The organism is Pseudogulbenkiania sp. MAI-1 (assembly GCF_000527175.1).
GTDB lineage: Bacteria > Pseudomonadota > Gammaproteobacteria > Burkholderiales > Chromobacteriaceae > Pseudogulbenkiania.
Genome location: NZ_AZUR01000001.1, coordinates 2,161,720 through 2,218,004, shown reverse-complemented (window position 1 = coordinate 2,218,004; position 56,285 = coordinate 2,161,720). Strand labels below are relative to the sequence as shown.

The 56,285-nt window shown below is 63.9% G+C and carries 52 protein-coding genes (1 of these 52 running past the window's edge); 26 read left to right on the top strand and 26 right to left on the bottom strand.

The features are described from left to right. The 3 genes from PSEMAI1_RS0110400 to PSEMAI1_RS0110390 form a co-directional block, all read left to right on the top strand. A protein-coding gene (locus PSEMAI1_RS0110400) for an HDOD domain-containing protein (RefSeq protein WP_024302814.1) crosses the window boundary here: on the top strand, positions 1-216 show its end. 1,113 nt of this gene lie to the left of the window's left edge; 216 of the gene's 1,329 nt are visible here — the last part of the coding sequence; the start codon falls outside the window, past its left edge; its stop codon occupies positions 214-216. 2 nt (positions 217-218) lie between these two features. Continuing rightward, positions 219-1,025: an RNA methyltransferase gene (locus tag PSEMAI1_RS0110395; RefSeq protein ID WP_024302813.1), complete on the top strand. Its 807-nt coding sequence runs from the start codon at positions 219-221 to the stop codon at positions 1,023-1,025. Positions 1,026-1,103: 78 nt separating this feature from the next. Beyond that, positions 1,104-2,120: a hypothetical protein gene (locus PSEMAI1_RS0110390; RefSeq protein ID WP_198019600.1), complete on the top strand. Its 1,017-nt coding sequence runs from the start codon at positions 1,104-1,106 to the stop codon at positions 2,118-2,120. Positions 2,121-2,136: 16 nt separating this feature from the next. Here PSEMAI1_RS0110390 and PSEMAI1_RS0110385 read toward each other — a convergent pair whose 3' ends face one another. After that, positions 2,137-2,448: a hypothetical protein gene (locus PSEMAI1_RS0110385; RefSeq protein WP_024302811.1), complete on the bottom strand. Its 312-nt coding sequence runs from the start codon at positions 2,446-2,448 to the stop codon at positions 2,137-2,139. Between the two features lie 453 nt (positions 2,449-2,901). Here PSEMAI1_RS0110385 and PSEMAI1_RS0110380 point away from each other — a divergent pair, with 453 nt between their 5' ends. After that, positions 2,902-3,882 (top strand): SGNH/GDSL hydrolase family protein, encoded by a 981-nt coding sequence (locus tag PSEMAI1_RS0110380; protein ID WP_024302810.1) that lies wholly within the window; start codon positions 2,902-2,904, stop codon positions 3,880-3,882. 54 nt (positions 3,883-3,936) lie between these two features. Here the strand turns inward: PSEMAI1_RS0110380 and PSEMAI1_RS0110375 are convergent, their stop codons facing one another. From PSEMAI1_RS0110375 to PSEMAI1_RS0110355, 5 genes are all read right to left on the bottom strand, one after another. Continuing rightward, positions 3,937-5,052 carry a 2-methylaconitate cis-trans isomerase PrpF family protein gene (locus tag PSEMAI1_RS0110375; protein WP_024302809.1) on the bottom strand — a complete coding sequence of 372 codons (1,116 nt, stop codon included), beginning with the start codon at positions 5,050-5,052 and terminating at the stop codon, positions 3,937-3,939. Further along, positions 5,049-6,275, bottom strand: a complete 1,227-nt coding sequence (locus PSEMAI1_RS0110370; protein WP_024302808.1) for a multifunctional CCA addition/repair protein — start codon at positions 6,273-6,275, stop codon at positions 5,049-5,051. The genes PSEMAI1_RS0110375 and PSEMAI1_RS0110370 overlap by 4 nt, the downstream gene beginning before the upstream one ends. Before the next feature lie 23 nt (positions 6,276-6,298). Then, complete coding sequence (locus PSEMAI1_RS0110365) at positions 6,299-7,246, bottom strand: complex I NDUFA9 subunit family protein (RefSeq protein WP_024302807.1); 948 nt, start codon at positions 7,244-7,246, stop codon at positions 6,299-6,301. Positions 7,247-7,283: 37 nt separating this feature from the next. Beyond that, positions 7,284-9,161: a lytic transglycosylase domain-containing protein gene (locus PSEMAI1_RS0110360; protein ID WP_024302806.1), complete on the bottom strand. Its 1,878-nt coding sequence runs from the start codon at positions 9,159-9,161 to the stop codon at positions 7,284-7,286. A gap of 170 nt (positions 9,162-9,331) precedes the next feature. Beyond that, positions 9,332-9,724, bottom strand: coding sequence for a VOC family protein (locus tag PSEMAI1_RS0110355; RefSeq protein WP_029770624.1), 393 nt, complete (start codon positions 9,722-9,724; stop codon positions 9,332-9,334). Between the two features lie 267 nt (positions 9,725-9,991). Between PSEMAI1_RS0110355 and PSEMAI1_RS0110350 the strand changes: the two genes are divergently transcribed. Both PSEMAI1_RS0110350 and PSEMAI1_RS0110345 read left to right on the top strand, forming a co-directional pair. Further along, positions 9,992-10,723 carry a glutathione peroxidase gene (locus tag PSEMAI1_RS0110350; protein ID WP_024302804.1) on the top strand — a complete coding sequence of 244 codons (732 nt, stop codon included), beginning with the start codon at positions 9,992-9,994 and terminating at the stop codon, positions 10,721-10,723. A gap of 174 nt (positions 10,724-10,897) precedes the next feature. After that, positions 10,898-12,289 carry a dihydrolipoyl dehydrogenase gene (locus PSEMAI1_RS0110345; protein ID WP_024302803.1) on the top strand — a complete coding sequence of 464 codons (1,392 nt, stop codon included), beginning with the start codon at positions 10,898-10,900 and terminating at the stop codon, positions 12,287-12,289. Positions 12,290-12,359: 70 nt separating this feature from the next. On the opposite strand, the gene PSEMAI1_RS0110340 is transcribed toward PSEMAI1_RS0110345, so the two are convergent. Both PSEMAI1_RS0110340 and PSEMAI1_RS0110330 read right to left on the bottom strand, forming a co-directional pair. Continuing rightward, positions 12,360-13,667 (bottom strand): MFS transporter, encoded by a 1,308-nt coding sequence (locus PSEMAI1_RS0110340; protein WP_024302802.1) that lies wholly within the window; start codon positions 13,665-13,667, stop codon positions 12,360-12,362. A gap of 79 nt (positions 13,668-13,746) precedes the next feature. Then, complete coding sequence (locus PSEMAI1_RS0110330) at positions 13,747-16,476, bottom strand: cation-transporting P-type ATPase (RefSeq protein ID WP_024302801.1); 2,730 nt, start codon at positions 16,474-16,476, stop codon at positions 13,747-13,749. Between the two features lie 581 nt (positions 16,477-17,057). On the opposite strand from PSEMAI1_RS0110330, the gene PSEMAI1_RS0110325 reads away from it, so the two are divergent. After that, positions 17,058-21,125 (top strand): Pls/PosA family non-ribosomal peptide synthetase, encoded by a 4,068-nt coding sequence (locus tag PSEMAI1_RS0110325; protein ID WP_084612662.1) that lies wholly within the window; start codon positions 17,058-17,060, stop codon positions 21,123-21,125. Further along, entirely contained in the window at positions 21,103-21,945 is an 843-nt protein-coding gene (locus PSEMAI1_RS20890) for a 4'-phosphopantetheinyl transferase superfamily protein (protein WP_024302799.1), read from the top strand. Before PSEMAI1_RS0110325 ends, PSEMAI1_RS20890 begins: the two co-directional genes overlap by 23 nt. A 25-nt stretch (positions 21,946-21,970) precedes the next feature. On the opposite strand, the gene ccoS is transcribed toward PSEMAI1_RS20890, so the two are convergent. Together ccoS and PSEMAI1_RS0110310 are read right to left on the bottom strand one after the other, a co-directional pair. After that, entirely contained in the window at positions 21,971-22,147 is a 177-nt protein-coding gene (gene ccoS, locus PSEMAI1_RS0110315; protein ID WP_024302798.1) for a cbb3-type cytochrome oxidase assembly protein CcoS, read from the bottom strand. After that, entirely contained in the window at positions 22,147-24,573 is a 2,427-nt protein-coding gene (locus PSEMAI1_RS0110310) for a heavy metal translocating P-type ATPase (protein ID WP_024302797.1), read from the bottom strand. Before PSEMAI1_RS0110310 ends, ccoS begins: the two co-directional genes overlap by 1 nt. A 70-nt stretch (positions 24,574-24,643) precedes the next feature. On the opposite strand from PSEMAI1_RS0110310, the gene PSEMAI1_RS0110305 reads away from it, so the two are divergent. Beyond that, positions 24,644-25,639, top strand: coding sequence for an NAD(P)H-quinone oxidoreductase (locus PSEMAI1_RS0110305; protein ID WP_024302796.1), 996 nt, complete (start codon positions 24,644-24,646; stop codon positions 25,637-25,639). A gap of 102 nt (positions 25,640-25,741) precedes the next feature. On the opposite strand, the gene PSEMAI1_RS0110300 is transcribed toward PSEMAI1_RS0110305, so the two are convergent. Then, positions 25,742-26,629, bottom strand: a complete 888-nt coding sequence (locus tag PSEMAI1_RS0110300) for a hypothetical protein (protein ID WP_024302795.1) — start codon at positions 26,627-26,629, stop codon at positions 25,742-25,744. A gap of 127 nt (positions 26,630-26,756) precedes the next feature. On the opposite strand from PSEMAI1_RS0110300, the gene typA reads away from it, so the two are divergent. From typA to istB, 4 genes are all read left to right on the top strand, one after another. Continuing rightward, a complete protein-coding gene (gene typA / locus PSEMAI1_RS0110295; RefSeq protein WP_024302794.1) occupies positions 26,757-28,565 on the top strand; it encodes a translational GTPase TypA in 1,809 nt (602 codons plus the stop codon). Positions 28,566-28,714: 149 nt separating this feature from the next. Beyond that, the gene (locus tag PSEMAI1_RS21235) at positions 28,715-29,278 is read left to right on the top strand and encodes a hypothetical protein (protein WP_084612661.1); all 564 of its coding nucleotides are present in this window, start codon (positions 28,715-28,717) and stop codon (positions 29,276-29,278) included. 224 nt (positions 29,279-29,502) lie between these two features. Next, a complete protein-coding gene (istA, locus tag PSEMAI1_RS0110285) occupies positions 29,503-30,720 on the top strand; it encodes an IS21 family transposase (RefSeq protein ID WP_029770442.1) in 1,218 nt (405 codons plus the stop codon). Beyond that, the gene (gene istB / locus PSEMAI1_RS0110280; protein ID WP_024302793.1) at positions 30,720-31,505 is read left to right on the top strand and encodes an IS21-like element helper ATPase IstB; all 786 of its coding nucleotides are present in this window, start codon (positions 30,720-30,722) and stop codon (positions 31,503-31,505) included. The genes istA and istB overlap by 1 nt, the downstream gene beginning before the upstream one ends. A gap of 236 nt (positions 31,506-31,741) precedes the next feature. Here the strand turns inward: istB and PSEMAI1_RS0110270 are convergent, their stop codons facing one another. Beyond that, on the bottom strand, positions 31,742-32,182 hold the full coding sequence (locus tag PSEMAI1_RS0110270; RefSeq protein WP_024302791.1) for a hypothetical protein: 441 nt from the start codon (positions 32,180-32,182) through the stop codon (positions 31,742-31,744). A 94-nt stretch (positions 32,183-32,276) separates the two neighbouring features. Here PSEMAI1_RS0110270 and PSEMAI1_RS0110265 point away from each other — a divergent pair, with 94 nt between their 5' ends. The 10 genes from PSEMAI1_RS0110265 to PSEMAI1_RS0110220 all read left to right on the top strand — a co-directional run bounded on the left by PSEMAI1_RS0110265 (position 32,277) and on the right by PSEMAI1_RS0110220 (position 37,862). Beyond that, complete coding sequence (locus tag PSEMAI1_RS0110265; protein WP_024302790.1) at positions 32,277-32,546, top strand: hypothetical protein; 270 nt, start codon at positions 32,277-32,279, stop codon at positions 32,544-32,546. An 8-nt stretch (positions 32,547-32,554) separates the two neighbouring features. Next, positions 32,555-32,755, top strand: a complete 201-nt coding sequence (locus tag PSEMAI1_RS0110260; protein WP_156943118.1) for a hypothetical protein — start codon at positions 32,555-32,557, stop codon at positions 32,753-32,755. After that, complete coding sequence (locus PSEMAI1_RS0110255; protein ID WP_024302788.1) at positions 32,752-33,081, top strand: hypothetical protein; 330 nt, start codon at positions 32,752-32,754, stop codon at positions 33,079-33,081. Before PSEMAI1_RS0110260 ends, PSEMAI1_RS0110255 begins: the two co-directional genes overlap by 4 nt. Continuing rightward, on the top strand, positions 33,081-34,247 hold the full coding sequence (locus tag PSEMAI1_RS0110250; RefSeq protein WP_024302787.1) for a phage/plasmid replication protein: 1,167 nt from the start codon (positions 33,081-33,083) through the stop codon (positions 34,245-34,247). The genes PSEMAI1_RS0110255 and PSEMAI1_RS0110250 overlap by 1 nt, the downstream gene beginning before the upstream one ends. A gap of 45 nt (positions 34,248-34,292) precedes the next feature. After that, complete coding sequence (locus PSEMAI1_RS0110245) at positions 34,293-34,493, top strand: major capsid protein (RefSeq protein WP_024302786.1); 201 nt, start codon at positions 34,293-34,295, stop codon at positions 34,491-34,493. 3 nt (positions 34,494-34,496) lie between these two features. Next, a complete protein-coding gene (locus PSEMAI1_RS0110240; protein ID WP_024302785.1) occupies positions 34,497-34,808 on the top strand; it encodes a hypothetical protein in 312 nt (103 codons plus the stop codon). 61 nt (positions 34,809-34,869) lie between these two features. After that, entirely contained in the window at positions 34,870-36,174 is a 1,305-nt protein-coding gene (locus tag PSEMAI1_RS0110235; protein WP_024302784.1) for a virulence factor TspB C-terminal domain-related protein, read from the top strand. Continuing rightward, complete coding sequence (locus tag PSEMAI1_RS0110230) at positions 36,167-36,445, top strand: DUF2523 family protein (RefSeq protein WP_024302783.1); 279 nt, start codon at positions 36,167-36,169, stop codon at positions 36,443-36,445. The genes PSEMAI1_RS0110235 and PSEMAI1_RS0110230 overlap by 8 nt, the downstream gene beginning before the upstream one ends. Then, on the top strand, positions 36,442-37,584 hold the full coding sequence (locus PSEMAI1_RS0110225; RefSeq protein WP_024302782.1) for a zonular occludens toxin family protein: 1,143 nt from the start codon (positions 36,442-36,444) through the stop codon (positions 37,582-37,584). The genes PSEMAI1_RS0110230 and PSEMAI1_RS0110225 overlap by 4 nt, the downstream gene beginning before the upstream one ends. Then, positions 37,584-37,862 (top strand): hypothetical protein, encoded by a 279-nt coding sequence (locus PSEMAI1_RS0110220; RefSeq protein ID WP_024302781.1) that lies wholly within the window; start codon positions 37,584-37,586, stop codon positions 37,860-37,862. The genes PSEMAI1_RS0110225 and PSEMAI1_RS0110220 overlap by 1 nt, the downstream gene beginning before the upstream one ends. A gap of 387 nt (positions 37,863-38,249) precedes the next feature. Here the strand turns inward: PSEMAI1_RS0110220 and PSEMAI1_RS0110215 are convergent, their stop codons facing one another. Then, a complete protein-coding gene (locus PSEMAI1_RS0110215) occupies positions 38,250-38,705 on the bottom strand; it encodes a hypothetical protein (RefSeq protein ID WP_156943117.1) in 456 nt (151 codons plus the stop codon). An 85-nt stretch (positions 38,706-38,790) separates the two neighbouring features. Beyond that, a complete protein-coding gene (locus PSEMAI1_RS0110210) occupies positions 38,791-39,111 on the bottom strand; it encodes a hypothetical protein (RefSeq protein ID WP_156943116.1) in 321 nt (106 codons plus the stop codon). Positions 39,112-39,487: 376 nt separating this feature from the next. On the opposite strand from PSEMAI1_RS0110210, the gene PSEMAI1_RS0110200 reads away from it, so the two are divergent. Then, entirely contained in the window at positions 39,488-40,969 is a 1,482-nt protein-coding gene (locus PSEMAI1_RS0110200) for a thymidine phosphorylase family protein (RefSeq protein WP_232219886.1), read from the top strand. After that, on the top strand, positions 40,966-41,892 hold the full coding sequence (locus PSEMAI1_RS0110195) for a ribose-phosphate pyrophosphokinase (protein ID WP_024302777.1): 927 nt from the start codon (positions 40,966-40,968) through the stop codon (positions 41,890-41,892). Before PSEMAI1_RS0110200 ends, PSEMAI1_RS0110195 begins: the two co-directional genes overlap by 4 nt. 69 nt (positions 41,893-41,961) lie before the next feature. Here the strand turns inward: PSEMAI1_RS0110195 and PSEMAI1_RS0110190 are convergent, their stop codons facing one another. The 11 genes from PSEMAI1_RS0110190 to PSEMAI1_RS21755 form a co-directional block, all read right to left on the bottom strand. Further along, complete coding sequence (locus PSEMAI1_RS0110190; RefSeq protein ID WP_029770619.1) at positions 41,962-44,757, bottom strand: AMP-binding protein; 2,796 nt, start codon at positions 44,755-44,757, stop codon at positions 41,962-41,964. A gap of 60 nt (positions 44,758-44,817) precedes the next feature. Next, entirely contained in the window at positions 44,818-45,078 is a 261-nt protein-coding gene (locus PSEMAI1_RS0110185) for an acyl carrier protein (RefSeq protein ID WP_024302775.1), read from the bottom strand. 28 nt (positions 45,079-45,106) lie between these two features. After that, positions 45,107-46,198 (bottom strand): dihydrolipoamide acetyltransferase family protein, encoded by a 1,092-nt coding sequence (locus PSEMAI1_RS0110180; protein WP_232219885.1) that lies wholly within the window; start codon positions 46,196-46,198, stop codon positions 45,107-45,109. 139 nt (positions 46,199-46,337) lie between these two features. Beyond that, positions 46,338-46,790, bottom strand: a complete 453-nt coding sequence (locus PSEMAI1_RS0110175) for a pyridoxamine 5'-phosphate oxidase family protein (protein WP_024302773.1) — start codon at positions 46,788-46,790, stop codon at positions 46,338-46,340. 14 nt (positions 46,791-46,804) lie between these two features. After that, positions 46,805-47,779 (bottom strand): alpha-ketoacid dehydrogenase subunit beta, encoded by a 975-nt coding sequence (locus PSEMAI1_RS0110170; protein WP_024302772.1) that lies wholly within the window; start codon positions 47,777-47,779, stop codon positions 46,805-46,807. Then, complete coding sequence (gene pdhA / locus PSEMAI1_RS0110165) at positions 47,776-48,822, bottom strand: pyruvate dehydrogenase (acetyl-transferring) E1 component subunit alpha (RefSeq protein ID WP_024302771.1); 1,047 nt, start codon at positions 48,820-48,822, stop codon at positions 47,776-47,778. Before pdhA ends, PSEMAI1_RS0110170 begins: the two co-directional genes overlap by 4 nt. Beyond that, the gene (gene acsA, locus PSEMAI1_RS0110160) at positions 48,819-50,582 is read right to left on the bottom strand and encodes an acetate--CoA ligase (RefSeq protein ID WP_024302770.1); all 1,764 of its coding nucleotides are present in this window, start codon (positions 50,580-50,582) and stop codon (positions 48,819-48,821) included. The genes pdhA and acsA overlap by 4 nt, the downstream gene beginning before the upstream one ends. 21 nt (positions 50,583-50,603) lie before the next feature. Then, a complete protein-coding gene (locus PSEMAI1_RS0110155) occupies positions 50,604-51,371 on the bottom strand; it encodes a slipin family protein (protein WP_024302769.1) in 768 nt (255 codons plus the stop codon). A 2-nt stretch (positions 51,372-51,373) separates the two neighbouring features. Then, positions 51,374-52,753, bottom strand: coding sequence for a nodulation protein NfeD (locus PSEMAI1_RS0110150; protein ID WP_024302768.1), 1,380 nt, complete (start codon positions 52,751-52,753; stop codon positions 51,374-51,376). A gap of 56 nt (positions 52,754-52,809) precedes the next feature. After that, positions 52,810-53,580: a CHAD domain-containing protein gene (locus PSEMAI1_RS0110145; RefSeq protein ID WP_024302767.1), complete on the bottom strand. Its 771-nt coding sequence runs from the start codon at positions 53,578-53,580 to the stop codon at positions 52,810-52,812. A 17-nt stretch (positions 53,581-53,597) separates the two neighbouring features. Continuing rightward, positions 53,598-53,777, bottom strand: a complete 180-nt coding sequence (locus PSEMAI1_RS21755; RefSeq protein ID WP_156943115.1) for a hypothetical protein — start codon at positions 53,775-53,777, stop codon at positions 53,598-53,600. Here PSEMAI1_RS21755 and PSEMAI1_RS0110140 point away from each other — a divergent pair. Beyond that, positions 53,767-54,522, top strand: coding sequence for an EAL domain-containing protein (locus tag PSEMAI1_RS0110140; RefSeq protein ID WP_232219884.1), 756 nt, complete (start codon positions 53,767-53,769; stop codon positions 54,520-54,522). The two genes, PSEMAI1_RS21755 and PSEMAI1_RS0110140, sit on opposite strands and share 11 nt — an antisense overlap. Before the next feature lie 155 nt (positions 54,523-54,677). On the opposite strand, the gene rmuC is transcribed toward PSEMAI1_RS0110140, so the two are convergent. Beyond that, complete coding sequence (gene rmuC, locus PSEMAI1_RS0110135) at positions 54,678-56,273, bottom strand: DNA recombination protein RmuC (protein WP_024302765.1); 1,596 nt, start codon at positions 56,271-56,273, stop codon at positions 54,678-54,680. Positions 56,274-56,285 lie beyond the last annotated feature (12 nt).

Below are 56,285 nucleotides of genomic sequence, written 5' to 3'. Positions count from 1 at the left end.
GCTCCGGCGCAGGTGCGCGCCCAACTGGGGGCAAAGTATCAAGACCCGTTCTTCGATCATATCGGCGACGGCGAATTCGCCGTGATGACGCTCTATACCGGCCATACCCTGAGTGGCGTGTTCTACGTCGACAACGGCAACAGCGGCCGAGCGATCGACCCGGATACCTATCATCGCTTCAAGGATCTGGTGACGCGGCTTGCGCGTCACCCTTAACCATGCCTCACCCTTACCGTACCCTCACTTCGCCCCATAACGAGACCCTCAAACATCTGGCACGGCTGGTTCAGTCCGCGCGCGATCGCCGCAAGGACGACGTCATCGTACTGGAAGGCATTCATCTGCTGGAGGCGGCGCTGGAGCAGGGTGTCGCGCCGGCCCAATGTTTCGTCAACGAGGCGGCGCTGGCGCGCCCCGAGGTCTTGCGGCTGCTTGCTCGCCTGCCGCAGACGCTGTCGCCGCTGGTGGTGCCGGAAACCCTGCTGGGCAAGCTGACCTCGCTCTCCAGCGCCCCGGAGCTGATCGCCGTCTGTCAGCGTCCGCACCCACCGCGCCACAGCGGCAGCTGTCTCTTGCTGGAAGACATCCAGGATCCCGGCAATATGGGCACCATCCTGCGCTCGGCGGCGGCCTCGGGGGTGATGGAGGTCTACCTGTCGAAGGGCTGTGCCGACGTGTTTTCTCCCAAGGTGCTGCGCGCCGGCATGGGAGCGCATTTCGTGCTCAACCTGCATGAAGCGGCGGATCTGGCCGAGGTGCTGTCCGGCTTTGCCGGCCGCAAGCTGGTGACGCATCTGGAGGGCAGCCAGTCGCTCTACGCGCAGGATCTGAGCGGCGAGGTGGCGTTCGTCTTCGGCAACGAGGGGGCCGGGGTCTCGGAGGCGCTGCTGGGGCTGGCGGACTGCCGGGTGCGCATCCCGATGCCGGGGCATGCCGAATCTCTCAACGTGGCGATGGCCGCCACCATTTGCCTGTTCGAGCGGGTGCGGCAGCTTGACGTCCTTCCACTGACGGACGCCGGCTAACTTCGCGCCAGCCTCTCCCCGGCGAGGCATGGCGCCGGTGTTCCTTCTTGACGAAGCGGCACGGCTCTACGACAGTGAATGAACATACCCCTTTCGTTGAAATGGCTGTCAGTCATGCGCTTGTCTATCGTTATCGCTTCGATTCTCTCCTCCTTGTTGCTGGCGCCGGCTTCCCACGCGGACGAGGCCAAGGCGAGAAAGCCGTTATCCAGCAAGAAGATGGGCCTCACCATCCGGGTTGAAGGCGAGGGCTGGGGCAGGGCGGACAGGGAGGAAATCGAGACCGTACTCTATTCGGCAGCAGACGAGTTGCTGGACCGTCTTCCCGCCAAGTTGACGGCTCCCATCGTCGTGACGCACGTTGAAGGCAATCCGGTGACGGAGTTCGGGAAGGGGCCGGAGGGGGAATATCTGGTGCATCTCAGCGCCAAGGATCGGCGCTGGTCGCAGTTCGTCTACCAGTTTGCCCATGAGCTGTGCCACATCATGTCGAACTACGAAGCGAACGTCAGCGTTGAAAACACCACCAAATACAACCAGTGGTTCGAGGAAACGCTGTGCGAAACGGCCTCGCTCTACACCTTGAAAAGCATGGCGGTGACCTGGGAAAACTCAGCTCCCTATCCAAACTGGAAAGGTTATGCGCCTGCGTTGAGCGACTATGCCGAGCAGTTCGCTCGCGAAGAGCACCGCCACCTTCCCTCGGGCACCACGCTTGCCGACTGGCTGCGGGAGAACGAGGACAAGCTGAGAAATGACCCCTATCTGCGCGACAAGAACGAGGTTGTCGCCAACCTTCTACTACCCTTGTTCGAAAAGAACCCCGAAGAGTGGGCGGCACTGCACTATCTGAACCTTGACCCAGCCGATGCGAGAGATAGCCTGAAACAGTATTTGCAACACTGGTATGGCAACGCGCCGGCGGAACATAAGAAATTCATTCTCGACATTCTGGCGCTCTTGGGCGTCGAGGGTATCGATCTCGCCCCAATTCAAGTCGCTGCCGGGGAGGCGGCACGGGCGGAAACGGTGGCGGTAGCCGTCCCGCGGGCCCAGGCAGGCCCGCATGGTCCGGCCACCGAATGGAAGAAGTGATGACAGCCAGAGGAAGTTACCGGAACCCGGTCGGGTCACGGCTGTATTTCGCATTGCGTATCCTCATCTCGATTCCCAACTCGTACACATAGCGATCCAGATCCTCATCGGCGCTGGCACCCATCAGGCCCGGCACGCCTTCCTTGCTCAGGGCATGGCTGCCGACCCGGCCGAATTGGCCTGTCGCCTGGTAAGTCTGTACCTCCTGATTAACCGTCTGTCCTTGTTCGGTAAACGACATGTCGTTGACCTGGTCGGCTGCAAAGGCGGCGCTGCCGGCCACTATGCCCGCGGCGGCCAAGGCCCCGTATAGTGAAATGCGTTTCATGATATTTGCCCTTCCCTGATCAAAATGAAAACAGCCCCTTGCCTGGGGTTTCAATCAGCCGGGTGCGCAAGAACCTGCGGGGTGGGTGATGCAGGAGGTGGATAGTGTAGGACGCATCCATGGTTCCAGGCAGCGCTGGGTTTGGGCCCGTTCATTGCCGCTACAGCCGGTCGGTTTCCACCAGAGATCAATCCCAGTATGGTTGTCAGAACAGGGCTTTACAAGAAGCCAGGCGAGGCCGGAAGCGGTAAGCAGGCGCTATCGTAATCGATTCAATGATAGGGAAAATTGGGCGCCAGCCCCGGTTTTCCTGCGTGGCCGCAGCTGCCGGCCATGCCGATAATGATTGTCAAGGGGGTTCTCTCTTAACTAGTTCGCCGGGACGACCCGCAGTTTGCCAAGGCGCTGATGACATCGATCAGGTCGTTCGGACGAGAGACCTTGGAGGCAAAAATGAACAAGGAATCTGCCAGAAAATGGGTCGCCATGGGACTGTTGGCGCTGGCATTGTTGACGCCTGGCTGGGGTGCGGCACAACAGGTGACGTTCGATCGGATCGTGGTGTTCGGCACCAGCCTGTCGGACCCGGGCAATGTGTACGCTCTGACCGGGCAGCAGAACACGCCGCCCTATGACAAGCTGGATCCCTCTGATCCTTTTCTCATCCCTTCGGCACCCTACGCCGTCGGTGGCCATCATTTCAGCGATGGGCCGACTTGGGTCGAGCAGTTTGCTGTAACGCGCGCGCTGGCCGGTAACACCCGACCGGCTTTCCGGGCTTCCAACAACCAGTCGAGCAATTATGCGGTCGGGGGTGCCAGGGCCCGGAACACCGGGGCCTTGAGCCTGTCGGCACAGGTGAGTCGTTTCCTGGCCGATTTCGGCAACGCGGCGCCGGCTGGGGCGTTATACGTGGTGGAAGTGGGCTCGAACGATGTGCGTGATGCCTTTGTCACTCTGGTGTCGGGCGGCGATGCCAGCGGCGTGATTACCGCGGCATTGAGCGCGCTTGGCAACAACATCGAGTTGCTGCATGCGAAAGGTGCACGGAAGTTTCTGGTCGCCGACGTCCCCGATCTCGGACTGACGCCGGCAACGCTGCGCCTGGACCAGATTTCCCCGGGAGCCAGGCAGGCCATGAGTGCACTATCGCTGAGCTACAACATGGGGCTGGCCGACCTGCTGTCGAACTTGCAAACAGCATTTGCCGACAGTCAGTTCGTCCGCCTGAACGTGTTTCAGACGGTCAATGAATTGACGGGCAACCCGTCGGCGTTCGGTTTGAGTAATGTCACGGCGCCTTGCGTCACTCCCAACCTCCCACCGTTCACCTGCAGTAAACCGAGCGTATTCCTGTTCTGGGACGGCATCCATCCGACCAAGACGGTGCATGCCATCTTCTCGAAAAAGGCCGCCCAGGCACTGGCCGAATAACAGTCTGGTGAGCCCTGTTTCTGCTCGGCACGGTTGCCGCGCCGGGCAAGTGGCCTAGTCCAGCGCCACCCACACCTCGCCGCTCATCAGCGGGCGCGCGGTGCGGGTCATCACCACCTCGTCCACGCGCCAGCCGGTGCCGTGCCGGCTGACCCGTGCTTCCAGCGATTGACCGCCGCTGGCGTGCGAGTAGTTCAGCGCCCGTCCTCGGATCACTCCGCCAGCGATTTCGCTCGCCAGCGTGCCTTCGATCGCACAGGCGGCGGCCAGCGCGATGGCGCCGGTGCCGGTGAAGGCGTGATGCAGCCGCCCCATCGACAGGATGCGGCCGTTCAGGTCGTAGCCCGCTGTGAGTGACGGGCTGAGGAAGCTGATCTTGGGGGTGGCGGGGCGTTCGCGCGTGGCGCTGGCGATGTCGCGGGCCAGCCCCATCGCCACGGCACCGGCGGCACGGGCCCATTCCAGCGTCTGGCGCAGCTCGGCCGACAGGTCGGCAGCGGTTTCGAAGCCGGTGAGGCCGAGGTCGGTGGCGCGCACGAAGACCGTCGGATTGCCGGCGTCAATCAGCGTGGCGGCCAGTGCGCGGCCATCGGGCAGGTGCAGCGTGCCCAGCGGGTTGCCGGTGGGGAACAGCCTGCCGGAGGAGCCGCCAGCCGGGTCGAGGAAATGCAGTCGGATCGGCGCGCCGGGGAAGGCCACGCCGTCGATGCGGTAGTCGCCATGCCAGACCGGCTGGCCGCGTTCGATCAGGATGTCGGCGCGGATGCGCTTGCCGATGTTGGCCTGCCAGATGTGGATGGTAAAGGGACCATCCTTGTCGGGCGCCACCAGCCCGGACGAGACGGCGAACAGTGGCACGGCGGCGCTCAGATTGCCGCAGTTGCCGGACCAGTCGATCAGAGGTTCGCCGATGGCGACGTGGCCGAACAGGTAATCGACGTCGCAATCGGGCCGCTGCGACGGCGACAGGATGACGATCTTGCTGGTGCTGGAGATGCCGCAGCCCAGGCCGTCGATCTGCTGGCCATAGGGGTCGGGACTGCCGATTGCGCGCAACAGCAGACGGTCGCGCACCTCCGTGTCCGCCGGCAGGTGGTCGGCGCGAAAGAACAGGCCCTTGCTGGTGCCGCCGCGCATCAGGGTGGCTTTGAGGGAGTGCAGGGTGGTCATGCGGCGGGCTCCAGGGTGAGTTTGCAGGCGGCGATGGCGGCGATGCGCGCCGCGTCGACGGCTTGCGGAATCTGGCGCTTGTCGGCGCAGGACTGGGCGATGGCGCCGGCGTCCACCGAGAGCGCGGCGTCCAGCATGCGCGCCAACCAGTCGACCTGCGGGTAGGCGCACTGTTCGAAATTCAAGCGGCCGCGGGCGTCGGCCAGGCAGGCGGCGAGCATCTGGTGGAAGCGTTCCGGCCGGCGCAGGGCGTCGGTTTCGCGGAACATCTTCAGCACGGTGTCCGGCCGCATTTCGCCGGCCACGTGCACCTTGGTGTGGTTGAGGCAGGTGATGCGCGCCAGGTCGCGGCAGTCGGCGGGGACGCGCAGCCGCTCGCACAGCGCGAGCAGCGGCTGCTCGCCGCGCGCCTCGTGGCCGATGTGGCGCGGCAGCACGTCGGCCGGGGTGAGCGCCTTGCCCAGGTCGTGGGTCAGCGCGGCAAAGCGCACCGGCAGCGGCTGGTCGTGCGCCGCGGCGTAGTCGACGACGCGCATGACGTGGTCGCCGGTGTCGATCTCGGGGTGGTAGTCGGCGCGTTGCGGCACACCGAACAAGGCGTCGACCTCGGGCAGGATGCGCGCCAGAGCGCCGCACTCGCGCAGCACCAGAAAGAAGCGGGAAGGCTGCTTTTCCATCAGGCCGCGCGCCATTTCCTGCCAGACGCGCTCGGCCACCAGCGCATCGACCTCGCCGTTGGCAACCATGCCGCACATCAGCTCCAGCGTTTCCGGGGCGATGGAGAAGCCGAAGCGGGCGGCGAAGCGCGCCAGCCGCAGGATGCGCACCGGGTCTTCGGCAAACGCCGGGCTGACGTGGCGCAGCACGCCCTGTTTCAGATCGTCCTGGCCGTGGTAGGGGTCGATGATTTGCCCGGCCTCGTCGCAGGCCATGGCGTTGATGGTCAGGTCGCGGCGCGCCAGGTCTTCTTCCAGCGTGACGTCGGGGTCGGCGTGGAAGGCGAAGCCATGGTAGCCTCGCCCCGTCTTGCGTTCGGTGCGCGCCAGCGCGTATTCCTCATGCGTTTCCGGGTGCAGGAATACCGGGAAATCCTTGCCGACCGGGCGGAAACCGCGCGCTTTCATTTCTTGGGGGGTGGCGCCGACCACGACCCAGTCGTGGTCGGTGACCGGCAGACCCAACAGGCGGTCGCGCACGGCGCCGCCGACTTGGTAAATCTTCATGTCAACCTTGGTCAATCCTCATGTCAACGTCCAGCTTCGGCGCGAAAGTGTGAGCGCACCTCGTTCGGTTCGGCCTTGCCCAGGTAGAGCGGCGCGATTGCTTCCAGCGCCGTGGGCGTGAAGCCGAGCAGTTCGCTTGGGAAGGGGGTGGTGCCGACGTTGTCGACGGCCAGCGAGCGCACGTTGTCGCGGCTCAGCAGCGTCCGGCCCGGCATATGCTCCATCAACCCGGCCTGCAGCAAGGCCAACCCCTGGGGAAGGCCGACAACGACCGGTTTGTGGCCGCCCAGTCCGGCCACATAGCGAACCAACTGGCGCAGGGTATAGATGGTGGGGCCGGCCAGTTCCAGCTTGCGGTGGATGGTGGCATCGTTGGCGAGGCAAGCTACCATGGCCCGGGCAACATCGTCGACCCAGATCGGCTGGAAGCGGGTATCGGCGCCGGCCAGGGGCAGCACCGGCAGCAGGCGGGCGAGGCGGGCGAACATCGTCAGGAAGCTGTCGCCGCGCCCGAATACCACCGACGGGCGCAGGATGGTCCAGTCGAGCCCACTGGCTTCGATGCGCTGTTCGGCCAAGCCCTTGGTCCGCTGGTAGTCGCTGGGGCCGTTGGGATCGGCGCCGATCGCACTGATGTGGATCAGACGGCGGATACCGTTGGTGCGGCAGGCCTGGATGATCTTTTCCGGCAACGCGACGTGGGCGCGCTCGAACGCCGCCCGGCTGCCGTGCAGGATGCCGACCATGCTGATCACCGCGTCGTGGCCGTGCAGCAGGGCGTCGAGGCTGGCCTGATCGTGCACGTCGACCTCGACCAGCTCGGTCTTGGGCAGCACGATCAGTCTTTCCTTGTGCTGTTCGTAGTTCCGGGTGGCGAAGGTGATATCCAGGTTGGCTTCGGCCAGCCTCTCGGCCAGATAGCCGCCGATGAAGCCGCTGCCACCGATGACGCAGATTCGTTGGTATTTCATTTTTGTCCTCCGCAAGCCTGGCCAGACTGCCGGGTGATCAGCGTGCCGGTATGGTGCCCAGGCGGTTCTTCAGCGAGCGCTCGGTATGCTCGAAGCCGCTGGAGTAGTACGCCGCGTTGGCCATGACCTTCTGAACATAGTCGCGTGTCTCGTCGAAGGGAATGGTTTCCGCGTAAATGGCCCCTTCCAGCGGCTTGCTGTCCTGCCAGCTGCGCGCCCGGTTCGGCCCCGCATTATAGGCGGCGGTCGCCAGCACCGCGTTGTTCGACAGCGAATCCCGCACGTAGCGCAGATACCACGTGCCGAGCTGGATGTTGGTATCGATGTCGTCCACGGCGAAGCTGGCGAGCCCCATTTTCCCTGCAACCCATTTGGCGGTGGCCGGCATCAGCTGCATCAGCCCAGAGGCGCCGACGCCGGAGCGGGCCACGGTGATGAAGCGGCTTTCCTGGCGGATCAGGCCGTACACCCAGGCTTCGTCGATTTCCAGCTGCTTGGCGTAGCGGCGCGTGATGTCGCGGTACGGGGTCAGGTAGCGCAGCGAGAAGTCGTGCTCGTCACGGGTGCGCTCGGCGCTGTAGATCGCCATGTCGTAGAAATTGTGGCGTCGCGCCAGTTCGGCGGCGGCCAGCAGCTGGCCGTCGGAGAGGTTGCGCATGGCCCAGCGCCATTCGCGCTGGGCGTCGGTGCGAAATTCTGGCTTGCGGTAGTCTTCGGCCAAGTGGAACAGCGCCAGGGAGCGGCGCACCGCAGGCAAGGCGTTGATGGTGCTGACGTCCTGCTCTCCAGGGGCCTTGGTCGAGGGCGGGGCGCTCAGCGTGGTGCCGAGTTCTTCTCGTGCCAGCATGGCGTAGTACTGGTGGCCGTTGCTGGCCTGCACCAGCAGGGAGGTGGCTTCGCTGCCCCGCCCCAGCGCCTGCAGCGCCCGGGCTCGCCAGTATTGCCAGGCCGGTTTGATGGCAAGTCTTGCCGGCATGGTGCGGGTGACCTGCTCCAGCACGCTCCACTGTCCGGTGCGCAGCGTTGCACGGGCCCACCATTCCCATTGCTCATCGGTCAGCTGATCGTCGTCGGCCTGGGCGAACCAGGACAGCGCCTGGGCCATCTGCTGGCGTTTGGCGGCCAGTAACGCTAGTTGCCCCCAGGCAAAACCGGCGCGCTCCTTGCCGAGTGACGACTCGATGGCGCGCAGAGCGTCGGCGGCGGCATCCAGATTGGCTCGGCCCTTGTTGCGCACGATGTCGTAGACCAGCACCTCCTGTCCGCCCGGGGTCGATGCATCGGCCGTGGCCGGCTTGGCCAGCATGCCGGCATCCAGTGTCTGTCCGACGGCGGTGGCCAGTTTGCGTGCGGCGGTAAGGTAGTTGCCGGCCAGCAGCAGGCGCACGCGGCGCCACACCCAGTCAGGGCCGATTATCCCTTTGGCGAGGGCGGTTTCGAGCAAGGTCTCGCAGCCGGGGGGCGCATCGCGGCCTTGCAGGAAGGCGGACAGGTCGATGTCGCGGTTGCCCTGGCGCAGCCGGAGCGCGTCGGCGTAGCAGCGCGTTTCTTCGTCTGCGCCTTCCAGCGGAAGGTTTTTCCACTCCTGCGCGAAACGTGCCCACTCCTCGCGCTTGCCCAGGTGTTTCAGCCATTCGTTGCGGATGCGCTCGGGCATCACGCCTTCCTTCACTGTGTTGAGGAAGGTGATGACCTGGGCGTCGTCGTCTTTTTCCAGCGCTTTCCAGGTCAGCCAGTAGGCGGGATAGCTCGCCAACGGATGGCTGGAGGTACTGGAGGCATAGCGCGCCAGCTCGGCCACGTTGTTGGTGCGGAAGGCCTCGCGCGCAGCGATCAGCTCGTCCTCGACGGAGGCGAGAGCGGGTACGGTGGCGGTCAGGGCCATCGTGGCAAGAAAGGTATGGAAGCGTTTCATCAGTCAATTATCCATTATCTGCAGCTGGATGTCGGCCCGCCTTCTGGCGACCTGATAGCCGTTTCCTGATTGGAAACCCTTCGGAACGGAATGGTTCGCTTCCCGTTCCAGCAATTTGTCATGTGCCGTTGATCGTTGAATGGTGCGCTATGCCGAGGTGTCACACCGGCTCAGCGCCGACATTCGTACAATTCGATGGGCAGGCCGTCGGGGTCGGCGAAGAAGCAGAAGCGTTGCCCGGTCACTTCGTCGATGCGAATGGCTTCCAGCGCAATCCCTTCGGCTGACAGGGTGTGGCGGGCTTGCTCCAGGTCGGCGACCGCCAGTGCCAGGTGCCGAAGGCCACAGGCTTCCGGCCGGCTGAGCCGGGCTGGCGGCTCAGGAAAACTGAACAGTTCGATCTGGCTGCCGTCGGGCAGGGCCAGGTTGAGCTTCCACGACTGGCGTTCCTCGCGCCAGGTTTCGCTGACGATCGGCAGGCCCAGGATGCGGTGGTAGAAGTCGCGCGAGCGAGGGTAGTCCGAGCCGATCACGGCGATGTGGTGCAGTCCGATGAGCTGCATCAGCGCTCCCCGGCGGCAAGAGGCCAAGGGCGGGGCCGCGTCACTGCCGTCTCCAGAGTCACTCCTGTCACATTTCCTTGTCCTGCGGAGTGGAGGTTTTTCCCGACGCGATGGAGCGGGCGGCGGCATGGCCGGTCTCGACGGGCTGTCATAGGTTTTTAATATCGATATGCTTTTTACAATCAATTAGACGAATTTGTTATTGGCTATCAGAATGCGTTCATCGATAGATCAATGACGCAACCCCACTTCAAAAGGAGCTGAACCATGCTGAGCAATCACGAAGGTCAACGCGTACCGAACGTCACTTTCCACGTCCGTGAAAACAACGAGTGGAAAGACGTGACCACCGAGCAACTGTTCCAGGGCAAGAACGTGGTGGTGTTCTCGCTGCCGGGCGCTTTTACCCCGACCTGCTCCTCCACCCACCTGCCGCGCTACAACGAGCTGGCACCGGCGTTCTTCGAGAACGGCATCGACGCCATCCTGTGCGTGTCGGTCAACGACACCTTCGTCATGAGCGAATGGGCGCAGGATCAGGAAGCCCAGAACATCGTGATGGTACCCGATGGCAACGGCGAATTCACCGCCGGGATGAACATGCTGGTCGACAAGAGCGATCTGGGCTTCGGCAAGCGCAGCTGGCGCTACTCGATGCTGGTGAAGGACGGAGTGGTCGAGAAGATGTTCGTCGAACCGCAGGAGCCGGGTGATCCGTTCAAGGTGTCCGACGCCGACACCATGCTCGACTACCTCAACCCGAAGGCCAAGAAGCCGGATCAGGTGGTGGTGTTCACCAAGGTCGGCTGCCCGCACTGCGCCCGGGCCAAGGCCTTGCTCGCCGACCATGGCTACAACTTCGTCGAAGTGCCGCTCGACAACAAGATCCGCGGCAAGGTGCTGGGCGCCGTGTCGGGCAAGATGACCGCGCCGCAGGTGTTCATCAACGGTGAGCTGATCGGTTCGGCCGACGACCTGGAAACCCGCTTCGCGCGCTGAGTCCCGGACCCATCTGGCCTGACCTCCCGCTTTCCGCCGGCTTCGCGCCCTGACGCCAGCGGAAGCTTTTCGGGCCGGCTTGTGCCGGCCCATTTTTCCGCCCCGATACGCGACGCCAGCGCAGTGGCGTGACGTATCCCGGCTGAATCTCTCACCCATTCAAGGATATCGATTATGCAGAACCTGACCATCGACGTAGCCATCATCGGCGCCGGCACCGCCGGCCTCGCCGCCTATCGCGCCGCCAAAGCTCAAGGTAAAACCGCCGTCCTGATCGAGGGCGGTCCCTACGGCACCACCTGCGCCCGGGTCGGCTGCATGCCGTCCAAGCTGTTGATCGCCGCCGCCGAGGCCGCGCACGAGCTGCGCCACAGCGCGCCGTTCGGCGTGCACGTGGACGGCGCCATCCGCATCGACGGGCGCGAGGTGATGGACCGCGTCAAGCGCGAGCGCGACCGCTTCGTCGGCTTTGTCGTGAACAGCGTGGAAGGCATCCCTGAACAGGACCGTCTGCGCGGCTACGCCCGCTTCATCGACAACACCCTGCTGCAGGTCGACGAGCACACCCAGGTCAAGGGCGGCCGCGTGGTGATCGCGACCGGCTCGTCGCCGGCCATCCCGGCGCCGTTCAAGGTGTTTGGCGACCGCCTGGTGGTGAATGACGACGTGTTCGAGTGGGACACGCTGCCGCGCCGTGTGGCGGTGTTCGGCCCCGGCGTGATCGGAGTGGAGCTGGGCCAGGCGCTGTCCCGTCTCGGCGTCGAGGTGAGGATGTTCGGCGCCAGCGGCTCGCTCGGCCCGCTCAGCGACCCGGCGATCCGCGACTACGCCCGCCGCGCGCTGGGCGAGGAGTTCTACCTCGACCCTGCCGCCAAGGTGCTGGAGATGCGCCGCGACGGCGACGAGGCGGTGATCCGCTATGTTCATCTCGACGGCGACGAGCGGGAAGAGCGCTTCGACTACGTGCTGGTGTCCACCGGGCGCACGCCCAACGTGCAGCGTCTCGGCCTGGAAAACACCTCGCTGCAGCTCGATGCGCGCGGCGTGCCACTGTTCGATATGCAGACGCTGCAGTGCGGCAACGCACCGATCTTCCTCGCCGGCGACGCCAACAACACCCTGACGCTGCTGCACGAGGCCGCCGACGAGGGCAAGACGGCGGGCGAGAACGCCGCGCGCTATCCGGACGTGCGTCCCGGCCTGCGCCGCGCGCCGATCGGCGTGGTGTTCAGCGATCCGCAGATGATGATGGTGGGGCAGAGCTTCGCTGCTCTGCCAGCAGGTGGCTTCGTCATCGGCGCGGTCAGTTTCGAGGATCAGGGGCGCAGCCGGGTGATGCTGAAGAACAAGGGGCTGCTGCACGTCTACGCCGACAAGGCCAGCGGCCGCTTCCTCGGTGGCGAGATGATCGGCCCGCGTGCTGAGCACATCGCGCACCTGCTGGCGTGGAGCGTGCAGCAGGGCCTGACCGTGGCGCAGATGCTCGACATGCCGTTCTACCACCCGGTGGTGGAGGAGGGCCTGCGCACCGCGCTGCGCGATGCCGCCGCCAAGCTGGCTGGCTGAGTGCTTCGCTGGAAAAGCCAAGGCCCGGATCGTTCCGGGCCTTTTGGCGCTGGTGTTCGGCTGCTAACGTTCAGGACTTGACCGGCCTGAGCCAGCTGAAGCGGCTGTGCCAGATGCTTGGGGCGCGGCGCACCAGATGCCAGGTGGCCAGCACGTTGGCCGAGGCGGTGACCAGGAGCAGCACCGCGACGCTGTCGGACAGCTTGAGAACGACGGCGCTGGCGATGGCCGAGAACACCATGTAGAAGCCGTTGGTGATGTTGTTGGCGGCGATGGCCTGCGAGCGGAAGGCGGCCGGGCTGGCAATTTGCAGCCAGGTATAGAGCGGCACGGTGAAGAAACCGCCGAAGAAGCCGAGCAGGGCGATGTCGGCGATGTGGCGCCAGTTGGCCGGCGCGGCGAGATAGGCGCCGAGCCCGACCAGTTCGCCCTGGTGCAAGGCCAGCGAAGACAGCGCCACGTCGACGCCGGCGGCGGTCATGCCGACGCTGCCGACCAGCACCAGCCCCAGTTGCAGCCGTCCCTGCGACAGCTTGGCGCACGCCACCGAACCCGCGCCGATGCCGATCGAGAACAGCGCCAGCATCAGCGTGTAGACGTTGGCGTCCCCGCCCAGATGCAGCTTGGTGAAGGTCGGCAGCTGGGTGGTGTAGATCGCGCCCATCAGCCAGAACCAGGAAATCCCCAGGATCGCGCTCTTCACATCGGCGATGCGCCAGGCCTTGCCGACCAGCTCGACCGAATCCTTCAGCACGTTGGCCGACAGTTTCAGCTCCGGCGTGGAGGGCGGGGCGGGTGGCATCTGCCGGCTGCAGGCGTAGCCGGCCAAGGCGGTGGCGGAAATCATCGTTACGATCAGCCACGGGCCGCCCTGCGTCATCAGGCTGCCGCCGATCTGGCCGATCAGGATGGCGAGGAAGGTCCCCATCTCGATCAGGCCGTTGCCGCCGACCAGCTCCCGGTCGTTCAGGTACTGCGGCAGGATCGAGTACTTCAGCGGGCCGAAGAAGGCCGAATGCACCCCCATCAGGAACAGCGCCGCCAGTAGCAGTCCGGCGGCGTGAAGGAAGAAGCCGGCGCCGGCCAGCAGCATGATGGCGATCTCCACCAGCTTCACCGCGCGTGCGATGCGCGCCTTGTCGATCTTCTCCGATAGTTTGCCGGCGGTGGCGGAAAACAGGAAGAACGGCAGGATGAACAGGCCCGCCGCGAGGTTGACCAGCATCGCCGGCGACATGCCGCCGATACCCAACCCGTGGTAGCTGATCAGCACCACGATGGCGGTCTTCAAGAGGTTGTCGTTGAAGGCGCCGAGAAACTGCGTGCCGAACAGCGGCAGGAAGCGGCGGCTGGTGATGAACGGGAAGCTGGCGATCACGATAACGAGCACATGAAAGGTGGGTAGCGCATGCTAGCCCATTCCCCTGCGAGTGTCAGCAAAGCCATGGTTGCCCGGGCTACTCCGGGCGCCGCATGGACCCGATCTGTCGGCGAACAGGCCAGGCTTGGCGCTCCCTGGCGTGGTGGCGACGCATCCAGGCCTTGCGCAACTCTTCGGCCAGCAGCATCGTCAGCAGAATGGGCAAGGAAACCAGCCAGTCGCCGGCAGACAGCGGGGCCGTTCCGAAAAGATACTGACCGGGTGGGGTATAGACGATGAGCAGGATGAGCCCCAGCTCGAAAGCGAGGCCACCGGCCAGCCAGCGGTTATACAACGGCAGGCGGAAAGCGGAAGCCGTGCTATGCCGGCAAAGGAACACATTGACGACCTGGCCGAGCACGATGGCGGTGAGGCAGGCCGTCGTCGCCGTCAGGTACAAGGGCGCATCGGCAGGCACGCTCGTTCCATAATGCCAGCCCGCAGCCTGCATCACGGAGAAAAAGGCGAATAAGGCGGCCGCGGCCTCGAACAGCCCCAGAAAGCCATAGGCCCGCAGCAGCAAGCCCATCGTGAGCAGGCGCTCATGCCGTGGCCTGGGAGGCTCGCGCATGACCCCCGAATCGGGCGGTTCGGCGCCCAGCGCCAGTGCCGGCAGCATGTCGGTGCCCAGGTCCACCGCCAGGATCTGGACGATGGTCAGGGGCAGGGGGATGCGCAGCAGTACAAAGGCCAGGTAGGGCACCAGCTCGGGGATATTGGAGGTGAGGATGTAGCTGAGAAACTTGCGGATGTTGGCGTAGACCGCCCGGCCTTCCTCGATGGCGTCGACGATGGTGGCGAAATTGTCGTCCAGCAACACAATGTCCGCGGCAGCCTTGGCCACGTCCGAACCGCGCAAGCCCATGGCGATGCCGATATCGGCACTCTTGAGCGCCGGGGCGTCATTTACCCCGTCGCCGGTAACGGCAACGATCTCACCCTTGCGTTGCAGCACCGTGACGATGCGCTGTTTCTGTTCCGGCGTCGTTCTGGCAAAGATCAGGTCCGGGTGATCCAGTCGCAGTTGCAGTTGGGTGTCGGACAGGCGCTCCAGTTCATCCCCGGTCACTACCGTGCCGGCATCTTGCCACAGCCCAATCTGGCGGGCGATGGCGCTGGCGGTGACGGCGTGGTCGCCGGTGCAGAGGATGACCCGGATGCCGGCCTGGCGGCAGGTGGCGATGGCGGCAGCCACTTCGGGGCGAGGCGGGTCCTCGATGCCGACCAGCCCGGCCAATACCATGTCGGTCTCGTCCAAGGGCTGTGCGCCGGGCAGCCGGTATGCCAGCGCCAGCACGCGTAGGCCGCGCTCAGCCATACGCTCCACCTCGGCCAGCAACTGCTGCCGGGCCGCACTGTCGAGCGGCTCTTCACCCTCCGCCATCAGCGCCGTGCGGCACAGTGGCAGCACGCTCTCGGCGGCACCCTTGACGAACAGGCGTAACCCCTCCGGTTGTTCCTGCAATACCGCCATGCGTTTGCGCTCGCTGTCGAACGGCAACTCGGCGCGCCGTGGCCTGCGTTGCCCGGCATGGGGGCCGGCGAATTCCATGAGAGCGATTTCCATCGGGTCGCCGATCCAGCCGGCGGCGCCAGCGAGCAGGCTGTGGCACTGGCCGGCGATGTCTCTCATCACGGGAGGCAGTTCCGGGGCATCGGGGGCGTACTCACGCCCTTGTGTATACACGTTTAGCACGCGCATGCGGTTCTCGGTCAGCGTCCCGGTCTTGTCCGACACGATCACGGTGGCGGCGCTCAAGGTTTCCACCGCCGGCAGATGGCGTACCAGCGCCTTGCGTTTGGCCATCCGCTGCGTGGCCATGGCGAGCGAGAGCGTCACCGTCGGTAAAAGGCCTTCCGGGACATTGGCCACGATGATGCCGATGGCAAACAGCATGTTGTCATTCCAGGGAAGCCCGATGGCCAGGCCTATCGTCAGGAAGACGATCCCCAACAAGGTGGCGAATGCCGCCACCCAGCGGGATAGCCGTGCGAGTTCGCGTGTCAGGGGGGAAGTCGTGTCTTCGGTCGCCTGGGTGAGATGGGCGACATGGCCGAAGCGAGTGCGCATACCGGTAGCATAGACGGCCGCCGTCGCCTCGCCGGCCACTACGGAGGTGCCTGCGAACAGACAGTTACGGCCGGATTGGGCATCGGCGGTGCGATCGGCCTCGGCATGGTGCGACTGGGCGACGGATTCACCGGTCAGGATCGCATTGTTGACGCGCAAGCCGAAGGCGGAAAGCACCCGGCAATCTGCCGGCACGGCATCGCCGCCCGTGAGCAAGACGATGTCTCCTGGCACCAATCGACTGGCCGGCATTTGGTGTACCTGACCATCACGGCGGACCTTGACTTCCAGGGGCAGCAACTCGCGCAATGCCGCCAGCGCCTGCTCCGCCTTGTATTCCTGCCAGAACGAGAACAGCCCGTTGATGACGATCACGCTGATGATCGCAAAACCCAGGGTTGCCATGGCGGGGTCGCCCTGCATCACGTGGGCCAGCAGGGCCAGACCGGCAGCGAGCCACAGGATGAGGGCAAAGAAATGACCGAATTGTTCCAGCAGATGCTGCCATACCGGCTTGCCCGTCACTTGCTCGACCGTATTGTCTCCATACTCGGCGTGCCGTCTTGCCGCTTCGGCTTCATCCAGGCCGGTCAGCCGTGTATGCAGGCTGGTGAGGGCTTGCTCCGGTGTCAGCCTGCCGATGTTCTGGGCATCCAGTCTGGCGCGATGTGCTTGAGAGCGGCGGGCAGCAGGCATGGCAATCGTGATGAAGGTCCGTGTCTGATGGAGAGAGTCGCTCCCCCTGCAGGGCAGGGTGTCGATGCGCGGCCCATTCGGTGGCCGCGCCACGATGACAGTTTTCGGCAGACTCTCGCTGGCAGGCACCGAGAAGCCGAGGCTTGAACGTGATAGGAAACAGCAGCCATGGTGACAGGTGCCTACAGTGCAGGCTAGCCCATTCCCGTTTGGCTGTCAGCCAACGGTACCAGTAACAGGAACTTCAAACAGATTGTCGTGTCTCTTTAAGTTCGTGCATCGTGTCGGCTGCACCCATTGGTCATGCTGTCACGGTGACTGCTTCCGAAGCCCTGTCAGCCAACGGCTTCAGGACGCCAGGCGTCTAGGCGGCCACGCCCGCAACGCATGGTTTTTCCGAGCATGCAGGCATCGCCGTCCCTATTCATTCTTGATGATTCGCCGCCCCAGGCAGGCGTTATGCCTTTCGTCGTGCCTTCTTGATTTCAGGCGTTCTTGAAGCCATCCGTGCCTCCACGTGGTTTGTATCCCATGGGAGTGCAATATGTGGCCGCGTTCCCCTGGCGGCTAACGGAGGATGCATGATGCTGAAACAACTTCTGCGGACCACCCCGCCTCCCCGCGCTGTTACCCCTTCTGAAACCCGGCCTGATGGTGTCGATACAACGGGCACCTCCTCCATCACCGCCTTGCATGAACTGTTCGAACGGCAGGCCGACCATCGTGCCGACGCCACCGCGCTGATTGCCGGCGATCAGCGCATCAGTTACGCCATCCTCGAGCGACGCGCCAACCGCCTGGCACGCTATCTGCGCGCCCACGGCGTCGGGCGCGGCTCGCGCGTGGCGATGCTGCTGCCCCGTTCCGTGGACGCCTATGTCGCCCTGCTCGCCATCCTCAAGGCCGGGGCGGCCTACGTGCCGCTCGACCCCGCTTATCCGGCCGAGCGGGTCTTGTACATCCTGCGCGATTCGTCTGCCGACATCCTGTTGACCATAGCGGCATTGGCGTCACGGTGCGGCGCGTTCGATGGCGCCGTGCTGCGGATCGATACCGAGCGTGCCGCGATCGCCGCGCAGAGTCCGATGCGGCTGCCGGCCACTACGGTCGGTGTGGAGTCGCACGACCTGTGCTACATCATCTACACCTCGGGTTCGACGGGCCGCCCCAAGGGCGTGATGATCGAGCATCGCAACGCCGTGCACCTGGTGTGCGCCGAGGGGCGCCTCTTCTCGGTTCACCAGCGGGACCGGGTCTACCAGGGCGCCTCGCTGTGCTTCGACCTGTCGGTCGAGGAGGTGTGGCTGGCATTCTTTGCCGGCGCCACCCTGGTCTGTGCGCCTCCCGAGATGGCCTGTGGTGGCCCGGATCTGGCCGGCTTTCTCTGTGAGCACCGGGTGACCGTGCTGTCGTGCGTGCCGACCTTGCTGGCCATGCTCGCCGAGGACGTTCCGACACTGCGCCTGCTCATCCTGGGCGGCGAGGCGTGCCCACGGGAACTGGTGGAACGCTGGGCCGGGCCCGGCCGGCGGCTGGTGAATACCTACGGCCCGACCGAGGCGACGGTCATCGCGACCTGCGCCGATCTGCAGCCGGGACAGCCGGTGGTGATCGGCAGCCCGCTGCCGGGCTATCGCGTGCACCTGCTCGACGAGGCCATGCGGCCGGTGCCGCACGGGGAGGTGGGCGAGATCTGCATCGGGGGCGCGGGGGTGGCGCGCGGTTACGTCGGGCTGGCCCACGAAACCGCATCGCGTTTCGTGGCGGACCCGTTCGCCCCGGCAGGCACTGGCGCCAAGCTGTACCGCACCGGCGATCTGGGCCGCTTCGACGATAACGGCGAGCTCGAATACCATGGCCGGGCCGATGCCCAGGTCAAGCTGCGCGGTTTTCGCGTCGAGTTGAGCGAGATCGAATCGGCGTTGCTGCAAATCGATGGCATCACCGCGGCAGCATGCGCGGTACGTGAAGACGAGCCGGGCCTCCAGCATCTGGTCGGCTACGTGGTGCCCGGCATGGAGTGTCAGGTCGACGAAGCCGGCTTGCGCTGTGCGCTGAGGCAGCAGTTGCCCGCCTACATGGTACCGTCGTTGATCGAGACGCTGGATGAGCTGCCGCGCCAGCCCAGCGGTAAGCTCGATCGTTCAGCCCTGCCGCCGCCGCAGCCGCGCGCCCAGCCTCTGGCCGCCGCGACGGGGCGGCCGCAGAGCGGCACCGAACGATATCTGGCCGTGGTGTGGGAAAGCCTGTTCCGGCCCCAGCCGGTCGGCGTCGACGACGACTTCTTCCTCGATCTGGGCGGCCACTCGCTGCTGGCGGCGCGGGCGGTGTCGGCATTGCGCAAGGAACCGCGCTTCGCTCACGTCTCGGTGGCCGACATCTACCACCATCCGACCATTGCTTCGCTGGCCGCCATGCTCGACGAGTCCGCCACCGAGACGCTGACCTTGGGCGAGACGGCCCCGCCTCCCGGCTCGGATGCCGGGGCCGGAATGCGGCACTTCCTGGCGGGCGTGCTCCAGAGCGGCGGCCTGTATTTCCACTTTGCCTTCGGTGCCCTGCAATGGGCGACGCCTTACCTGGTGTATTTCTTCCTGCAAGAGGACGGCTATTCGCTAGCGGAGTCGATAGCCTGGGCCGCCGTTGCGGTGGTGGCGATGTTCCCGGCGCTGCTCGTTATCGCCATCGCCGCCAAGTGGCTGCTGCTGGGACGGATTCGCCCCGGCCGTCACCGCTTGTGGGGCGGCTACTACCTGCGCTGGTGGTTCGCTCACGGACTGATCGGGGCGGTGCCGCTCAACCATCTTGCCGGCTCCCCCTTGCTGCCGCTGGTGTACCGCCTGCTGGGGGTCCGCATCGGGCGCGACGTCTACCTTGGTAGCGACGAGCTGGCCGCCTTCGACCTGATCTCGATCGGGGACGGCACCAGCATCGACGACCATGCCTCGCTGCTCGGCTATACGGTCGAGGACGACGAACTGGTGATCGGGCCGGTGAACGTCGGCCGCCGCTGTTTCGTCGGTTCGCGCGCCGTGTTGCGCGAGCACACCGTGATGGAGGATGGCTCCCGCCTGACGGACCTGTCGCTGCTTCCTCTTGGTGGACGCATCCCGGCGGGCGAGACCTGGACCGGCTCCCCTGCCCATCGGGACGAGCATCCGCCGGCTGTGCCGGGGCGGGTGCCGGCCTGCCGCCGCCGGCAGCGCGCTGCGATGCTGGCGCTCTACGGCCTGCTGGTGTTGATCTTGCCGTTCGTCATGTTTGCCGCCATCGTGCCGGGCATGGCGATCCTGACCACGATCGATCTCTTCGAACAGCCATTTCGTTATCTGGCGGCGACACCACTGGTCGGCGCTTCCTTCGTGCTGCTGCTGACCACCGAAGTGGTCATCCTCAAGTGGCTGCTGCTTGGCCGCGTGCGGCCTGCCAGTTACCCGCTGTACAGCGGCTTTTATCTGCGGCACTGGATCATCGATCAATTGATGGCGATGAGCCTCGGCCTGATCGGCCCGCTGCACGCCACGCTCTACGTGGCGCCGTGGTACCGGGCGCTGGGCGCGAAGATCGGCCGTCTGGTCGAACTGTCGACGGCCAGCTCGACGATGCCCGACTTGCTGCAGCTCGACGACGGCAGCACTGTCGCGGACGAGGTGTCGCTCGGCCCGCCGCACATCGAGGGCGGCTGGATCTCGCTGGGGCGCACCCACCTGGGTCAGCGCGTGTTCATCGGCAACAGCGCGGTGGTGCCGGGCGGCGTGGCCCTGGGCGACAACTCGCTGGTCGGCGTGCTGTCGATCTCCCCGCCGACGCCGGAACTGGCGGCCCAGACCGGGGCCTCGTGGTTGGGTTCTCCGCCGCTGCGTTTGCCGCGGCGTGAGCCGAGTGCCGGCTTCACCGAGCAGCGGACGTATAATCCGCCGACCTGGCTGCGCTGGGCGCGCGGCAGCTTCGAGATACTGCGCGTGACGTTGCCGCCGGCTGGCTTCATCCTCGTCACCGCCAGCGTCGTCATTTCCATGATGCAGCTGCGCGACAGTGTTGGTCTGGCCGTGGCGCTGCTGTGGCTGCCGCTCGTCTACATGGCCTGCTGCGCCGTGGTGGTTAGCATGGTGGTGCTGGCGAAGTGGTGCATCATGGGACGCTTCCGGCCGTTCGTGCACCCGCTGTGGAGCCTGTTCGTCTGGCGGCTGGAACTGGTCAACGCCTTGTACGAGTTCCTGGCGACGCCGCTGATGCTGGCGGCGCTGCGCGGTACGCCCTTGCTGCCCTGGTATCTGCGCCTGCTCGGGGTGCATATCGGCCGGCGCGTCTATCTCTCGACCACCGGTTTTCTCGAGTTCGATCTGGTCAACCTGGGCGACCGCGTCGTCTTGAACGACAGCTGCGTGATGCAGACCCACTTGTTCGAAGACCGGATGCTGAAGGCCTCCACGCTGCACGTCGGCGCGGACGCCGAGGTGGGCGCCTACTCGGTTGTGCTGTACGACTCTGTCATGGAAGAGGGCGCGCGGCTCGATGCGCTGTCGTTGCTAATGAAAGGCGAAACGCTGCCTGCCGGTACTGCCTGGACGGGGATTCCGGCAGCGTGGCGCGGCAGCCGGCTTGATCAGCGAAAGGAGGTGGAGCATGCGTGCCGTGCCACCGTATGACGTCCTGGTGCGCTTTGTCCGCACGGCGGCGTTCGAGGATGCCGCCGTCGCGGCGCAGGCGCTGGAGTTGCTGGATAGCGACGAGCGCGAGATCCACGTGCGCTGTCACCCGGCAGAAGCCCGACGCGACTATCTGGCCGCGCATGCACTGGTGCGGACGATGCTGGCGGAGTTGACCGGCACCGATCCGCACCAGTTGCATTTCAGAGTCGCTCCTGGAGGGCGGCTGATGGCGGTAGCGCCGGAGTCCGCCTGTCCGTTGCACGTCAGCCTGGCGCATGCGGACGGGCTGGCGCTTTGTGCGGTCAGCCGAAGCGGCGAGGTCGGGGCCGATGTCGAAAGCCTGCGCCATCTCGGGCCAGACCCGCTCGGTGTGGCGGCACAGGTCTGCGCGCCGGGCGAGATGCAGGCCTTGCGCGCACTGCCCGCTGCCAGCCAGGCCGAGAGCCTGCTGCGTCTCTGGACCATCAAGGAGGCGGTGGCGAAAGCAACGGGGCAGGGCTTCGAACGGCCGTTGAGCTGTCTTGCCCTCGATGGCGGGGTTTCTTCACCCCTGGCCGGTGAGAACAGTGGCTGGCAGAGGGTGTCTTTGCGGCTGGAACCGTGCCATGTGATTTCGGTGGCGGTGCCGGGCACGGTGGCCGATTCCGCCAAGGTCCGCTTCGAGGAAGCGGTGCCACTGCTGCCGGCTCTGCGGAACGATGGCGGAGGCGAGAAGGAAGGGGGTGTGCTGTCGTTTTTCTGCCGGCTGGTCTGCCGGGCCGGATTGAATCGCGGCGAGCAGGATGGGCTGCTGTCTTCCGCCTGGCCGCTCGGTTGAACGGCCAGGGCGGGGGGAGGGAAGCTTACTCGTTCTGTGGGCCGTGGGGACCTGCTTTCGGCTTGTCGTCATCCATCAGGATACGGTGGGCCGGCCCTTCCAGATCGTCGAACTGGCCGCCGCGAGTAGCGATCCAGAACACGAAGCCGATCACGAAGGCCAGCACCAGGCTCAGCGGGATCAGCAGATACAAGCTTTCCATCAGTTCTTCCGTTTCACGAGACGCAGGGCGTTGCACACCACCAAGAGCGAACTGCTGGCCATCCCCAAGCTGGCCAGCCAGGGCGTGACATAACCGGCCATCGCCAGCGGTAGCGCAACGATATTGTACAGCACCGCCCAGATCAGGTTTTGCCGGATGATGGCGAGCGTCTTTCTCGACAAGGCCATGGCGGCGGGGACCAGCGTCAGGCTGTCGTTGATCAGCACCATGTCGCCGCTGGCGCGGGCCACGTCGGTGCCGCTACCCATGGCCATCGACACGTCGGCGCGCGCCAGTACCGGCGCGTCGTTGATGCCGTCGCCCACCATCAGTACGCGCCCTCCCTGCTGTTGCAGCGCACCGACATAGGCCAGCTTGTCCTCCGGCGTGGCGCGCGCGCGGACGTGCGCGATACCGGTGTCTTCGGCCAGCCGCTGCACGGCCTCGTGCTCGTCGCCGCTCAGCAGGTGGACGGCCAGCCCCTGCCGGGTGAGTTCCGCCACCGTGGCGGCGCTGTCCTCGCGTCGCGTGTCGCCGATGGCGAATAGTGCCGCCCAGCCGTGCTGCGAACCCAACGCGATCCGGGTGTGGCCGCGCTGCCAGTCGCCGGCTGCAGACGGAGAAGGTCCGGCCAGTTCGGCGACGAAGTCGCTGCTGCCCAGTCGCCAGGCCGTGCCGTCAATGATCCCTTCGATGCCTTGTCCCGGAACGTTGCGCACCGATTGGGCTGGAGGGAGATCTGCCGGAGCGGCCGCCAGCAGCGCACGGGCAATCGGGTGCTCCGAGCCGGCTTCCAGCGCGGCGGCCAGAGCGAGCACGTCTCCCTGCTCGTCGTAGCGCCAGGTGTCCACCAGCCGCATCTCGCCATGGGTCAGCGTGCCGGTCTTGTCGAACACCACGTCGCTGACCTTGGCCAGCGTTTCCAGTGCATGGCCGCGCGTGGTCAGCACGCCCAGCCCGGCCAGGTGGCCGCTGGCGGCGGTCAGCGCCGCCGGCGTGGCCAGCGACAGGGCGCACGGGCAGGAGATCACCAATACGGCCACGGTGATCCACAGCGCCCGTTCCGGGTCGACGAAGTACCAGCCGAGATAGGTGGCCAGGGCTGCCAGCAACAGCGCGGCGACGAAGCCGCTGGCGAAACGGTCGGCCAGTTGCGCCAGCCGCGGTTTTTCCGCCAGCGCCTGATCGAGCAGGCGCACGATGCCGGCCAGGCGGGTGCCTTGCCCGGTCTGGCTGATGCGCACCGTCAGCGGGCTTGCCAGGTTGACGCTGCCGGCGATCACGGCCGAATCCACCGTCTTAGTCACCGGCCGGCTTTCGCCGGTCAGCAGCGATTCGTTGGTGGCACTCTCGCCATCCAGTACCACGCCGTCGGCCGGAATGGTTTCGCCCGGCTTGACCAGCAGCACGTCGCCCGCCGCCAGCTGGCTTACCGGCGTCTCGTGTGTGGTGCGCTCGGCTGGCCAGCCGCTGAAGCGGTGGGCGAAGGCCGGGATCAGCTTGACCAGGCTTTCCGCCGCTTCGCCGGCCTTGCGGCGGGCGATACCTTCGAGATAGCGACCGCCCAACAGCAGGAACACGAACATCGACACCGAGTCAAAATAGATGCCGTGTTCCACCTTGTTGATGAGCGCCCAGGTGCTGGCGATGAAGGCGGCCAGGATGCCGATGGTGACCGGCGTGTCCATGCCGACGCGGCGCGTGCTGAGGTCGCGCCAGGTGGCGCGGTAGAACGGCAGCGCCGAATAGACGATGACCGGCAGCGTCAGCAGCAGGCTGGCCCAGTGCAGCATCCACAAGAAATCCGGGTCGATCTCGCCGTCCGGCGCCATGTACACCGGCACGGCGTACATCATCACCTGCATCATCGACAGCCCGGCCACCCACAGCCGGGTGAGCGCCTGTTTGCGCTCCTTCTGGTTCAGCGCCTCCTGGCGCGCCGCATCGTAGGGGTGGGCGCGGTAGCCGATGGCGGCGATGGCCTCGAGGATCTGCGACAACTGCAGGCGCGAGTTGTCCCAGCGCACCCGGGCGCGGTGGCTGCTGTAGTTGATGTCGACCGAGATCACGCCGGGTAGGCGCATCAGGTGCTGTTCGTTGAGCCAGACGCAGGCGGCACAGGTGATGCCTTCCAGAATCAGCGCGGCCTCGCGCACGTTGTCGGATTCGAGGTGGACGAAGCTTCGCTGTAGTTCATCCGAATCGTACAGGCGGATGCGCTCCAAGAGTTCGAGCGGCAGCGCCTCGGCCTGCGTGGCGCCCTGCGTGCGGTGGGTGTAATAGTCGTCGAGTCCGGAATCGATGATGGTCTGCGCCACGGCCTGACAGCCGGCGCAGCAGGTGGATTCGGTTCTTTCCCGATAGCGTACCGGGAACGAGACGCCCTCCGGAACCGGAAGGCCGCAGTGGAAACAGTCGTCACTCATGGCGTGCTATTGTAAACAAATGAGGGTTGCTGCGCTTGAGCGAGCGCAAAGACCGACGAGGTGAACGATCATGTCTATGCAAGCGGTGATTCAAAGCCGGCCGGGAGGCCGGGAAACCCTGGAGTTGGGTATCGTCGAAAAGCCGGTTATCGGTGACGGGCAGCTCCTGGTCAGAGTATTGGCGGCCGGGGTCAACCGGGCCGATATCGTGCAACGTGAAGGGCAATACCCGCCGCCGGCCGGGGCCTCCGCCATCCTGGGGCTGGAGGTGGCCGGTGTGGTCGAGGCGGTGCGTGGCCCGTCGCGCTTCCAGCCGGGCGACGCGGTGTTCGGCCTGGTCGAGGGCGGTGGTTATGCCGAATACGTGGTGCTGGATAGCGAACTGGCCATTCCCAAGCCGGACGGCCTGTCCTGGGTCGAGGCGGCCAGCCTGCCTGAAGCGTGGATGACGGCTTGGCTCAACCTGGTCGAGGTCGGCCGCTTGGCCGAAGGGCAGTCGTTGCTGGTGCATGCCGGCGCCAGCGGGGTGGGCGCCGCGGCCATCCAGCTCGGACGGTTGTTGGGTGCGCGGGTCTGGGCCACGGCGAGCAGCGAGGAAAAGTTGGAATACTGCTACAACCTCGGCGCCGACGAGGCGTTCAATGCCCGCCAGGAGACGGATTTTGGCGGCAAGGTGAAGGCTTGGGGTGGGGCGGACGTGATCCTCGACCCGGTCGGCGGCGCCTACCTGGAACAGAACCTGAGCTGCCTCAACCTGGACGGCCGGCTGGTGTTGATCGGCATCATGGGCGGAGGACGGAGCGAGATCAACCTGGGGCGCTTGCTGGTCAAGCGGCAATCCCTGATCGGCTCGACCCTGCGCAGTCAGCCCAAGGCCGTCAAGGCCCGCCTGGCGCGGGCGCTGGAAACCGAAATCCTTCCCGCCTTGCATCAAGGCGCGGCCCGGCTGACGCTGGACTCCACTTATCCGCTCGCCGCGGTGGCCGAGGCGCACGAGGCGATGGAAAACAACTGCAACCTTGGCAAGATCGTGCTGACGCTGTTCCCTGTCACGGCGGCGTCATGATCGGACGCTAGACTGCGCGGCGTGTCGGGCTTGCCACGAACACTTTTTCTTCGTACGGATGGGATTGCGGGCGGCTTGAGAGCCGCCCTTTTTTCGTGCCGCTCAGCCTTGGTCCTGCTGCTCGCGCAGCGGCGACAACGCCTCGATCAGAGCCACTTCCTGGGCAAAGCTGAGGGCCTTCATTCGCTCGAGCAGGGACTGCGCATCGACCTCCAGCTTGCGATCGAGTTCGTCGTGGATCAGGCGTGCCTCTACCGCCAGCCACACGCCGCGGCAGGAGGCGGCCGTTTCGAAGTGGATGTCGCGCAGCACTTCGGCAACAAGATGCAGCTCGTTGTCGCTGAACAGGCGCGACAGTACCGCCTGCTCACGGTGGACGATCTCGGCGTAGCGTTCGAGCATTTCCCGGGTGCGGGGGTCGTCCGGCAAGGGATGGCTGGCCGACTCCATCACCAGCGCCTTCTCGCCCTTGAACCAGGCTTCCATCAGCGGCTTGAGCTGCGGGATGTCTTCTTGCCACAGCTGGCCCAGCGCCACGCGGAAACGCTCGCCCTGGCTGAACGACAACTCGGTAAACGGCATCTCGGGCAGGGTGGCACTGCGTAACGGGCAGCCCGCCACCAGTGGCGCGCCATCGTCGCCTTGCGTCACCACGCCACGCCATGCCGCCTCGTCGCCGGTGGCCAGGTTGTCGACCAGGATTTCCACGTAGGGCAGGGGTGTGTCCGTTCCTTCGTCTTCGCCGACGAAGCGTAGTGTGATGTCGAACAGGGCGTGCTTGGGCACCTCCAGGATCTGCAGCCCGTCACCATGGCCGACCAGCACATAGTTGTCGCCGCTGTCGTAAACCGCCACGCCGGACTCGTCCTTGGCCGGATGCAGCAGCGAGCCCGACAGTTCTTCGGCCAGCTCGTTGAGGTCGTTCTTCTCGCCGGTATAGCCAGTGCGATAGCCCGCATGCTCGTGCCACAAAGCGTCCCAATCGTACATTTTCCTGCTCCTTGTTCGTTTTGCTCTGGAGTGTAGCCAAAACCGCTCCGAAAGTCGTGTTTGGCCCTGTGAGAGAGTGGGGATGTCGTGCTAGAATCTTGTGATTTTTCCGTTCTCGTCCAAAGACATGACCCGACAGATTCGCAACATCGCCATTATTGCCCACGTTGACCACGGCAAAACCACCCTGGTCGACCAACTCCTGCGTCAGGCCGGTACCTTCCGCGAAAACCAGCAGGTGGCTGAGCGCGTGATGGATAGCAACGACCTCGAAAAAGAACGCGGCATTACCATTCTGGCCAAGAACACCGCGATCAACTACGAAGGTGTCCACATCAACATCGTCGACACCCCGGGGCACGCCGACTTCGGTGGCGAAGTAGAACGCGTACTGGGCATGGTGGACGGTGTGGTGCTGCTGGTCGACGCCGTCGAAGGCCCGATGCCGCAGACCCGCTTCGTGACCAAGAAGGCGCTGGCTTTGGGGCTGCGTCCGATCGTGGTGATCAACAAGATCGACCGCCCGGGCTCCCGTCCGGACTGGGTGGTGGACCAGACCTTCGACCTGTTCGACAAGCTGGGCGCCACCGACGAGCAGCTCGATTTCCCGATCATCTACGCCTCGGGCCTGTCCGGTTTCGCCAAGTACGAGCTGGAAGACGAGTCCGACAACATGCGCCCGCTGTTCGATACCATCCTCAAGCACGTGCCGATCCCGGCCGGCGATGCGGATGCTCCGCTGCAGCTGCAGATCTCGGCGCTGGACTATTCCACCTACACCGGCCGCCTGGGTTTGGGCCGTATCCTGAACGGCCGCATCAAGCCGGGCCAGGTCGTGGTGGTGATGAACCACGAAGAACAAGTGGCGCAAGGCCGTATCAACCAGGTGCTGGGCTTCAAGGGCCTGGAGCGTGTCGAAGTACAGGAAGCCGAAGCTGGCGACATCGTGATCATCTCCGGTCTCGAAGACATCGGTATCGGCGTGACCATCTGTGATCGCGATACCCCGATTGGCCTGCCGGTATTGTCGGTCGACGAACCGACCCTGACCATGGACTTCATGGTCAACACCTCGCCGCTCGCCGGCACCGAGGGCAAGTTCGTGACCTCGCGCCAGATCCGCGACCGCCTGACCAAGGAACTGCTGACCAACGTGGCGCTGCGCGTCGAAGACACCGAAGACGCCGATGTGTTCCGCGTCTCTGGTCGTGGTGAACTGCACCTGACCATCCTGCTGGAAAACATGCGTCGCGAAGGCTTCGAGCTGGCTGTGGGCAAGCCGCGCGTGGTGTTCAAGGAGATCAACGGCGAGAAGTGCGAGCCGTACGAGAACCTGACCATCGACCTGGAAGACAGCCACCAGGGCGCCGTGATGGAAGAACTGGGCCGCCGCCGTGGCGAACTGACCAATATGGAATCGGACGGCATGGGTCGTACCCGCCTGGAATACCACATCCCGGCGCGTGGCCTGATCGGCTTTCAGGGCGACTTCCTGACGATGACTCGCGGCACCGGCCTGATGTCGCACGTGTTCGACGACTACGCTCCGGTCAAACCGGACATGCCGGGCCGTCACAATGGCGTGCTGATCTCGCAGGACAACGGCGAAGCCGTAGCCTACGCCCTGTGGAACCTGGAAGATCGCGGCCGCATGTTCGTGAGCCCGGGTGACAAACTGTACGAAGGCATGATCATCGGCATTCACAGCCGCGACAACGATCTGGTGGTCAACCCGCTCAAGGGCAAGAAGCTGACCAACGTGCGTGCGTCCGGTACCGACGAAGCCGTTCGTCTGACCACTCCGATCAAGCTGACGCTGGAATCTGCGGTGGAATTCATCGACGACGACGAAATCGTCGAGATCACCCCGCAGACCATCCGTCTGCGCAAGCGTTACCTGCAAGAGCATGAGCGCCGTCGCATGTCCAAGGCCTGAGTGGAGGAAAAATCCACGTAAGCTTAATCAAAGCACCCTACGGGGTGCTTTTTTGTTTTAGGGGCATGCGCAGGGCAGGGCGTGCCGGTATGACAGAAAAATGACAATGGTGTAATCTGTGCCGCAGACTGTTTGCTCAGGGAGTTTGCATGAAAATCATATGGCTGGTGATCCTGTGCCTCTGCATGGAATCGGCGCTCGGTGCGGGAGAAACCGCCGTTCTGCGGTGCCGGCACGGCCAAACCGGTGCGGTAACGTATACCACCGGCAGCTGCCCGGCAGGCTCACTGGCAGTGCAACGGCCTGAGCGGGGAGGGTATGTCGGCGGGGTAGACAATCCTGAGCGGGGGATGGTCACGGTTTGTCATATCTCGCGCCTTCAGCGTTTTCACTTTGTATTCGATGGCAGTTGCCCGCCCGGCTCTCGGGCGGCGGCCTTTTTTGCCGACTCGACAATAGCTGAAGCCCGCCAGCAATTTGACAGTATTCAAGCGGCGGCGGAACGGGAGCGGCAATTGAAGCGGCAGACACCTTCGCGACATCGTCGGATGACGGCCAGCAAGTCAGCGCCGGACTGCCAGCAGCTTCGCCAGATCCGTGATGGTGTGAAGCGCCGGCTCGACAACAACAAAGCCTATCAGGATGATTTGCAGCGATTGCGAGATGCTCAAGAAGCTCTCGCCAAGGAAGGGTGTAGAGCCTTTGGTGGCTGATGGAGATATTCCCATTGCCCTTGAGTGGATGCCGAACTGCGGTCCTATGGTGCGCGCCGCCAGAGCCGCAGGAACGCGAACACGGGCCGGGTGTCAGGCGACATCGTAAATTGACCCCCTAGCGACACGAAGAACTGACCCCCTTGTTTGCAAGGAGGCAGTCGTTGGAAACGCAGTATTCAGCGAGTCATCCTGTACCCCGTGAGGTTTGTGGAGTACGGGAGATGTTGGAGCCGGAAGCAGTAACGGCAATCGTTCGACTGGGGCAATCCGGCTGGGGGGCGAAGCGGATTGCCAAGACGCTGGGAATCGCCCGAAATACCGTGCGGCACTATTTGCGTGCCGGCGGCCCGGTGCCATACCAGCAGCCGCAACGCAGCGGCGTGCTCACCGGGCACGAGGCCTGGCTACGTGAGCAGTTTCTAACGCACAAGGGCAACTGCGACGTGGTGCGTCAGCTGCTGGCTAAGGAACACGGTATTGCCACCAGCCTGCGCACCGTTGAACGCGCCTGCCGGCCATATCGGCAGGAGCTTGAAGCCAGCCGGCGAGCGACGATCCGGTTCGAGACTGCTCCTGGCGAGCAGATGCAGATCGACTTCGGCCAAGTGCGCATCCAGATCGGTGGCGAACTGGTGCGTGTGTACCTGTTCGTGGCGACGCTTGGCTACTCGCGCCGTGGCTTTGTTTGCCCATTCCGTCACGAACGGCAGAGTGCTTGGTTTGGCGGTATCGAAGCGGCGTTCGAGCACTTCGGTGGACGGGTGCAGACTCTGCTGATCGATAACGCCAAGGCCCTCGTGGTCGAGCACGACATGCAGACCCGGCAGGTCCGCTTCAATAGCCGCTTCGAGGCGTTCTGCCGGCATTGGGATGTGCGCGTGAAGGCCTGCGCGCCGTTCCGTGCGCGCACCAAGGGCAAGACCGAGAACGGCGTTGGCTATGTGAAGAAGAATGCTATCGCCGGTTACACATTCGAGAGCTGGGCCGCATTGGAGGCTCACTTGACCCGCTGGCAGCGGGAGGTGGCCGATACCCGCATCCACGGGACGACCGGCATGGCGCCCAAGGAGCGGTTCGACGGCGAACGTCCGCATCTGCGTCCTGTTGCCGGCATAGTGCCGTTCCTGCAAGTGCGGGAGCTGATCCGTCGCGTCAATGCCGAAGGCTGTGTCGAGCTCGATACTAATGCCTACAGCGTGCCCTGGCGGCTGATCGGCGAGATGGTCACGGTCGTTGTACGAGCAGGCACGGTGACGGTCCATTACGCCGGCCAGGAAGTAGCGCATCACGCCGAGTTGGCCGGCAGTCGCGGACGGCAAATTGACCGCGCCCATCTGCTTGGGGTCGTGCCGCCGCTATCCGAGCCGGTCCCGCCACACGGCGGCGCTTTGCTGCGCCCGCTGGCAGAGTATGAGGAATTGGTCGGAGGGGGCTGGTGATGATCGAACCCGACCGACTGGAAGAACTGTTGACCCGGCTGCACTTGACGGCGATCCGGGATCAGCTGGATAGCCTGCTGGACGAAGCGAGCCGTGCCCAAATGACACTGCGCGAAGCGCTGCTGCTCCTGGCCGAGCGAGAGGTGGCCCGGCGCGATACGCGACGCATCCAGATGGGGATGAAGCTGGCTCGATTCCCCTGTGTACGCACGCTGGAGGGCTTCGACTTCGATGCGCAGCCGTCGATTGATCCCGGCCAGGTCCGGGATTTGGCCACCGGGCGCTGGATTGGCCACGGTCAAGCGTTGTTGCTGCTGGGACCGCCCGGAGTCGGCAAGACGCATTTGGCGGTAGCACTCGGGCGTGAGGCGGTAGAACGGGGTTACACGGTGCTGTTCAGTTCTGCTGCGTCTCTGATGGCTGGACTGACGAAGGCGCATGCCGATGGGCGCTTGGAGGAGAAGCTGTTGCAGCTATCGAAACCCAAGCTGCTGATCGTCGATGAATTGGGCTACCTGCCGCTGGAGCCGGCGGCAGCGCACCTGTTCTTCCAGCTGGTCTCGCGGCGCTATGAGCGGGCAAGCCTACTGATCACCAGCAACCGCCCGGTGGGGGAATGGGGCCAAGTGTTTGGTGACGCAGTGGTGGCAACGGCCATCCTGGATCGGCTGCTGCATCACAGCCAGGTGGTCACGATCCGGGGAGATAGTTACCGGCTACGCGACAAGCGACGGAGCGGCCTGCTGCAGAAGGCGGCGGCCGAACCGATTACATCAACTAGTTGATTAACCCTGGGGGTCAATTCCAGATGTCGCCAGGGGGTCAAATCCTCGTGTCGCTTGACACCGGGGAACGGCCTCGGCGCCGGTCTGCCAGCGCCGTAGCTGTGCGAGCGTGCAGCCCAGTTCCTTGCAGACCTCGGCGGGGTCGCCCGGAAACAAAACGACCCGGAGAAGCTTGTCCGGGTCGTGCTTGAATTTGGCGTAGGGTAGTCTCTGTCTATCCATGCAGCATAAAAGCATTAGGATGCAATATGCCAAACAGGGCCGCCAAGCGCCTGCGAATCTGGCGACGTAATTTGACATAATATAGATTTGCTATCAACTGAAGTAATTGATTTGTTTAAAACAATCGCCTCAGCCTTGGGGGGAGTTCCCGCCATCCCCATCACCAGCAGCCCGGCCACTCCCATCACGCCGAGCTTTTTCCGAAAATCCTCCCACGCGCTTTTCCTCTCGACGTTCCTTTCGCGCTCATAGTTGGCGGCATAGATCACCGCTAGCGGGTCAATCCCCAGCTCGGTGGCCACCATGATGCAGGCGAAGTCATCCATGATGCGCTCGCCACTTCGATACTGGCTCAGGCTCGATCTGCCTACTTTGAGCAGCTCGGCTTTCTTCAGGTCGCTTATATCTCCCAGCTTGGCCAGTGCCTTTTCTAGGTAATCCCGTGACGTGAGCATTTTTTCTCCTTGCGTGTTCTCAAGTGGGAACATATCATTAGTTTGTTCTCACTTGAGAACATCGATGTTTCTTCAATTTTAGCAGGAGGCCAGCATGTCCACCGACGTTAGCAGCTGTAAGTCCCCGCGTGTTCCGTTCGATGCTTCCGCCTATGGCCCTAACCGCCATGAGCTTGGTCATCTTCTCTTCGAGAAAATTTGCCGGATGGATGATGAACTTTCGGCGATGGCTCGCTGTTTGGGTCGTTCTGTCAATGGCACAGACACGGACGTTCCCGCTGATGCCTTCGTTTCGTCTATCGCGTCCTTTGTCTCGAAGCGTGACGCCCTGATGGCTCGTCATGATTCCTTGGATTCCGAGTGAGCCCGGCCATGATCAAGCTCATCTTTGCCATCCCCGCTTCGGGCATGTCTTTCCAGTTGCCGCGTTATCGCCGTTCTTACCAGCAGATTTTCCAGAGGCACGGCCATCAGTGCTTTCTGTTTTTTTCCCCTGTTGTGGGCTCCTACGTTCTCACCCTCGATGGTGTTGGTGTCCCGACTTCGTCCATTACTGAAAGGTCCCCGTCATGAGAGTCCCCGCCATCGCCGTCGTGAAGATGAACGGCAAAGCCAAGAAAACCGGCAAGCCGTTCGAGATGCACTTCGTTCGTGTCCTGCGCCCTGAAGAGAACGTTTCCTCGGAGGCCTTCAACAAGATGGCCGCTGGCTTCCAGATCAGCGAATTGCCGATCGACGAAACCGCCGTCGCCAAGTTCCTGACCCTGCCGTACCCCTGCGAAGTCGAGCTCGTGCTCGGCCAGCGCCTGGACAAGTTCGGCAAGGGCCTCGAGGGCTACGTGCAGGACTACAAGGTCGCCATCCCCTACAAGCTCGACAAGGCCGCAGGGGTTCATTGATGCAAGGCGTATTTGTCGACTTCATCCGCATCAGCCAGTCGCACCAGCTGCGCTTCGACCTCGACACCAACGAGTTCGAAAAGCTGCCGATGGTCGATAGCGGCTGGGTCTGCAAATACGCCCGCAACGAAGCTGGCGAGTTCGAGGAGTTCGAGGACGGCACGCTGAAACCCGAGTACATCAGCGTCAGCCGCCGCCACTTCGAGGGCTCCTTCGACTCCCTGTACATCGTCCGTTGCGATGGTCGACGCGTCGAGTTCGAAGGCAACGTGGGCCGCTTCGGTCGCCCCGACAACCTGTTCAACCTGGACTTCGACGCCACCCTCGACCGCATCAACCGCATTCTGGCTGAGCTTGGTTTGCCCCCTTTTACCGCCGGTGAAGAGGTGGCAAAGCAAGACCCGTCTGACTACGACATCAAGACCGGCCAGATCACCGAATGGACCGGTGCCAGCGTCTCCACCCTGCACCTGACGCGCAACTACGCCACCGGCTCGGCGGCCAACGCCCAAGCCATGATTGACTGGCTCGCCACGCAATCGCTCTCCAAGGTCAAGCGCGGCCGGGCAGGGGAGACCACCGTCGTATGGGGCACCAAGGGAGGCCGGAAGTACCTCAAGGCCTACCTGAAGGCCCCTGAAATGCTCGTGCACCGTCACGGGCGCCCACGTTCCGAAATTGAATCCGACCCCGTTTATCAGTTCTGTAATCAGCAAGGCATCGTCCGGCTCGAACTCGAAGCCTCCCGCCTCATGTTGCGTGACAACTCACTGCGTTTCCTCGGAGACATCACCATGACCAAGCTCGTCAACCTCTTCGCGGGTGAGGTCGACCCGCTGCTGGCCCGCACCAAGGCCGACGTCACCCGCTTCCAGCTGGAGGACCTCCCGGCCCCGGTGCGCGTCACCGCCGCCGCCTTCCTGCGCGGCGAGAACGTCCGCGCCCTCATGTCCCGCGCCACCTTCTTCCGCCACGCCAAGAGCCTGCGCGACTACGGCCTGGACATCAGCGAACCGCTGCCGACGCTGCACAAGTTTTCCACCGTCATCAAGGTGGTCGAGATCACCCCGCTGGTGGACGCCCCGGCGTGGTACTGGGACCACCAGCGCAAGCTCAGCCTGCAAGCGGTGCAGAAGGCCGAGCAAGCTGCCCAGCAAGCGGCCTAACCGATTTCCCCGCGCTACGGCGCATAACCCTGAAGGAGTATCACCATGTTCAAATCCATGAAAACCAAGCTCGTTGCCGTTGCCGGTTCCACCCTGGCTGTTGCTGGCTCCGCCATGGCCGCTGTTCCGGCTGCCGTGACCACCGCGCTGAACGATGCCGGCACCGATGCTGCCGTAATCGGCGGCGCTGTGCTGGTGGTCATCATCGGCATTGCCGCGTTCAAGTACATGCGCAAGGCGGCTTAAGCCATGGGGTACGCTGTCGGGGTAGCCTGCTACGAATCGCAGTCGGAGGCGGAAGCGGTCTACTTCGGTGGCGTACCGCCTGCCGTTTCCGGGTCCACCGTCACGCAATACCAGCTCGACGGTGGTGTCTGGAAACTGAACCGCTACGACTCCGCGAGCGGTTCGATGGTCCTCCAGTCGTCCACCACGGCTGTCTCTTCTTTTCCTGACTGTTCCAACCTCGACCGCACTTTGGATGGCATGGCACTTGGCTGGCTGGTTGCTGCTGTGATGTTCGCTGCCTTCGCGGCCAAACTCGTTAGGAGGGCGCTGTGATCGATCCCTATTTCCTCGCCGGCTTCGCCTCGGTGGTGCTTGCCGCTCTGGTGCTGACGCGATGAACCGCCACCTCCGCAACTTCGCTTTCTTCCTGCTCGGCTTCGTTGCCACGCTGCTGACCGGCTACGCCTCGGCGGGCTGGACCGTCAACGATGGCTACAGCCACAGCGGCGGCAATCTGAACCGCGTTCCCCAAGGCAATGCGACGGCGGGGGCTGGCGCTACTGCCACGGTCAATGGCCCGACCGTCGAGGTCAACCGCTCGTGGTCACAGGCGATGGGCGATGCGGCCACCGGTACGGCGGCTCAGGTGGCCGTCAACGTCTTGTCCAAGATACCCAAGTCCGGCGTGGTCAATGCCGCTCGGGTAGGCATGTCCGTGTCACCGGTCGGATTAGCCGGCTCCGTGCTGGCGCAGTGGCTGCTTCAACAGGGCTGGGAGTGGTCAAACGAACAATGGATGAAACCTGCCGTTGCTGAGCAATACTCTGGCACGTGGCGCTTCATGAGTAATCCAATTTTTTACGGTACTCATGATGAAGCCATGGCCTATGGTTGCACGTATTACGGTAAAACTGGTTGTTGGATCAAGACGATTGATAGTGCTACGGCGCATCGCATTACGTGGGTCGGCGGCGGCTCTTTTTACGTTTACAGGGAAAATGACATCAATCCGTCCAGTCCGAAACCGGCGACCGATGCCGATTTTCTTCAACAGGCTGAGGGGGTCGTGAATGCCCAGCCTGCCGACGTTCTGCGCGAGCTGGCTCAGCGCAACATCGAGCTACAGGACGCCACCAACAAAATCCAGCAGCTCGCCGACGCACTCTCTCCGCAAAAGCTGGTGGGTACCGGCACCAAACAGAATGCCGACGGCTCGACTGAGACTTACCAGCTACAGGAAATGCTGAAGTGGGAAATCGACCTGGGCGAACGTCCTGCCGAAGACCCGGCTCCGGTTAAGGAATCCGTCATTCAGACCAAGACGACCAATATCTACAACACCGACAACTCGGTAACGACCAAGACCGAGACCAACCAGACCTACAAGAACAGCACCGCCCAGCAGGAACAGAAAACCGACTGCGACAAGAAGCCGAACAGCATCGGCTGCTCGGATTGGGGCGATGCCCCCAGCGGTCCCGAGATCGGCCAGCAGCAGATCAACCCGACGTTCAGCTGGTCGCCGTTCAGCCTGCCGTCGACGTGCCCGGCCCCTCAGCAATTGCATCTTCATTTCGCCACGGTCGCTATGACATGGCAGCCGTCATGTGATTTCGCCACAGGCATTCGACCGATTGTCATCGCCTTTGCCGGTCTGGCGGCGCTCTACCTCATGTTTGGGATGAAACAAGATGGCTAACTTTGCTTCCGCGTTGTTTGCGCTGGTCGCCCCCGCCGCCAAGCAGGTGCTCGCCTCGATTGGCTTGGGCGTTATTACGTATGCCGGTCTGAGTACGGCCCTTGGTGCGATCAATACGCTTATTCAGAACAACCTCAACGGCATCATCCCCTCAGTTGCTGCGCTGCTCGGTCTGGCTGGGGCAGGGCAGGCCCTTGGCATTCTTTCCGGGGCGGTGGCCTATCGCATTGGTTTGGTGGTCACGAAACGCATCGGGGTGTTGACGACATGATTACCGTGATCACTGGTACGCCCGGGGCGGGCAAGACCGCGCTGGCGGTCAAGCTGCTGAAGGAGCTGGAAGGCAATCGCCCGATCTTCACCATGGGTATTCCTGAACTCAAGCTCGATCATCAATTGGTGCCTCCGGTGGCGGAGTGGACCAAGTTGGTGCCGGCCGAGGAAGACCCGTCCTTGCTGAAGCCTGTTTTCACCTTCCCACCGGGGTCGATCATCGTCATTGATGAGGCGCAGAACGTTTACCGCCCTCGCAACACAAGCTCCAAGGTTCCGGACTATGTGGCCGCGTTCGAGACCCATCGCCATACCGGGGTCGATTTCTGGCTGATCACGCAAAAGACCACTCTCCTGGACGCCAACGTTCGGGCGCTGGCCGGCAAACACCTGCACATCGAATCGAACTTCTTCGGCCGCAAGCTCTATGAGTGGCCGAAGGCGGTCGACGCTGAGAGCAAGACCGAACGTGATATTGCGGCCAAGCGCAAGTACAAGCTCCCGAAACAGGTCTTCGACTTGTACAAGTCGTCGAGCCTGCACATCAAGCAAAAGTACTCCATCCCGAAGCCGTTGATCGTTTTCGTGGTTTGTCTGCTGCTTGCGTCCATTGCTGGCTGGTACGTCTACGGGAGCGTCAAACGCCGTACGACGCCGGACAGGCCCGCGGCCACCGCCAGCTCGGACCCGAGACCGGCGCAGCCGGGCGCGGGGGCGGGCGGGCAGGGTGGCGCGGCACCGGTACAGGCACCGATCGGCGTTCGCCCACTCGACTTTCAGCCGGTCGTCCTGAACCGTCCTGAGACCGCTCCCATCTTCGACAGCCAGCGCCAGGTCAAAGACATGGAATGGCCTGACGCCTGCGTTGCTAGCACAACCCGGTGCAGCTGCTACAGCGGGCAAGGCACGTTGATCAGGACCGTCGACGAACCGACCTGCCGCGACATCGTCGCCAACGGCCGGCACAACCCGTACAAGGCCGCGCCGCAGTACGCGGGGCCAGTTGTGGCTCAGGCCAAGCCGGTTGATCAGCAGCCCGGCAGCGGCCCGCAGATCGCCCAGCTTGAGGCCTCTAAACAGGCTCCGGCCTATCAGCCCTTCGGGGGCATGAAATCATCCAAGGAGGACAACTCGTAATGGAAACCTACGTCATCACCCGCGCCGACCTGGAGCTGTTCTTTCAGTGGATGGCCTTGATCTCGATGTTGCCTTACCTGATGTGGCTGTTGTTTCGCCTGGGCAATCGGCTGATCGAGTCCGTTTTCCAGCGCTACATGGTTCGTCAGAGGATGGCTCGCCGTTTCAACCGCCGTTTCGTGCTCGACTCGTATCGCTGGTGGGTCACGTATCGACGTGATCAGGCATTGGACGAAAACAGGAATCAGCCGACGTATCGGGTTGTGGATCTGTTGTGATTTAGATCTACGCAACGACCTGAGAGGAGGGCGGCCAGCGTGCCGCCCTTTGCTTTTGGAACGGAAAAGGGGTCAAGGGTCGAACCAGAGGCCGCAGCCGCCGCGCTTGCGCGGTGGACCGGGCGAGGATTCGTGCCCTTGATGCCTTTGTAGTGACCCATGCTTTCGGCTGCTGGGCAGGCGGGGTTTTAACGCCTGCCCGGCTGCCTAGCGGCGAGCTCGGGGTGTGGGGCGGAGCCCCACGGTCTACCCTCCGGCGCGCAGCGCAACGGAGGGGGTGTTGTGGGGTGGTTTCGGGCCGCAGGCCTAGACGGGTTACTGGTAATACCCGTCTATAGTCTCATATTGAGACTCTTGACCCGTCAGAGACCGACTTTCCGCCTCCCGTTAGGGAGTGCGGAATATCCGGTTCAGCATCAGTCCGAAGGTTGCCTCTCGCGTGCACTGGTTGCGGTAGAAGTTGCGCTCCACCATCAGCCGCTCGATGGTCTCGGCCTGCTGAGTACAGAGGGCGGACAGCCGGCGGTACTCCGCCAGCTTGGTTACGTCCTCGATGCGGACGCCGACGCCGGAGGCATGGCGTAGCGTGGTGCCGTCCTCGTCGACGTAGGCGTCCCGCCACGCGCCGTACTGTGGCCCGAGGGTCCGACGCCGCCACAGCCGCAGAAACGCGAACACGGGCCGGGGAACGGCCTCCGCGCCGGTCTGCCAGCGGCGCAGCTGCGCGAGGGTGCAGCCGAGTTCCTTGCACACCTGATCGGCTTCACCTGGAAACAAAACGACCCGGACCAATTCGGCCGGGTCGTGTTTGAACGTCGCGTAGGGGAAACGGGGTCTATCCATGTCGCATAAAGGGGCTAGCATGCAACATGCCAAGCAGGGCGGCCAAGCGTCTCCGAATCTGACGCAATATTTGACATAATATAGATTATGCGAACTTGAGAAGGCGCGTCGGCCACGGCCAACTCGGCCTCGCAGCGCTGCTGCAACTGCTGGTACGTCTCGTCTTCGGCCCGCACGATCTAATGGTCCACGTCGGCTTCTGGCCCGCGTCTAGCTCGCGCTTCAGACGCTGCACCAGATCGCCCAGCATCGACCAGTCACCGTGCTCGTGGTGCCCGATCAACTCAGTCATCAACCCGTAGTACTGCTTCACGAAGTGCAGCGCCCGTGTTTCCAGGCTCTCATCGCGACGCACTTCGGCGGACTGGATGCGCTCGCACTGCTGGCCGATTGGCTTGGCCGACAATCACCAAGTCGTGATGGCGCGCATCCAGATTGGTGACCTCAACCAGATTGTCAACCAATTGTTCGAACGTCGCGCGGGTTTGATCGGCACATTGCTGTAGATAGCTGGACGTGCTGGTACGGAAATTCTCAACCGCTTTATTTGGCATCAGGGTTGAGACATGGGCTGCAAGGGGGGCTGTTCTGCTTCGCCGCCCTCCTCCGCGTCGTCAGCAGGCTGACACGAGCGCCGAGAAGGAATGCCAGCCGAATTCCTTCAGGGGAGGCTAAAGTAGAAGTGACAGCTGGCGGGCGGTCTTGGATGTCTCGGTGCCGGACTTCCGCGATAGCGTTGCATTACAAGGAGAACGACGGTGGGCGCTGGTCATGAATTGCACTTGAAGTGGCTCGGAATCGATACCTATCAGGAGGCGGTGATCTATATGAGGCGCGATTGCGAGGTCTGCCGCTCCGAAGGCTTTGAAGCGCAATCGCGCGTGCGGGTGACCCGCAACGGCGTAGAGATCGTGGCGACGTTGAACGTGGTCGATTCGTCGATTCTCGCGCCGCACGAGGCGGGCCTGTCTTCGGCGGCGTGGAATCAGCTGGGCGGGCGCGAAGGTGAAACCATTCGGGTGCTGCCGATGCCGCCACTGGAATCCCTGGTGGCGCTACGGCGCAAAATCTATGGGAACCGTCTGGACGAGTCGCAAATCCAGTGCATCATCAACGACGTGGCGAAGGGGCGTTATCCCAACATCTATCTGGCGGCTTTTGTCGCTGCTTGCGCCGGCGGACGGTTGGATGTGGAAGAAACCGTGGCATTGACCCGTGCCATGGTGAATGCGGGCCAACGTCTGGACTGGGGGAGTGCCCCGATTGCGGACAAACACTGCGTCGGAGGCTTGCCTGGCAATCGCACCACGCCCATCGTGGTGGCGATCGCCACGGCTGCGGGGCTTATCATGCCCAAGACCTCTTCCCGAGCCATCACCTCTCCGGCGGGAACCGCCGACACGATGGAAACCTTGGCGCCGGTGGATTTGGACTTGCTTACAATCCGTCGGGTCGTCGAGCAAGAGGGAGGCTGCATTGTCTGGGGTGGCGCGGTCAACCTGAGCCCTGCGGACGATATCCTGATTCGTGTGGAACGGCCGATGGACCTCGATAGCGAAGGCCAGCTGGTCGCCTCCGTGCTTTCAAAGAAAGCGGCAGCCGGTTCGAGTCATGTCCTGATCGATATCCCGGTCGGACGCACGGCCAAGGTTCGTTCGCCGCAAGCGGCCGCCTTGCTGGAAACCTTGATGAAGCATGTGGCCAAGGGCGTGGGCCTGGATGTCCGTATTGTGTTCACCGACGGCAGCCAACCGGTTGGCCGGGGCGTCGGGCCGGCCTTGGAGGCCCGCGATTTGTTGACAGTATTGCGAAATGAACCCACGGCTCCGGAAGATTTGCGTGAACGTGCACTGATGCTGGCCGGTGGTTTGCTGGAGTTTTGCGGCAAGGCGGCAGACGGTACCGGCACTGTCCTGGCCCGGCAGTTGCTGGATTCCGGTCGGGCATGGCATAAGTTTCTTGCCATCGCCAACGCCCAAGGGGGGCTGCGCCAGCCTCCGGTTGCGCCTTACACCCATCCGGTCTGCGCGGCTGTCTCTGGCCTGGTCGGCGCTGTCGATAACCGTCTGGTCAGCCGGGCTGCCAAGTTGGCAGGCGCTCCCCGCGCTCCTGCCGCCGGCTTGGACCTGCATGTCAGGGTCGGCAGCGTCGTCGAGCCAGGCATGCCGTTGTTCACCGTCCATGCCGAGACGCCCGGCGAACTGGAGTATGCCCTCGGCTATCTGGAAACGCACCCCGAGATTGTGGTGATAAACGAACCATGAATACGGTCGTTCTACCCTTGCCCGGCAATGAGGCGTTGGCCGACGCGTTGCTGAAGCAACCCGCTTTGCCGAGGCCGGCGGAGCGGGGCGAGTTGGCCGTGCGCGTTTTCCCCGATGGCGAAACCCACCTGCGCCTGTTGAGCAAGGTGGAGGGGGCTCGGGTGGTGCTGGCGGCAACGTTGGACCGCCCGGACGCCAAGCTGCTCCCCTTGCTGTTTGCCGCGTCGCTGGTGCGTGACTATGGCGCGGTCGAAGTCGGGCTGCTGGCGCCCTACCTGGCTTACATGCGACAGGATGCCCGCTTCGCTCCTGGCGAGGGGGTGACGGCGCGCTATTTTGCCAAGCTGTTGTCATCCCATCTCGACTGGCTGGTCACCGTCGATCCCCATCTACACCGCATCACCGCTCTGGATCAGGTGTACGACTGCCCTACCCGTGTGGTGCATGCCGCTCCGGCCATGGCGGAATGGGTGGCCGCCAACGTGCCGGCACCGATCCTGATCGGACCCGATTCCGAAAGCGAGCAGTGGGTCGCGGAAGTCGCCTCCTTGGCCAAGGTGCCATACGCCGTGCTTGACAAGATCCGGCATGGTGATCACCAGGTGGAGGTGTCGCGGCCCGAGATGGCGCAACTTCTCGGGCGTACTCCGGTACTGGTGGATGATATCGTTTCGACGGCCCATACCATGGCCGAGACCTTGCGCCATTTGCAACAGATGGGGGCCAAGCCGGCGGTGTGCATCGCAGTGCATGCCGTTTTCGCCGAGGATGCGGTGGCGAGGCTGACTTCCAGTGGCGCGGCCCGGGTGGTGAGTTGCAATACGATAGCGCATCCCAGCAATGCGATATCGCTGGAGCGCTGGTTGGCGGAGGCGATCCGGGATGTCTGCGGGGCCAGCCCGACGGAGCGTCGAGCGGAGTGACTGACAGCAAAGCTTTTCTTGTCTGAGACCGGCCGCACGATTCGATGTGTTTGAAGTCGACATATCATGTCATGGCGATGCATCGTGCTCACCGCAGAGCGGCAGCATGATGCGTCGTATTTCCTGGCTCAACGCCATCGCCGCCGGCCACCCCACTCCGCGTGGCATCAGGCTCGGGCCAACCACGAAGTCGACCGGACCGCGTCGCGGCAGCCACGTGCCATCGCGCAGCACGATACGGGTACCGCGCAGGGCCGCGACGACCACCGGTACGTTGGCCACGGCGGCGGCGATGAATCCGCCCAAGTGAAATGGCCGCAGCCCCGCCTCACGAGTGAAGGTACCCTCCGGAAACACCAGCAGGTTTTCACCTGCCCGCAACGCTTCGACCATCGCGTCGACGCCTTCCCTGCTTTGGCGAACATCGAAGCGCTCGATGAAGCAGGTACCCAGGCTGGTCAGCAAGGCTCTGAGCACTGGCCGGGACTGCAGTTCACGCTTGGCGGTGAAGGTGTAGCCGGGCGTGGCAGGTAGCAAGGCGGTCAGCAGCAGCACGTCCAGGTAACTGGCATGGTTGATCAGCAGCACGTGCGGCTGTGCCGGCAAGCGTTCGAGCCCGGCGGTCGTCACCGGCAAGCCGATAAGGTGCAGGCCGACGCGTGCCGCGGCACGAACGATGCGTCGTCCCAGCGCAGGCCGATGCAGGGCGATCGTCAGCACGCCTGCCGGCAACATCAGTGCCAACAGTATCATCCACGTGTAAACGCCATAGCACCACGCCGCAAACTGCCTGTAGGCGATATGAAGACGCGCAAGCCCAGCCCCGGCCCATAGCTTCAGGGCGTGCCGCCACGACGGGAGCTGTGCCACGCCCAACTCGCCTCGTTCATAAGCCTGCCGACAGGCCAGTCGCCGGATCTTGCCGCTGGATGTCTTCAGCACAGTGTGCGGTGGGGCCAGCACGATGTCGTCCACCGGCGATCCCGTCACGTCGGTAGCGGTTTTTCTGATGTGCTGCCGGAGCGTCTCCAGCACAACAGGGTCTCGCGTCCGGGTTTCGGCAAGCACGATCAGGCGCTCGGTGCCTTTTGTCAGGTCGGGACTGGCGAATGCCGCCACGAGACCTTTTCGGATGCCCGGCAGGTTGCCGATCGCCTCCTCCAGATCGTACGGATAAAAGTTGCGTCCGCCACGGATGATCAGATCCTTGACCCGGCCTGTCAGATAGACCTCTCCATCGGCCATGTAGGCGTTGTCGCCGGAGTCCAGCCAGTCATCGTGGAACAGCGAGTCGGTTGCCTCGGGGTTCCGATAGTAACCGCGGGTGACCGAGACGCCACGGAACTCGAGCCGCCCGACCCTGCGTTCCGGCAGTTCCTTGCCGTCTTCGCCCACGATGCGTATCTCATGGCCAGGCAAGGGCCGGCCGCAGGAAGGGATGCGCAGAACGTCGGCTTGATCGACGGAGGCCACTGCCATCCCCGCGGTGGCGAACGGCTCCTGCGCAATGACATCGATGAGCGGCCCGCGGCCGACCGGTGGAAACGCTAGCGCGACCGAAGACTCAGCCAAACCGTATACGGGTGTCATGGCTTCCCGTCTGAAGCCGTGCGCCGCAAAGCGATCGACAAAACCGTCCAGGGTAGCTGGACTGACCGGCTCGGCACCGTTGAAGGCGAAACGCCAGCTCGACAGATCGACCCCCTCCAGTTCGCTGTCGTCGATCTTGTGGACGCACAGCTCATAAGCGAAGTTGGGTGCGCCCGACAATGTTGCATGGTGACGCGAGATCGCCTGCAGCCAGCGCGCCGGCTGGGAGAGGAAGGCCAGTGGCGACATCAGCACCAAAGGGAAGCCATGGTAGAGCGACCCGAGCCAGGCCCCAATCAAACCCATGTCGTGGTAAAGCGGCAGCCAGGATACGCCGATGTCCTCTGCCGTGATGCCGATGATCTGGCCCATTGCGCGGATATTGGCGAGCAGGTTGGTGTGGGTGAGCGTGACGCCCTTCGGGTCACCGGTACTGCCAGAGGTGTATTGCAGCAAGGCTAAGTCGGAAGCTTGCGCAGGGAAGATGGTGGCCGCTGGGGCATCACTCAGTTCTTCTGGCGTCAGCACCGCCGTGAGGCTGCTGACCTTGGTGCGCAGTATCCGTGCGACCGGTTTTGCCTCCTCCACGGTGATCATTAGGGAGGTGCCGGCATTCGACAGGATGCGTGCATGGCGGCGCAGGTGCTCTTCGATCTGCGCCAACCGTGCCGGCGGGTAGATTGGCACCGGCACGCAGCCGGCCATCAACACGCCGATAAAGCTTTTCAGGTAGCCGAGGCCGGTTGGCAGCATCAGGGTGATGGTCTGGCCGGGCATCAGGCCGCGTGCTGCCAGGCCACCAGCAACAGCCCTCCCCGCCTCGAACAATTGACGGTAACTGATGGGCTGTACTTCCTGCCGTTCACCATACAGCAACACATGGACTCGCTCCGGCTGGCGCTCTGTATGCCAGGCCAGTACCTCGGGCAAGGTGTGCGCTTGGCGAGGTGGTGCGACTGCGCTGGCACCGCCCAGTGGTGTGGCGAAGGGCTGGGGTGCGGCATGGGCCGGCTGGCCGAGGAAGTTCAGCAGGTCGCGCGGCGTTTCTGCCTGCGCTAGAGCATCGTCCGGCAGGTGCACGCCGAAGGCCTTGCCCACCCTCTGCACCAACTCGACCCGAGCCAGGCTATCGAAGCCCAGGTCGCGCTCCAGCGCACTGTCCAGCGTGACGTCTTCGGGGTGGGCCGGGTGCATTTCACGCTCAAGCTGGCGCACTACCGCCAACAGGCGTTCAGCCTGTTGCGGTGGGGTAAAGGAAGGGTCGGGAGTGGTCATCGTGCATGGCCGCCAGGAGGATGGGCGCTATCGAGGGGGGGACCATCGGCGATGGCATACTTATTCGCTTGGTGCGCCCTGAAGCCGGGCTGCCAGATAGTCGACCACGGCGTTCAGCGATGCCAACTGCCGGTAGTCGGCCTCAGGAATGTCGACGTCCAACCGTTCGTGCAGGCCGATGATGAAATTGAGCCAATCCATCGAGTCGAGGTCGACTTGCTCCCGCAGAGGGCGGTCGTCACGCAATTCGCCCTCTTCCACTTCCGGCGCAATGACTCGCAGTGTATCGATGACGGCGGCACGAAGGTTTGCTCGGTCCATGATGGCCTCTCCGCTCAACGGTAGTACGTCACAGTGCGTCTGGTTGTTGCAGCAGCGCGCGGATTTCCGCCAGGAACCGTGCGCCGCGGTGGCCGTCGCTCGCGCGGTGGTCGCCTGACAGGCTGGCAATGACGGTAGGCATCGCCACCAGCGTGCCCTGCTCCACCCACGGTCGCTCCATCACCCGCCCGAACCCGATCAGCGCTACCTGTGGCGGATAGATCACGCCAAATACCGACTCGACGCCCTGCTCGCCCAGATTGGTAACGGTCAACGTGGGATCGGCCAGCTCGGAACTGCGCAGCGAGCCGGCTCGCGTCCTCTTCACCAAATCGGTCAGTTCGTGCATCAGCACGTCCAGTGATTTGGCAGCCACATCATGGATCGCCGGTGCGATCAGTCCACCCTGCCGCAATGAAATCGCCACGCCGACATGAGCCGCTGCGGCCGCCTGGAAGGCGCCGTCGATCCAGTGGCCATTCATTTCCGGAAAGCGCCGAGTGGCGAGGGCAACGGCCTTCAACAGGAGCACTGCCGGCAACAGGCGTTCGGTCACGGGGCGCTCGGCATTGTGTTGTTCGAGCCAGTTGAGCGCCAACTGCATCGGGATGGTCTCGGCCAGATAGTAGTGCGGGATCTCGCGTTTGGAACGGCTCATCGCCGCTGCAATCGCATGGCGCATTTCGGAACCGCGGTCCGGTGCCGGCGCCGCGGCGTGCTGGGCGGCCGCCTCGATGTCCTCTAAGGTAATCGTCCCCTCTGGTCCCGATCCGGCTACGGCGGCGATGTTGACCCCCAGCTCGGTTGCGCGTTTGCGCGCCGCAGGCGAAACACGGCGCCGCTCGGTGGCCGGGCGACGGGCGGTTTCCTCGGATTCGCCGGGCGCCCGGATCAGGGCGATCGGCGTACCGGTCGGCACCTTGTCGCCAACACCGATCAGGAGTTCATGCACGGTACCCTCGACCCAGCTTTCCACGTCCACCGCCGCCTTGGCGGTATCGACCACCGCGACAATATCGCCCCGCTTCAGCGCTGCACCGGGCTGAATCTTCCACTCCAGCAGCGTGCCTTCGTCCATGTCGGGGCCCAGAGCGGGAAGCCTGAATTCAATCATCGCCATTCCTTCTCGGCGGGTGCGCATCGACGATGGCGGTCCGTTTCATGTTTCCCGCAGGGGGAAACACGTCATGTTGCCGGGGCATGATGGCGAGCCCGCCCCGATAGAGCCGTTCCGTCCCATCCCATGGCGCAAGCGTGGGCTAGACCTCCAGATATTCCGTGTAGCCGAATCCCTGGCGGTAATCGAGCAGCGAGATGACCTGGGGCGTGACCTTGATCACCGCGAGGACGCTCGCCATGGTTTCCACCGGCCCCATGCTGGTGATTTCCGGGAACTTGGCCTGCATCAGGTCGAGGGCCTGTTCGATCTCGTCCGGGTCTTGCACTTCTTCCGCGATGCCGCCTAGCGACAACCCGCGTATCTCGCGCCAGTCGGCGTAGTCGTGGTCGATGGCGAGCGAGACCTTGTTGTTGAGCCGGATGTTGCGCAGCTTCTGGGCGTGCACGTCGCAGCACAGATAGATAGTGAGCCCATCGTTGACGTAGGCGACCGTGGTCGCCTGGGGGTAGCCGTCCTCGCGAACGGTGGCGAGGGTGCAGATATTGTGGGTATTCATCACTTCCAGCACCTTCTGGCGGGCGGTGTCGTCCATGCTGATCTCCAGTGCTATTTTCCACACACGGCGCGCGCCGCGGCGACGATTGTCGTCACCTGCGGCAGCGCCGCGTCTTCCAAATGTTTGGCATACGGGATGGGTACTTCGGCGCAGCAGACGCGGGCGGGTGGCGCATCCAGCTCATAGAACGCCTGCTCGGTCAGACGTGCCATTACCTCGGCGGCCAGACTGCCGCTCCTCCAGCCTTCGTCGACAATCACCACGCGGTGCGTCTTGCCGACCGACGCGACCAGTGTTGCGTCGTCCAGCGGACGTAGCACGCGCAGGTCGATGACTTCGGCATCGATGCCATCCGCAGTTAGTCGCTCCGCCGCCTCCAGCGTCTTGCCGAGCTGTCCGCCGTAGGCGATCAGGCTGACGTCGTGCCCTTCGCGTCGAATGCGGGCCGAGCGGATATCCACTTCGACGCCCTCGGCCAACTCGCCTTCCAGGTTATAGAGCTGGCCATGCTCGAACAGGATCACCGGGTCCGGGTCCTGCAGCGCGGGCCAGAGCATGCCGCGGGCGTCTTCCAGCGTGGCCGGCGCCAGCACCTTGATGCCGGGAATGTGGGCGTACCAGCCTTCCAGGCTGTGGGAGTGCTGGGCGGCAAGTTGCCGGCCGGCGCCGGTGGACATGCGGACCACCAGGGGGACCGAGAATTGCCCGCCCGACATGTGTCGCAAGGCGGCCGCGGTGTTCACGATCTGGTCCAGCGCCAGCAGGCTGAAGTTGACTGTCATGACCTCGACGATGGGGCGCATGCCTCCTAATGCCGCGCCGATGCCCACGCCGACAAAGGCGAGCTCAGATAGAGGGGTGTCGCGGATGCGGTCCGGGCCGAACTCCGCCAGCAGTCCCTTGGTAACGGCGTAGGTTCCGCCGTATTTGCCGACGTCTTCCCCCATCAGGAAAACGTGCGGGTCGCGCTGCAAGGCTTCACGCAGGGCTTCCCGCAAGGCCTCGCGGTAACTGGTGCGGCTCATGGGGAACCCCCGCCTGCCGGGGTATGCACATCGCGCAGCAAGTTGGCGACCGGCTCCCAACTACCGTTCTCGGCATACTCCACCGCCTTGTCGACCTCGTCAGCGATCTGGGCATCGAGTGCCTGGAACTGTTCTTCCGTCAGCATCCCTTGCGCCTTCAGGCGAGCGGTGTAGGTATGAATCGGACCGTGTTCCTTCCAACGCTCGACCTCGGCCTTGTCGCGGTACAGTTCGGGGTCGAACATCGAATGGGCCCGGAAACGATAGGTCTGGAACTCGAGAAAGTAGGGACGCTGCTCCGTGCGTACTGCCGCCACGGCTGCCAGCGTGGCCTGATGCACCGCCACGACATCCATGCCATCCACCGCTTGGGCCGGCACGCAGTATCCTGCGGCCTTGGCACGCAAGTCGGTCTGCGATTCGGAACACCTCAGCGCCGTGCCCATCGCATACAGGTTGTTCTCGCAGCAAAACAGCACCGGCAGTTGCCACAACGCAGCCAGGTTCATCGATTCGTGGAATGCGCCTTCCGCCACCGCGCCTTCTCCGAAGAAGCAGGCGGTGACGCGACGAATGCCCTGCAGCCGGTCAGCCAGCGCCAAGCCGACGGACAACGGCAATCCACCGGCGACGATCGCATTGCCGCCAAAGAAACGGGTCTTGGCGTCGAACAGATGCATCGAGCCGCCGCGTCCGTGCGAGCAGCCCTCCTGCTTGCCGAACATCTCGGCCATGATCGAGCGCATCGTCACGCCACGCAACAGGGCGTGCCCATGCTCCCGGTAGGTGGCAACCACGGCGTCTTCGGGCTTTAGCGCCCGCATGACGCCGGCGGCAACCGCCTCCTCGCCAATATACAGGTGCAGGAAGCCGCGAATCTTGCCGGTGCCGTACAATTCGGCGGATTTCTCTTCCAGTCGCCGGATGCGCAGCATGTCGCTCAGCAGGCCCAGCGCCAGTGATGATTCGAAAGGAACGGGGGTGGTGGGGATGGGGCCAGGGGGAAGCGCCATGGCGGAACCCGGTGCGTTCTGCTCGCTCATGCACCCTCCTCCAGTGTGGACAGGTCGCCTTCGGGCAGGCCCAGTTCCCGCGCCTTGAGCAGGCGGCGCATGATCTTGCCGCTGCGCGTGCGCGGCAGCGCCGGTGAAAAGGCAATGTCCTTCGGGGCGACGGCGGCACCCAGGCGTTTACGAGCGTGGCCGAGCAGTTCGGCGCGCAGCGAGTCGGAGGCCTCGACGCCATGCTTGAGCGAGACAAAGGCCTTGACCACCTCGCCCACCGTTTCGTCCGGCATGCCGATGACGGCGGCTTCGGCCACCGCGGGGTGTTCCATCAGCGCGCTTTCCACTTCGAACGGACCGATCAGGTGGCCGGACGACTTGATCACGTCGTCCACGCGACCGACAAACCAGTAGTAACCTTCGGCATCGCATCGGGCCAGGTCGCCGGTCAGGTACAGGTCGCCGGCAAAACACTTGCGGTAACGCTCCTCCTCCCCCAGGTAGCCGCGAAACATCGAAGGCCACCCTCGTTTGAGCGCCAATTCGCCGACGGTGTCCGGCTCGTGCAGCACGGCTACCGAACCGTCGGCGTCGCGACGCACGATGCAGGCTTCGACACCCGGCAGCGGCTTGCCCATCGAGCCCGGCTTGATCGGCATCGCCACGGTGTTGGCGATCATGATTCCGCCGGTTTCGGTCTGCCACCAGTTGTCATGGATCGGCAGGCCGAGCACATCGGCACCCCACCACACCGCCTCCGGGTTGAGCGGCTCGCCGACGCTGGCGACAAAGCGCAGTTCCGGGAAACGGAACCGGTGTGCCAGCTCCGGTCCGGCCTTCATCAGCAGGCGGATCGCCGTCGGTGCGGTGTACCAGACGCTGACGCGCTCGTCTTGCAGAATGCGGTACCAGTGCTCGGCGTCGAACTCCGCCGCATCGACCACGCTGGTAACGCCGTGCAGCAGCGGCGCGATGATGCCGTAGGAGGTGCCGGTGACCCAGCCGGGGTCAGCGGTGCACCAGTAGATATCCTGCGGATGCAGGTCGAGCGCGTACTTGCCGGTGACATAGTGGGTGAGCACCGCACCGTGCACATGCAGGGCGCCTTTCGGCGTGCCGGTGGTGCCGCTGGTGAAGTGCAGCAGAGCCGGGTCGTCGGCGCTGGTGGGGAGGACGTCGAAGTCGTCGGCTGCGTTGGCCATCAGGCTGCCGAGGTCGAGTGTGCCGGGGACGTCGGTCGGGTGACCGTCGTCGCCGATCAGCAGGGTGTGGCGCAGCGACGGCATGTCCGCCACCACGCTCGCCACCTTGCGCCGGAACAGCGACTCGGTGGTGACCAGAACCTTCCCCTGCCCCAGCCTGATCCGGGTCGCGATCGGTTCCGGTCCGAATGCCGAGAATAGCGGCGACACCACGGCGCCGACTTTGAAGCCACCCAGCACCGCGAGATAGAGCTCCAGCCGCCGTCCACATAGAACGAACAGCCGATCTCCCCGCCCGATGCCAAGCCCCGTCAGGACGTTGGCGAAGCGATTGCTCAGATGGCGTAATTGCTCGTAACTGACGTCGCGGCGGCTGCCGTCGGCTGCCAGCAAGCGCAGCGCCGTGTGGCCGCGCCGCTCGCTCTGGGCATGCCGGTCCACCGTTTCATGCGCAATGTTGAGGCCGCCGCCGGGCAGCCCAGCCAACTCACGCCGTTCCGCGTCCCAGGAAAACTCGCGACGGAGAGCCGCCTCGTCCGCAAGGTTGGGCTGTACGCGCAATGCCGCCAGCGTCTTGGCGATAGAGGCCGCTCGCACGGTATCATCCTCGGTGGCTGGTCAGCCGCCACCTTGCCCGGGGAACTTGATTCCCAAGCTGGCCAGAATGTCCATCGGCAACGGAAACACGATGGTCGAGCTCTTGTCGCCGGCAATCTGAGTGAGCGTTTGCATGTAACGCAACTGCATCGCCTGCGGTTGCCGTGCCAGCATCTGGGCGGCGCTCAGCAGCTTTTCCGAGGCCTGCAATTCGCCTTCGGCGTGGATGACCTTGGCGCGCCGCTCGCGTTCGGCCTCGGCTTGTCGGGCGATGGCACGGATCATCGATTCGTTCAGGTCGACATGCTTGATCTCGACGTTCGAAATCTTGATGCCCCAGGCGTCGGTCTGGATATCCAGCACTTTCTGGATGTCCAGGTTGAGACGTTCGCGCTCGGCCAGCAATTCGTCCAGCTCGTGCTTCCCCAGCACGGCGCGCAGCGTGGTCTGCGCCAGCTGGCTGGTGGCCTCGAGGAAGTTGGCCACCTGGATGATCGCCCGTTCCGGGTCGACGACCCGGAAGTAAACCACGGCATTCACCTTCACCGACACGTTGTCGTGGGTGATCACGTCCTGCGGCGGAACGTCCATCACCACCGTGCGCAAGTCCACCCGGACCATCTGTTGCACGCCGGGAATGATCAGGATCAGGCCGGGCCCCTTGACCTTCCAGAAGCGGCCCAGCATGAACACCACGCCGCGTTCGTATTCGCGCAGGATGCGAAACGATGCGGCGATCAATAACACTATCAGGACGACGACACCACCGCTTCCCAGTCCGAATCCCATATCTACGCTCCTTTATTGGTCTCGTTGCACGGTTCGACACGCATGATCAGCCCCTGTCTGGCCGTTACCCGCACGAGTTGGCCGCGCTTGAGCGGTATTGCACTTTGCACGCGCCAGTTCTCGCCGCGAATGGATGCCCAGCCTTCTGCTTGCAGGTCGTCGAGTATCTCCCCGGTGCTGCCGATCAACCCGGTCTCGCCGCTGACTACCGGGCGCCGGCGCGCCTTCAGTGCCATGCCGGAGACGAAGAAAATGAATAGGCCCGAAGCGGCGGCAAGCGTGATGATCAGAGACAGGGGTATGCCGAAACCGGGCAGCTCGGTATCGATCAGCATCACCCCCCCAATGACGAAGGCAACGATGCCGCCGATGCCCAGGGCGCCGAAACTGGGCAGGAAGACCTCCGCCACCATGCAGGCAAGACCAAGCAGCATCAGCGCCAACCCGGCGTAGTTGACCGGCAGCATCTGCAGGGCATAGAGCCCCAACAGCAGGCAGGTGGCGCCGACCACGCCCGGCAAGACAAAACCTGGGTTGGAGAACTCGAACAGCAGTCCGTAGATGCCGATAACCATTAGGATCATGGCCACACTGGGATCGGCGATGACGCCGAGAAACCGGCTGCGCCAGTCGGGCTGCAAGGTGACCACGGCTGCCCCGGCAGTCTGCAGCACCTGCTCGCCCGATCCCATGCGGACCTTTCTGCCGTGCAGCTTGGTCAGCAGGTCGGGGATGTCGCGTGCCGTCAGTTCGATGACATTTTTCGCCAACGCCTCGTTGGCGGACAGGCTGACCGCTTCGCGCACCGCCCGCTCTGCCCAGTCCACGTCCCGTCCGCGCATCTGGGCTAGCCCGCGGATGTAGGCGGCAGCATCGTTGATCTGTTTCCGGGTCAGCGTGTCTTGCTGGCTGCCGCCCTGCTCTTTGGCCGGCGCGCTACTCTCCGGTTTCCCGTCCTTGCCCTGACCCTCCCCGGGTTGCGGGCCGGTAATGCCGATCTGCACCGGCGTGGCGGCTCCCAGATTGGTGCCGGGAGCCATGGCGGCGATATGGCTGGCGTACAGGATATAGGTGCCGGCGCTGGCGGCGCGCGCGCCGCTGGGGGCGACGAAGCTGGCGACCGGCACCGGTGAGGCGAGGATGGCCTTGATGATTTGCCGCATCGACGTGTCGAGCCCACCGGGGGTGTCCATCTGCAGTATCAACAGTTGAGCGCCCTCTTTTTCCGCCCGGCCCAAACTGCGGCTGATGTGGTCGGCACTGGCGGGTCCGATGGCCCCGGCAATAGGAACGACCATGACAGGTCGCGGTGCGGCAAAAGTTGATCCGCCCAGGAGCAGCCCGAGCCACATCATGACGATGATTTGCCACAGCTTCATCATCGCAGGGGTCCAATCGATCGTGACGACAGTTTAAATTTAGACCATGAATGCCATGCTCACGGCGATTTGCCGTGCGGATAGTCGTTGAGCCAGGCCAATGCCGCCTTGGGGACGGGAATTTTGTCGCGGGCCAGGCTCTCCAGTAGCAAGGCATGATCGCGCGCTTCGCCCAGCCGGTTTTGCATGGCTTTGGCGCGCTGGCCGCGGGCAACCCAGCGCTTCCCGAGCAAGTCGCCCCAAAGTTCGGATTGGTAGCGCAGTCGTTTGGCCAGCAGCCTGACGCGATGTGCTGCCTCGTCGCTGCCGGGTTGTCGCTTCCAGCCTTTTCGGGCTTGGCGGTAGCGGGTGCGGGTCTGCTTCAGGGCTTGGCGCAGCGTCGCCACTAGTCGTTTACCGCCGGCCTTGAACGACGGCTGTGCCGTCGAGATGATGTCATTCAGCAGGGCCTCGATGTCGGCGCTGAGTTCCAGTACCGAGTGGCGCCCTTCCGCCACGGCCTTGGCTTCACGCCGGCGCCAGGCCGCGAACCGCTGGGTATCCGCTTGCAGGGCGGCCTGTGTCAGCAGGTCCAGGCGGACTTCCCGGTCGCGCCAGATGTTGCCGGAACTGGCCAGTTCGCCGAGCCGGGCTGACAAGGGGAGCAGTGCCTTGCCGCCCGACAGGCGCGAGAGCCCACGCAACAGACTACGCAACTGGCGCAATCCTATGCGCAAGTCATGCAGCGCCTCGGGGTCATCCTGGACCGCCAGACGGTGGCGGGCCTGGATGATCATGTCGCGGCGCTGGTTCAGGCGCTGCATCATGATACGAGGCGGCGAGGCGGGCATGGGAAGCGGTCCTTGTCTCATGGGGGGGGCGAACTTTCATCCTCGTCGGGCTGGGCGGTTGTTTTAACCATAGCCGCCGGCGCGCCGCTCTCAAGCAGGAAAAGCCGGGTGCTGCCGGGATAGCGGCAAGGATTGTCGAGATTTCTGCCATGAATCGCGATAAAATCGCCGGCAAGAAGATCAATAATGATTATCAATATGATTTCGTGTCAGCCCAATCCTGCCCGTCTGCCTGTCGATGTCCTGCTGGATATGATAGAAAACCAGCGCATTGGCACCGAATATCAGGTCCTGGTCGATACCGTCTCACGTGAGACGGTGGGCCATGAGGCGCTGGCCCGGTTCTATCGGCGCGATGGCGTAGCCTTGCCTCCGCAGCGGGTGTTCGACGCGCTGCACCACTCTCCCTTTACGCTGTTCCAGGTCGAACTGTTAGCCAAGCGCTTTCAGATTGCTGCCGCGCCGCCAGGTGGGCTGCTGTTCCTGAACGTCGACCCGGATGCCTTCATGCAGCCGGTCAGCGACGAGTACCGGCATCCGATGCTGGCGCTGTTCGAGTCGCCGCAACGGCTGGTGGTGGAAATCATCGAGAACTCCAGCGTGCAAGAGGCACACCTGAGTCAACGATTGGCGGAAATACTGAAGGCGCATGGCGTTCGTCTCGCGCTGGACGATATCGGTGGGCCGGAATCGATGTTGTCGCTGACGTTGCTGGGCGGGGTCGACTATTTCAAGTTCGACCGCTCCTGGCTGGGGCGACGTGGTGACCCGGCCGGGATGCGGCTGCTCAAGGCGCTGCTGGGTTATGCGCGCGAGCTGGGCAAGCAGTGTGTGCTGGAGGGGGTGGAAACGGAGCAAGACCTCGAGCTGGCGCGCGAGTTCGAGGTCGATCTGGTACAGGGATTCCTGTTTCGCGAGCGCTTCCGGCTGGTGCGGGCCTGACGCCGGCTTGAAGCCTGTTTCAGTTGGCGAGTGAGCCAAGACAGGTTGAGTGCCGCCAGCGCACAGGAACCGGAATGTACACAAAGTAGCATGAGGATTCCGCGCACTGCCAGCACTCAAGATGTGAAGGCGCAGCCGCCTGATGAAACGGGCTCTTACTCCTCCTCGTCTTCGTCACCGGACTCCAGCGCCAGGTGCGAGGCGAGCTGCTTGTTGGACTTGATGCCCAGCTTGCGCAGCTTCTCCGCGCTGGTGATCAGATTGCCGCGGCCGCTCTGCAGCTTCTTCATCGCATCGCCGAAGGTGTCGCGGGTGGTGTCGAGCTGCTTGCCGAGCTTTTCCATGCTGTCGACGAAGCCGACGAACTTGTCGTACATCGCGCCGCTCTGCCGGGCGATTTCCTGCGCGTTCTGGTTCTGGTATTCGTAGCGCCAGATGCTGGCGACGGTGCGCAGTGTGGCCAAGAGCGTGCTCGGGCCGACGATCATGATCCGCCGCTCGAACGCCTCGTTGAACAGGCTCATGTCGTGCTGCACCGCCAGCAAATAGGCCGGTTCGACCGGCACGAACATGAACACGAAGTCCAGCGTGTTGAGTTTGTACAGATCCTGGTAGCGCTTCTCGGACAGTGTGCGGATGTGGGAGCGGATGGCGGCGATGTGCGCCTTCAGCTCGGCCTCGCGCAGCACGTCGTCGCCGGCGGCGGTGTAGCGCACGTAGGCGTTCAGCGAGACCTTGGAGTCGACCACCAGCTGCTTGCCTTCCGGCAGGTCGATCACCACGTCCGGCTGGTAGCGGCGGTTGCTGCCGTCCTCGGTCTCGACGGTATCGGACACCTGCACGCGGTACTCGCGGTCCTTGTGCAGGCCGGAGGTTTCCAGCACCTTTTCCAGCACCATCTCGCCCCAGGTGCCCTGCGCCTTGCTGTTGGCGCCGGTCAGCGCGTTGGTCAGCGCCACGGCGTCGTGGTTGAGACGGGTGTTGAGTTCCTGCAGCCGGCGCAGTTCCTGCTCCAATGTCAGGCGTTCTTTCGAATCCTTGTCGTAGGTGTCCTGCACCAGCTTGCCGAAGTTCTGGATGCGCTCGTGCAGCGGGGTCAGCAGCGTGCCGAGGTTTTCCTTGTTCTGCTCGGTGAAGCGGCGCGATTTCTCTTCGAGAATCTCGCTCGCCAGCGCCTTGAACTGGTTGGACAGCGCTTCCTTGGCCTCGTCGAGCAGCGCCAGTTTCTCGCGCGTCTGCTGACGCTCCTTGTCGAGCGTGGTGACCAGCTCCTGCGCGCGCGCGGTCAGCCGGGTGATGTCTTCAGCCAGCCGGGATGCCTGTTCGCGTTCCTTGACGACCTGTAATTGCAGCGCCTCCAGCTGCCGCCCCTGCTCTTCGCGTGCCGCCAGCTGGCTGGCGGTGCTGCGCAGTTCGCGCATCAACTGCTCGATGGTTCGCTCGCGCTCGCTCAGTACCTGCTCCAGCTCCGGCACCCGCTGGGCTCTCGTAGCGAACCCGGCAATGCGCTGCTGGCTGTCGGTCAGCTGCTGGCGTGCTTCGGCCAGAGTGGCGGCGAGCTCGCGTTCACGGGTTTTCAGCTCGTCGACCTGCATCTGGCAGGCTTTCAGCTGGGCGCCGAGCGCCGCGTTGTCGGCCAGTCCTTCGCCGCGGCCGCGTTGGTATTCGGTCTGGGCGCGCGATTTCTGTATCGACCACAGCGCCGCGCCGCCGACGAGCAGGCCAAGCAGTAGTCCGAAGATGATTTCCATTTTTTATCAGGG

Coding starts and splice junctions, on each gene's coding strand:
- PSEMAI1_RS0110395 (WP_024302813.1), top strand. CDS start 219: ATGCCTCACCCTTACCGTACCCTCACTTCGCCCCATAACGAGACCCTC.
- PSEMAI1_RS0110390 (WP_198019600.1), top strand. CDS start 1,104: ATGAACATACCCCTTTCGTTGAAATGGCTGTCAGTCATGCGCTTGTCT.
- PSEMAI1_RS0110385 (WP_024302811.1), bottom strand. CDS start 2,448: ATGAAACGCATTTCACTATACGGGGCCTTGGCCGCCGCGGGCATAGTG.
- PSEMAI1_RS0110380 (WP_024302810.1), top strand. CDS start 2,902: ATGAACAAGGAATCTGCCAGAAAATGGGTCGCCATGGGACTGTTGGCG.
- PSEMAI1_RS0110375 (WP_024302809.1), bottom strand. CDS start 5,052: ATGACCACCCTGCACTCCCTCAAAGCCACCCTGATGCGCGGCGGCACC.
- PSEMAI1_RS0110370 (WP_024302808.1), bottom strand. CDS start 6,275: ATGAAGATTTACCAAGTCGGCGGCGCCGTGCGCGACCGCCTGTTGGGT.
- PSEMAI1_RS0110365 (WP_024302807.1), bottom strand. CDS start 7,246: ATGAAATACCAACGAATCTGCGTCATCGGTGGCAGCGGCTTCATCGGC.
- PSEMAI1_RS0110360 (WP_024302806.1), bottom strand. CDS start 9,161: ATGAAACGCTTCCATACCTTTCTTGCCACGATGGCCCTGACCGCCACC.
- PSEMAI1_RS0110355 (WP_029770624.1), bottom strand. CDS start 9,724: ATGCAGCTCATCGGACTGCACCACATCGCCGTGATCGGCTCGGACTAC.
- PSEMAI1_RS0110350 (WP_024302804.1), top strand. CDS start 9,992: ATGCTGAGCAATCACGAAGGTCAACGCGTACCGAACGTCACTTTCCAC.
- PSEMAI1_RS0110345 (WP_024302803.1), top strand. CDS start 10,898: ATGCAGAACCTGACCATCGACGTAGCCATCATCGGCGCCGGCACCGCC.
- PSEMAI1_RS0110330 (WP_024302801.1), bottom strand. CDS start 16,476: ATGCCTGCTGCCCGCCGCTCTCAAGCACATCGCGCCAGACTGGATGCC.
- PSEMAI1_RS0110325 (WP_084612662.1), top strand. CDS start 17,058: ATGATGCTGAAACAACTTCTGCGGACCACCCCGCCTCCCCGCGCTGTT.
- PSEMAI1_RS20890 (WP_024302799.1), top strand. CDS start 21,103: ATGCGTGCCGTGCCACCGTATGACGTCCTGGTGCGCTTTGTCCGCACG.
- ccoS (WP_024302798.1), bottom strand. CDS start 22,147: ATGGAAAGCTTGTATCTGCTGATCCCGCTGAGCCTGGTGCTGGCCTTC.
- PSEMAI1_RS0110310 (WP_024302797.1), bottom strand. CDS start 24,573: ATGAGTGACGACTGTTTCCACTGCGGCCTTCCGGTTCCGGAGGGCGTC.
- PSEMAI1_RS0110305 (WP_024302796.1), top strand. CDS start 24,644: ATGTCTATGCAAGCGGTGATTCAAAGCCGGCCGGGAGGCCGGGAAACC.
- PSEMAI1_RS0110300 (WP_024302795.1), bottom strand. CDS start 26,629: ATGTACGATTGGGACGCTTTGTGGCACGAGCATGCGGGCTATCGCACT.
- typA (WP_024302794.1), top strand. CDS start 26,757: ATGACCCGACAGATTCGCAACATCGCCATTATTGCCCACGTTGACCAC.
- PSEMAI1_RS21235 (WP_084612661.1), top strand. CDS start 28,715: ATGAAAATCATATGGCTGGTGATCCTGTGCCTCTGCATGGAATCGGCG.
- istA (WP_029770442.1), top strand. CDS start 29,503: ATGTTGGAGCCGGAAGCAGTAACGGCAATCGTTCGACTGGGGCAATCC.
- istB (WP_024302793.1), top strand. CDS start 30,720: ATGATCGAACCCGACCGACTGGAAGAACTGTTGACCCGGCTGCACTTG.
- PSEMAI1_RS0110270 (WP_024302791.1), bottom strand. CDS start 32,182: ATGCTCACGTCACGGGATTACCTAGAAAAGGCACTGGCCAAGCTGGGA.
- PSEMAI1_RS0110265 (WP_024302790.1), top strand. CDS start 32,277: ATGTCCACCGACGTTAGCAGCTGTAAGTCCCCGCGTGTTCCGTTCGAT.
- PSEMAI1_RS0110260 (WP_156943118.1), top strand. CDS start 32,555: ATGATCAAGCTCATCTTTGCCATCCCCGCTTCGGGCATGTCTTTCCAG.
- PSEMAI1_RS0110255 (WP_024302788.1), top strand. CDS start 32,752: ATGAGAGTCCCCGCCATCGCCGTCGTGAAGATGAACGGCAAAGCCAAG.
- PSEMAI1_RS0110250 (WP_024302787.1), top strand. CDS start 33,081: ATGCAAGGCGTATTTGTCGACTTCATCCGCATCAGCCAGTCGCACCAG.
- PSEMAI1_RS0110245 (WP_024302786.1), top strand. CDS start 34,293: ATGTTCAAATCCATGAAAACCAAGCTCGTTGCCGTTGCCGGTTCCACC.
- PSEMAI1_RS0110240 (WP_024302785.1), top strand. CDS start 34,497: ATGGGGTACGCTGTCGGGGTAGCCTGCTACGAATCGCAGTCGGAGGCG.
- PSEMAI1_RS0110235 (WP_024302784.1), top strand. CDS start 34,870: ATGAACCGCCACCTCCGCAACTTCGCTTTCTTCCTGCTCGGCTTCGTT.
- PSEMAI1_RS0110230 (WP_024302783.1), top strand. CDS start 36,167: ATGGCTAACTTTGCTTCCGCGTTGTTTGCGCTGGTCGCCCCCGCCGCC.
- PSEMAI1_RS0110225 (WP_024302782.1), top strand. CDS start 36,442: ATGATTACCGTGATCACTGGTACGCCCGGGGCGGGCAAGACCGCGCTG.
- PSEMAI1_RS0110220 (WP_024302781.1), top strand. CDS start 37,584: ATGGAAACCTACGTCATCACCCGCGCCGACCTGGAGCTGTTCTTTCAG.
- PSEMAI1_RS0110215 (WP_156943117.1), bottom strand. CDS start 38,705: ATGGATAGACCCCGTTTCCCCTACGCGACGTTCAAACACGACCCGGCC.
- PSEMAI1_RS0110195 (WP_024302777.1), top strand. CDS start 40,966: ATGAATACGGTCGTTCTACCCTTGCCCGGCAATGAGGCGTTGGCCGAC.
- PSEMAI1_RS0110190 (WP_029770619.1), bottom strand. CDS start 44,757: ATGACCACTCCCGACCCTTCCTTTACCCCACCGCAACAGGCTGAACGC.
- PSEMAI1_RS0110185 (WP_024302775.1), bottom strand. CDS start 45,078: ATGGACCGAGCAAACCTTCGTGCCGCCGTCATCGATACACTGCGAGTC.
- PSEMAI1_RS0110180 (WP_232219885.1), bottom strand. CDS start 46,198: ATGGCGATGATTGAATTCAGGCTTCCCGCTCTGGGCCCCGACATGGAC.
- PSEMAI1_RS0110175 (WP_024302773.1), bottom strand. CDS start 46,790: ATGGACGACACCGCCCGCCAGAAGGTGCTGGAAGTGATGAATACCCAC.
- PSEMAI1_RS0110170 (WP_024302772.1), bottom strand. CDS start 47,779: ATGAGCCGCACCAGTTACCGCGAGGCCTTGCGGGAAGCCCTGCGTGAA.
- pdhA (WP_024302771.1), bottom strand. CDS start 48,822: ATGAGCGAGCAGAACGCACCGGGTTCCGCCATGGCGCTTCCCCCTGGC.
- PSEMAI1_RS0110155 (WP_024302769.1), bottom strand. CDS start 51,371: ATGGGATTCGGACTGGGAAGCGGTGGTGTCGTCGTCCTGATAGTGTTA.
- PSEMAI1_RS0110150 (WP_024302768.1), bottom strand. CDS start 52,753: ATGATGAAGCTGTGGCAAATCATCGTCATGATGTGGCTCGGGCTGCTC.
- PSEMAI1_RS0110145 (WP_024302767.1), bottom strand. CDS start 53,580: ATGCCCGCCTCGCCGCCTCGTATCATGATGCAGCGCCTGAACCAGCGC.
- PSEMAI1_RS0110140 (WP_232219884.1), top strand. CDS start 53,767: ATGATTATCAATATGATTTCGTGTCAGCCCAATCCTGCCCGTCTGCCT.
- rmuC (WP_024302765.1), bottom strand. CDS start 56,273: ATGGAAATCATCTTCGGACTACTGCTTGGCCTGCTCGTCGGCGGCGCG.